The sequence below is a fragment of the Micromonospora sp. NPDC004336 genome (assembly GCF_053602615.1).
Genome location: NZ_JBSGDY010000047.1, coordinates 1 through 40,486 on the forward strand (window position 1 = coordinate 1; position 40,486 = coordinate 40,486).

The 40,486-nt window shown below is 73.4% G+C and carries 37 protein-coding genes, 1 tRNA gene, 1 pseudogene and 1 riboswitch; of the genes and pseudogenes, 15 read left to right on the plus strand and 24 right to left on the minus strand.

From position 1 onward, the window contains the following. A partial coding sequence (locus ACWENR_RS12945; protein WP_452277184.1) for a pyridoxamine 5'-phosphate oxidase family protein occupies positions 1–563 on the minus strand: 563 nt, incomplete at its 3' end. 78 nt (positions 564–641) lie between these two features. On the opposite strand from ACWENR_RS12945, the gene dcd reads away from it, so the two are divergent. After that, complete coding sequence (gene dcd / locus ACWENR_RS12950) at positions 642–1,220, plus strand: dCTP deaminase (protein ID WP_452277185.1); 579 nt, start codon at positions 642–644, stop codon at positions 1,218–1,220. A gap of 54 nt (positions 1,221–1,274) precedes the next feature. Here dcd and ACWENR_RS12955 read toward each other — a convergent pair whose 3' ends face one another. Next, entirely contained in the window at positions 1,275–2,315 is a 1,041-nt protein-coding gene (locus tag ACWENR_RS12955) for an NlpC/P60 family protein (RefSeq protein ID WP_452277186.1), read from the minus strand. Between the two features lie 12 nt (positions 2,316–2,327). After that, a riboswitch (cyclic di-AMP (ydaO/yuaA leader) is annotated at positions 2,328–2,463 on the minus strand. A gap of 238 nt (positions 2,464–2,701) precedes the next feature. Here ACWENR_RS12955 and ACWENR_RS12960 point away from each other — a divergent pair. Continuing rightward, positions 2,702–4,723: an N-acetylmuramoyl-L-alanine amidase gene (locus ACWENR_RS12960; protein WP_452277187.1), complete on the plus strand. Its 2,022-nt coding sequence runs from the start codon at positions 2,702–2,704 to the stop codon at positions 4,721–4,723. Between the two features lie 94 nt (positions 4,724–4,817). Here ACWENR_RS12960 and ACWENR_RS12965 read toward each other — a convergent pair whose 3' ends face one another. The 5 genes from ACWENR_RS12965 to ACWENR_RS12985 form a co-directional block, all read right to left on the minus strand. After that, positions 4,818–5,831 (minus strand): C40 family peptidase, encoded by a 1,014-nt coding sequence (locus tag ACWENR_RS12965; protein ID WP_452277188.1) that lies wholly within the window; start codon positions 5,829–5,831, stop codon positions 4,818–4,820. A gap of 129 nt (positions 5,832–5,960) precedes the next feature. Continuing rightward, entirely contained in the window at positions 5,961–7,004 is a 1,044-nt protein-coding gene (locus tag ACWENR_RS12970) for a hemolysin family protein (protein ID WP_452277189.1), read from the minus strand. Continuing rightward, complete coding sequence (locus ACWENR_RS12975) at positions 6,997–8,310, minus strand: hemolysin family protein (RefSeq protein ID WP_452277216.1); 1,314 nt, start codon at positions 8,308–8,310, stop codon at positions 6,997–6,999. Before ACWENR_RS12975 ends, ACWENR_RS12970 begins: the two co-directional genes overlap by 8 nt. Positions 8,311–8,474: 164 nt before the next feature. Continuing rightward, positions 8,475–10,670 carry a (Fe-S)-binding protein gene (locus ACWENR_RS12980; protein ID WP_452277190.1) on the minus strand — a complete coding sequence of 732 codons (2,196 nt, stop codon included), beginning with the start codon at positions 10,668–10,670 and terminating at the stop codon, positions 8,475–8,477. Between the two features lie 431 nt (positions 10,671–11,101). After that, positions 11,102–11,365 carry a cell division protein CrgA gene (locus ACWENR_RS12985; RefSeq protein ID WP_091100210.1) on the minus strand — a complete coding sequence of 88 codons (264 nt, stop codon included), beginning with the start codon at positions 11,363–11,365 and terminating at the stop codon, positions 11,102–11,104. Between the two features lie 228 nt (positions 11,366–11,593). Here ACWENR_RS12985 and ACWENR_RS12990 point away from each other — a divergent pair, with 228 nt between their 5' ends. From ACWENR_RS12990 to ACWENR_RS13005, 4 genes are read left to right on the plus strand one after another with little or no spacing between them, the layout of a single operon-like run. Continuing rightward, positions 11,594–12,400, plus strand: coding sequence for a DUF881 domain-containing protein (locus ACWENR_RS12990; protein ID WP_452277191.1), 807 nt, complete (start codon positions 11,594–11,596; stop codon positions 12,398–12,400). Next, positions 12,397–14,274, plus strand: coding sequence for a class E sortase (locus ACWENR_RS12995; RefSeq protein ID WP_452277192.1), 1,878 nt, complete (start codon positions 12,397–12,399; stop codon positions 14,272–14,274). Before ACWENR_RS12990 ends, ACWENR_RS12995 begins: the two co-directional genes overlap by 4 nt. A gap of 3 nt (positions 14,275–14,277) precedes the next feature. Further along, positions 14,278–14,559: a hypothetical protein gene (locus ACWENR_RS13000; protein WP_452277193.1), complete on the plus strand. Its 282-nt coding sequence runs from the start codon at positions 14,278–14,280 to the stop codon at positions 14,557–14,559. An 8-nt stretch (positions 14,560–14,567) separates the two neighbouring features. Beyond that, positions 14,568–15,218, plus strand: a complete 651-nt coding sequence (locus ACWENR_RS13005; RefSeq protein ID WP_452277194.1) for an aminodeoxychorismate/anthranilate synthase component II — start codon at positions 14,568–14,570, stop codon at positions 15,216–15,218. Between the two features lie 129 nt (positions 15,219–15,347). Here the strand turns inward: ACWENR_RS13005 and ACWENR_RS13010 are convergent, their stop codons facing one another. From ACWENR_RS13010 to ACWENR_RS13045, 8 genes are all read right to left on the minus strand, one after another. Then, positions 15,348–16,049, minus strand: coding sequence for a SanA/YdcF family protein (locus tag ACWENR_RS13010; protein WP_452277195.1), 702 nt, complete (start codon positions 16,047–16,049; stop codon positions 15,348–15,350). Beyond that, on the minus strand, positions 16,046–17,839 hold the full coding sequence (gene pknB / locus ACWENR_RS13015) for a Stk1 family PASTA domain-containing Ser/Thr kinase (RefSeq protein WP_452277196.1): 1,794 nt from the start codon (positions 17,837–17,839) through the stop codon (positions 16,046–16,048). The genes ACWENR_RS13010 and pknB overlap by 4 nt, the downstream gene beginning before the upstream one ends. Then, the gene (locus ACWENR_RS13020) at positions 17,836–19,230 is read right to left on the minus strand and encodes a protein kinase domain-containing protein (RefSeq protein ID WP_452277197.1); all 1,395 of its coding nucleotides are present in this window, start codon (positions 19,228–19,230) and stop codon (positions 17,836–17,838) included. Before ACWENR_RS13020 ends, pknB begins: the two co-directional genes overlap by 4 nt. Position 19,231: 1 nt before the next feature. Further along, on the minus strand, positions 19,232–20,737 hold the full coding sequence (locus tag ACWENR_RS13025) for a peptidoglycan D,D-transpeptidase FtsI family protein (RefSeq protein ID WP_452277198.1): 1,506 nt from the start codon (positions 20,735–20,737) through the stop codon (positions 19,232–19,234). Next, complete coding sequence (locus ACWENR_RS13030) at positions 20,734–22,170, minus strand: FtsW/RodA/SpoVE family cell cycle protein (RefSeq protein WP_452277217.1); 1,437 nt, start codon at positions 22,168–22,170, stop codon at positions 20,734–20,736. Before ACWENR_RS13030 ends, ACWENR_RS13025 begins: the two co-directional genes overlap by 4 nt. An 84-nt stretch (positions 22,171–22,254) precedes the next feature. After that, the gene (locus ACWENR_RS13035; RefSeq protein ID WP_452277199.1) at positions 22,255–23,679 is read right to left on the minus strand and encodes a PP2C family protein-serine/threonine phosphatase; all 1,425 of its coding nucleotides are present in this window, start codon (positions 23,677–23,679) and stop codon (positions 22,255–22,257) included. After that, positions 23,676–24,161 carry an FHA domain-containing protein FhaB/FipA gene (locus tag ACWENR_RS13040; RefSeq protein ID WP_091100238.1) on the minus strand — a complete coding sequence of 162 codons (486 nt, stop codon included), beginning with the start codon at positions 24,159–24,161 and terminating at the stop codon, positions 23,676–23,678. The genes ACWENR_RS13035 and ACWENR_RS13040 overlap by 4 nt, the downstream gene beginning before the upstream one ends. 6 nt (positions 24,162–24,167) lie before the next feature. After that, entirely contained in the window at positions 24,168–24,956 is a 789-nt protein-coding gene (locus ACWENR_RS13045; protein WP_091100240.1) for an FhaA domain-containing protein, read from the minus strand. Between the two features lie 225 nt (positions 24,957–25,181). Here ACWENR_RS13045 and ACWENR_RS13050 point away from each other — a divergent pair. From ACWENR_RS13050 to ACWENR_RS13060, 3 genes are all read left to right on the plus strand, one after another. Next, positions 25,182–25,264, plus strand: a tRNA-Leu gene (locus ACWENR_RS13050). A 70-nt stretch (positions 25,265–25,334) separates the two neighbouring features. Further along, positions 25,335–26,450: an NAD-dependent epimerase/dehydratase family protein gene (locus ACWENR_RS13055; protein WP_452277200.1), complete on the plus strand. Its 1,116-nt coding sequence runs from the start codon at positions 25,335–25,337 to the stop codon at positions 26,448–26,450. Then, positions 26,447–27,253 carry a WecB/TagA/CpsF family glycosyltransferase gene (locus tag ACWENR_RS13060; RefSeq protein ID WP_452277201.1) on the plus strand — a complete coding sequence of 269 codons (807 nt, stop codon included), beginning with the start codon at positions 26,447–26,449 and terminating at the stop codon, positions 27,251–27,253. Before ACWENR_RS13055 ends, ACWENR_RS13060 begins: the two co-directional genes overlap by 4 nt. A 62-nt stretch (positions 27,254–27,315) precedes the next feature. Here the strand turns inward: ACWENR_RS13060 and ACWENR_RS13065 are convergent, their stop codons facing one another. Next, complete coding sequence (locus ACWENR_RS13065; protein ID WP_452277202.1) at positions 27,316–29,181, minus strand: S8 family peptidase; 1,866 nt, start codon at positions 29,179–29,181, stop codon at positions 27,316–27,318. Positions 29,182–29,398: 217 nt separating this feature from the next. On the opposite strand from ACWENR_RS13065, the gene ACWENR_RS13070 reads away from it, so the two are divergent. Further along, a complete protein-coding gene (locus ACWENR_RS13070) occupies positions 29,399–29,998 on the plus strand; it encodes a hypothetical protein (RefSeq protein WP_452277203.1) in 600 nt (199 codons plus the stop codon). Here ACWENR_RS13070 and ACWENR_RS13075 read toward each other — a convergent pair. The 3 genes from ACWENR_RS13075 to ACWENR_RS13085 form a co-directional block, all read right to left on the minus strand. Further along, positions 29,966–30,373: a hypothetical protein gene (locus tag ACWENR_RS13075; RefSeq protein WP_452277204.1), complete on the minus strand. Its 408-nt coding sequence runs from the start codon at positions 30,371–30,373 to the stop codon at positions 29,966–29,968. The two genes, ACWENR_RS13070 and ACWENR_RS13075, sit on opposite strands and share 33 nt — an antisense overlap. A gap of 192 nt (positions 30,374–30,565) precedes the next feature. Beyond that, positions 30,566–30,787 (minus strand): DUF397 domain-containing protein, encoded by a 222-nt coding sequence (locus tag ACWENR_RS13080; RefSeq protein WP_452277205.1) that lies wholly within the window; start codon positions 30,785–30,787, stop codon positions 30,566–30,568. Then, a complete protein-coding gene (locus tag ACWENR_RS13085) occupies positions 30,757–31,638 on the minus strand; it encodes a helix-turn-helix domain-containing protein (RefSeq protein WP_452277206.1) in 882 nt (293 codons plus the stop codon). Before ACWENR_RS13085 ends, ACWENR_RS13080 begins: the two co-directional genes overlap by 31 nt. A gap of 478 nt (positions 31,639–32,116) precedes the next feature. Here ACWENR_RS13085 and ACWENR_RS13090 point away from each other — a divergent pair, with 478 nt between their 5' ends. From ACWENR_RS13090 to ACWENR_RS13100, 3 genes are all read left to right on the plus strand, one after another. After that, complete coding sequence (locus tag ACWENR_RS13090) at positions 32,117–32,305, plus strand: hypothetical protein (RefSeq protein WP_452277207.1); 189 nt, start codon at positions 32,117–32,119, stop codon at positions 32,303–32,305. Next, a complete protein-coding gene (locus ACWENR_RS13095; RefSeq protein WP_452277208.1) occupies positions 32,272–32,559 on the plus strand; it encodes a hypothetical protein in 288 nt (95 codons plus the stop codon). Before ACWENR_RS13090 ends, ACWENR_RS13095 begins: the two co-directional genes overlap by 34 nt. A 100-nt stretch (positions 32,560–32,659) precedes the next feature. Beyond that, entirely contained in the window at positions 32,660–33,088 is a 429-nt protein-coding gene (locus tag ACWENR_RS13100) for a hypothetical protein (RefSeq protein WP_452277209.1), read from the plus strand. 73 nt (positions 33,089–33,161) lie between these two features. Here ACWENR_RS13100 and ACWENR_RS13105 read toward each other — a convergent pair whose 3' ends face one another. Together ACWENR_RS13105 and ACWENR_RS13110 are read right to left on the minus strand one after the other, a co-directional pair. Further along, positions 33,162–33,950, minus strand: a complete 789-nt coding sequence (locus ACWENR_RS13105) for a PASTA domain-containing protein (protein ID WP_452277210.1) — start codon at positions 33,948–33,950, stop codon at positions 33,162–33,164. Between the two features lie 178 nt (positions 33,951–34,128). After that, the gene (locus ACWENR_RS13110; protein ID WP_452277211.1) at positions 34,129–34,782 is read right to left on the minus strand and encodes a PASTA domain-containing protein; all 654 of its coding nucleotides are present in this window, start codon (positions 34,780–34,782) and stop codon (positions 34,129–34,131) included. Positions 34,783–34,909: 127 nt separating this feature from the next. On the opposite strand from ACWENR_RS13110, the gene ACWENR_RS13115 reads away from it, so the two are divergent. Then, on the plus strand, positions 34,910–36,286 hold the full coding sequence (locus ACWENR_RS13115; protein WP_452277212.1) for a hypothetical protein: 1,377 nt from the start codon (positions 34,910–34,912) through the stop codon (positions 36,284–36,286). A 29-nt stretch (positions 36,287–36,315) separates the two neighbouring features. On the opposite strand, the gene ACWENR_RS13120 is transcribed toward ACWENR_RS13115, so the two are convergent. Then, positions 36,316–37,794, minus strand: a complete 1,479-nt coding sequence (locus ACWENR_RS13120) for a glutamate--cysteine ligase (protein ID WP_452277213.1) — start codon at positions 37,792–37,794, stop codon at positions 36,316–36,318. A 300-nt stretch (positions 37,795–38,094) separates the two neighbouring features. After that, a complete protein-coding gene (locus ACWENR_RS13125; RefSeq protein WP_452277214.1) occupies positions 38,095–38,676 on the minus strand; it encodes a YceI family protein in 582 nt (193 codons plus the stop codon). Between the two features lie 101 nt (positions 38,677–38,777). Between ACWENR_RS13125 and ACWENR_RS13130 the strand changes: the two genes are divergently transcribed. Beyond that, a complete protein-coding gene (locus tag ACWENR_RS13130) occupies positions 38,778–39,287 on the plus strand; it encodes a MarR family winged helix-turn-helix transcriptional regulator (protein WP_452277215.1) in 510 nt (169 codons plus the stop codon). A 292-nt stretch (positions 39,288–39,579) separates the two neighbouring features. On the opposite strand, the pseudogene ACWENR_RS13135 reads toward ACWENR_RS13130, so the two are convergent. After that, positions 39,580–40,486 (minus strand): annotated as a pseudogene (locus tag ACWENR_RS13135) (XRE family transcriptional regulator); the annotation flags it as partial.

The following is a 40,486-nucleotide window of genomic DNA, read 5'->3' on the forward strand; positions in this document are numbered from 1 at the left end:
GCGCCCCACCCCGCGTCTCTGGCGGCCGGGCGCGGGGCGGCGTGGCCGCCGCCCAGCGGCCGCGTCGCGGGGGCAGCGCCGGGGACGGCCGCGGCGGGGTCGAGCCAGACCTGGACGGCCGGCCGCCCGTGCCCCTCGCCCGCCCCGCCCGCGACGCCCGGCTCCCGACGGGCGAGCATCGCCACGTCGACGGTGAACTCGAACAGGCGCCAGTCGACCAGCGGAGTGGCCCGGTGGTTGCGGGCCAGCCGGGCCACCCGGGCCGGATCGGTCACCGGCCGGGCGTGGCCGGCCACGTAGGCCTCGTCGTCGCTCTCCTCCGGCGGGAACGAGTGCAGGGCGTAGCGGCCGTCGCGCTCCAGGTCGCGGCGCTTCGGCGAGTCGACCACGAAGCAGAAGAGGCCCTCGTCGGTGATCACCGGGGAGACCGGGTGGACCCGGGGGCCGCCGTCGGCGCGGACGGTGGCCAGGTAGCCGAAGCCCGGCCCGTACTGCTGCATGAGGGAGCGGATCCCGTCGGCGAGGCGGGGCTCGTCGGCGGCGAATTCGGACCAGGAAGCCATGCCGACATTCTATCGAACACGTGTACGAACAGGTAGTCCGACACGCAGGTCACGCACATCGCTCGCTATGGTGTTCCGATGCTGCTCTCCGACCGCGACCTGGTCTCCGAGATCAAGGCGGGCACGCTCGCGCTGGAGCCCTTCGAGCCGACGCTGGTGCAGCCGTCCAGCATCGACGTACGCCTCGACAGGCTGTTCCGGGTCTTCAACAACCATCTCTACACCCACATCGACCCGGCCATGCAGCAGGACGACCTGACGTCGATGGTCGAGGTGCCCGAGGGCGAGCCGTTCGTGCTGCACCCGGGCGAGTTCGTGCTCGCCTCGACGCTGGAGGTCATCTCGCTCGGCGACCAGCTCGCCGGGCGGCTGGAGGGCAAGTCGAGCCTGGGCCGGCTCGGCCTGCTGACCCACTCCACCGCGGGCTTCATCGACCCCGGCTTCTCCGGCCACGTGACGCTGGAGCTGTCCAACGTGGCCAACCTGCCCATCACCCTCTGGCCGGGGATGAAGATCGGCCAGCTCTGCATCTTCCGGCTCTCGTCGCCGGCCGAGCACCCGTACGGCTCGGCGGTCTACGGCTCCCGCTACCAGGGGCAGCGCGGCCCGACCCCGAGCCGCGCCTGGCAGCACTGGCGCACCTGGCCGACCCGCTGACCCGACCGGCGGGCCTGCGGAGGGCCCCCGCCGCGCAGGGGCCCTCCGCACGGTTCAGCCGGGCCGGCCGTAGCTGTGGATCGGGCCGTCGTCGACCTTCTTCATCTTGACCGGCACCCCGGCGCGGGAGGCGTGCACCACCCAACCTCCGCCGACGTACATGCCGACGTGGTGCAGGTCGCTGTAGTAGAAGACCAGGTCGCCCGGGCGCAGCTCGCCCCGGCTGACGGTGGCGGTGACCCGGCGCTGCTGCGCGGCGTTGTGCGGCAGCGAGACACCCGCCTTCGCCCAGGCGGCGAGCATCAGGCCCGAGCAGTCGTACGAGTCGGGCCCCTCGGCACCCCAGACGTAGGGCTTGCCGATCTGGGCGCAGGCGAACTTCACCGCCGTGCCGGCCCCGCCGCCCGGATAGCTGGCCGGGCAGGGGGCGGGCCGCAGCGGGCCGCCCCCGCCGCTGCCGTAGATCCGCAGCCGCAACTTCTGCAACCGGTCGATCTCGGCGTTGATCTGCTTCTTCTTCGCCGCGAGCTGGGCCTCGGTCCGGCCGAGCTGGACGACCATCTCGTCCAGCGGCGCCTTCTTCGCGGCCAGCCGGTCGCGCAGCTCGGCGACCTGCCGCACGTCCTGCTGCTGGTGCTGGGCGAACCGGTCGAGCAGTTCGAGCTGCCCGACCATCTGGTCCGGCGAGCGGCTGCCCAGCAGGGCGTTGACGGCGGAGACGTTCTCGCCCTTGTAGGCGCGGACGGCCAGCGCGTTGACCTTCTCCATCGCCTGGTCGACCTGCTCCTGGAGCGGCGCGATCTGCCTGGCGAGCGCGTCGGCCTGCCGGCGCCTGGCGGCCAGGTCCTGGCGGGTGGCGTTGTGTCGTTCGATGATCGGTTCGAGCTTGTTCCAGTCCTCGTCGATCTGGCGCTCGATCTCGGCGACCGTCGGTTCGGCGTGGGCCGCCGTGGCGCCGCCGGTCAGGACGACGGCGAACGCGGCCAGGGCGGCGAGGGCGGTGGTGCAGCGGTACCAGCGTGGGCGCGGCGCAGCCGTCGTCGGGCCGGCGATGACCGGCCGTGCCGACGGTGGCCGCGGGGCATGGTGTGCCACCGGGGTCCGTACTCCTTCTTCCCGTACCGCCTACCGGGTTAGCTGACGGGTTCGGGCGGGAAGGGGACGCCCTACCGCAGAGGCTGCGGATTCACCCCGGGTACCTGGGTCCCCGGCTCGCTCGGGAGCGACTCGGCGGTGTCGGACCGTCACCGCCCCGGATGGGCGGACTGTCACCGGCCCGACGAATGACCAGAGTAGAGACGGTCGTTATCGATCCGCAACCCGTCGCGCCGTGACACACCGTATTCACCTGGGCCGAGGGAACGCGCAACCCCGGCAACGAAGATTTTCTTCCTGTTGAATAGAGAGATCGAAATGTATTGACGAGAGCCGCCGGCCGGAGCGAAGGTGACCCCACATCCGCCCGTAGAACTGGGGGTCTGATGCACCTGACAGCGACATCGAGGAGCAGACGCGTCCTGCTGGCCGCCGCCGTCGCGGCAGCTCTGGCGGCGACGCCGCTCACCGCCGCCGGATCCGCCGCCGCCGCGCCGACGGCCGACCGGCAGCAGCAGTACGCCGCCGCGTCCGCCGAGTACGGCGTGCCGGAGAGCGTCCTGCTCGGAGTCTCCTACCTGCAGTCCCGCTGGGACACCAACGCCGGCACACCGAGCACCAGCGGCGGCTACGGACCGATGCACCTCACCGACGCGGAGCACGTCGCCGCCCAGTCGGGGGGCACCCACCACGACGAGGGCACCGAGGACCCGCGCGGCGACGACTCCCGCCCGTCCCTGGCCGAGGCGCACGAGCCGCCGCCCGCGGCACCCCCCGCCGAGGCCGCGCTGCGGACGCTCGACGCCGCCGCCGAGCTCACCGGCGCCAGCGAGGAGGCACTGCGCACCGACGTCACGGCGAACATCCGGGGCGGGGCGGCGCTGCTGGCCGCGTACCAGAGGGAGATCGGCGCCCCGGTCGGCGCCGACACCGACCCGGCGGCCTGGTACGGCGCGGTGGCCCGCTACTCCGGCGCGGACAGCGCCGACGCCGCGGCGGCCTTCGCCGACGAGGTCTACGGCACCATCAACACCGGCGACAGCCGGCTCACCGACGACGGGCAGCGGGTCAGCCTGCCCGCCCGCGTGGTGCAGCCGCAGCGCACCTGGCTGGACCGGCTCAACCTGCGCAAGCTCGCCCGGCCCGACGGGCTGGAGTGCCCCGACACCATCTCCTGCGAGTGGATCCCGGCGCCCTACGAGAAGTACGGCCCCGGCGCGGGCGACTACGGCAACCACGACCTCTCCGACCGGCCCAACCGGCAGAAGATCGAGTACATCGTCATCCACGACACCGAGGGCTACTTCGGGCCGAGCGTCAACCTGGTCAAGGACCCGCGGCGGGTGGGCTGGCACTACACCTTGCGCTCGGTGGACGGCCACATCGCCCAGCACATCAAGACCAAGGACGTCGGCTGGCACGCCGGCAACTGGTACGTGAACTCGAAGTCCATCGGCCTCGAACACGAGGGCTTCGCGGGGCACGGCACCTGGTACACCGAGGCGATGTACCGCACCTCCGCCAAGCTGGTCCGCCACCTGGCACTGCGGTACAACATCCCGCTGGACCGGCAGCACATCATCGGGCACGACAACGTCCCCGGCACCGTGGCGTCGACCGTGCGCGGCATGCACTGGGACCCGGGCCCGTACTGGGACTGGTCGCACTACTTCGACCTGCTCCGGGCGCCCTTCAGGTCAACCGGCACGCCGCACACCGGGCTGGTCACCATCGACCCGGACTTCGCCACCAACCAGCCGGAGTTCACCGGCTGCAACCGACAGCCGCCGGGCGTGCCGAACCCGCCGCCGCCGGTGGCTCCGTGCCCGCTGCGCGGCTCCTCCGCGGTGATCCTGCACAGCGCGCCGAGCCACGACGCGCCGCTGGTCAACGACATCGCGCTGCGGCCCGACGGCACCCCGAACACCATGTACGTCTCCGACCACGGGGCCCGGGCCTCGGCGGGGCAGACGTACGCCCTGGCGGGGGTGCAGGGAGACTGGACCGCGATCTGGTACCTCGGCCAGAAGGCGTGGTTCCACAACCCCGCCTCGAAGCCGACCGCGAAGTGGTCCGTCGGCTTCGTGGTGACCCCGAAGGCCGGCAAGGCCACCATCCCCGTCTACGGCCGGGCCTACCCGGAGCAGGCGGCCTACCCGGCCGGCGTGCCCTACCAGGCGATCTCGCCGCTCCAGTACACCCTCTCCGCCGGCCAGCGGTACGCCGTCGGCACCGTGCTCCCCGGCGAGTACTACCGGGCCGTCACCTTCGACGGATCCGCACCGGGTGACTGGACGGTGATCCGCGGCGACAACAGGTACGTGCAGATCCAGTTCGGACACCGGATCATGTACGTCGACCTGGCCGACGTGAACCTGCTGCCGTCCCCACTGGGCGCGCCCGGCTGACCCGTCCCGACGGTCCCGGCGCAGGCCGGCCCGAGCACGACGAGGGCCCCCGGTCGACTCGACCGGGGGCCCGCTCGCGCGGTGGTGCGCCGGATCAGCCGGGCCTGCGGAACCCGGCCACCGGCATGGTGTTGATGCTGGAGACGTTTACCGGCTTGCCGGCCCGGGGCGCGTGCACCATCTTGTCGTTGCCGAGGTAGAGGCCGACGTGGTGCAGGTCGCTGAAGAAGAAGACCAGGTCACCCGGGCGCGCCTCGGAGCGCGGGATGGCCTTGCCCTCGTTCCACTGGGCGCCCGTGAAGTGCGTCAGGTGGATGCCCGCCGCCTTGTAGGCGTACTGGGTCAGACCGGAGCAGTCGAACGAGTTCGGGCCGGTCGCCCCCCACACGTACGGGTCGCCGACCTGGGCGCACGCCGTCCGGATCGCGGTCCGGGCCGCGTCGCTGACCACGCCGTTGATGGTCGGGCACTTCTCCGTCTTGACGGTCGTCACCGGCAGCGACGCCTCGAGCTTCTTGATGTCGGCGTCGATCTGCTTCTTCTTCGCCGCCAGGTCGTTCTGCTGCTTCGTCTGCGAGACGATGAGCGCGTCGAGCTTCTGCTTCTCCGCGTCGTACTTCTCGCGGACCTTGGTCACGCCCTCGAGCTGCCGGCGCTCGTTCGCGGCCAGCCGGTCGAGGAGGGTCAGCTGCTCGGTGAGCGCGTCCGGCTTGGCGCTCACCAGCAGCGCGCCGATCTCCTGCGACGGGCCGGAGATGTAGTAGCGGGAGGCGAGGTCACCGACCCGGTCCATCGCCAGCTCGGTCTCCAGCGCCAACGGCTGGATCTTCTTCTGCAGGTCCGCCGACTTCTTGCGGTTGACCTTCAGCTGCGCCCGCACCTTGTTGTACTGCTCGATGGTGGGCTCCAACTGCTCCCACTTCTTGTCGATCGCCGCCTCGATCTCGTCGACCGAGGGCTCCGCGTACGCGGGGGCGGCGATCGCGCCGGCGCCGACGACCGCGGCGGCGACCAGGGTGAGCAGACGGTGGGCGGCCCGGCGCAGGCCACCCGGACGAGCAGACCGTCCCGGTGCGTGACGATGAGGGGGCATGGTTGCCACCGGCACCGACTCCTTTTGCAACCCGACCGCCGGGCGCCTCGCGCGAGGGAAGAGGGGCGAGACAGACGACCCACAGCGGCCGGTGCCCAACATTAGGGAAGGCACGGTGCGGAATCAAGGCGACCATCGTTCACATCACGGCTGCGCGACCGCTTGCGTACCAAGGGTGTCGGCCCGACGGCCGACGATGGCGGTCAATACGTCGTCCAGCGTCACCACGCCGAGCGGCCGGCGACCGTCGCTGACCAGCACCATGTGCCGCCGCTCGCGGCGCATCGACAGCAGCAGGTCGGCGAGCGTACGGTCCGGCGGCACCACCGCCAGCGGCCGGTAGACCTCCGCCGGCACGGGGGCGCGCCGGCTGACCCCGGCGTACCCGAGCACGTCCTTGACGTGCACGAAGCCGAGCACCCGGCGGGTGGACCGCTGCACCACCGGAAAGCGCGACCGGCCCGTCCGGGTGGCCAGCACCTCCAGCGAGGCCGGCGAGACGTCCTCGGCGACGGTGGTCACCGTCGACCAGGGTTGCAGGGCGTCGACGGCCGTGCGGGTGTGCAGGGCGAGCGCGCCCGTGATCCGGGCGTGCTCCTCGGCGTCGAGCAGCCCCTCCGTACGCGCCTGCGACACCAGCCCGGCCAGCTCCTCGGCGGTGAACACCGTCTTGACCGCCTCGGTGGCCTCGATCCGCCACAGCCCCAGCACCCGGCGGGCCGCCCACTTCATCGCCAGCAGCAGCGGCTTGGTGGCCAGGCAGAACGCCAGCATCGCCGGCCCCAGCCAGAGCGCCGACGGCTCCGGCCCGGCCAGCGTGATGTTCTTCGGCACCATCTCGCCGACGACCGTGTGCAGGAAGACCACCACGCCGAGGGCGAGCACGAACGCCACCGGATGGACCGCCCGGTCGGGCAGGCCGACGGCGTGGAACGCCGGTTCCAGCAGGTGCGCCAGGGCCGGCTCGGCGATCGCGCCCAGCCCCAGCGAGCAGACGGTGATGCCGAGCTGCGCCCCGGCGATCATCAGGGGGATCTGGTTCATCGCCGACAGCGCCCAGCGGGCCCGCTTCGAGGTGGCCGCCAACGGCTCCACCACCGTGCGCCGGGACGCGATCAGCGCGAACTCGCTTCCCACGAAGAACGCGTTGCCGAGCAGCAGCGCCACCGTGAGCAGCAACTCAGGCATCGGCGCCCGGCTCCTCCGGCCCGACCACCCGGACCTGCTCGATCCGGTGCCGCTCCACCTCCACGACGGTGAACTCGAAGCCGGACTCCTCGACCGTCTCCCCGGCCACCGGAATGTGCCCGAGCCGGGCCATCAGGAAGCCGGCCAGCGTCTCGTACGGCCCCTCCGGCAGCCGGAACCCGGTCTGCTCGGCCAGCTCGTCGGAGCGCAGCACCCCGTCGACGAGGACGGTGCGCTCCCCGCCCGGCACCGTCAGCTCCACCCGGTCGGCGTCGTCCACCGCTGCCGGGTCGAACTCGTCCGCGATCTCGCCGACCAGCTCCTCCACCAGGTCCTCGGTGGTGACCACCCCGTCCGTGCCGCCGTACTCGTCGACGACGATGGCGAGGTCCGCGCCGGCGGCCCGCAGCGCCGCGAGCACCCCGTCGAGGTCCAGGCTCTCCGGCACGTACACCGGCTCGCGGGCCACCGACGCCACGGTGGTGTGGTCCCGGCGGGCCGGCGGCACGCCCAGCGCGTCGGGCACCCCGGCGACGCCCGTCACGAGGTCGAGGGTCTCCTCGTACACCGGGAACCGGGTCCGCCCGGTCCGCCGGGACAGCGCCAGCAGCTCGGCGACGGTGGCCGTGGCCCGCAGCGCGACGACGTCCACCCGCGGGGTCATCGCCTCGGCGGCCCGCTTGTCCCCGAAGCGGATGGTGCGGCGCAGCAGCATCGCGGTGTCCGGCGGCAGGGCGCCGGCACGGGCCGAGATGGCCGCCAGCAGCCCCAGCTCCTCCGGCGAGCGGGCGCTGGCCAGCTCCTCCTGCGGCTCGACGCCGAGCAGTCGGACCAGGCGGTTGGCCGAGTCGTTCAGCCCCCGGATCAGCCAGCCGAAGGCGCGGGAGAAGCCGCGCATCGGGCCGGCCGCGGCGAGCGCGGTCGGCATCGGCCGGGCCAGCGCGAGGTTCTTCGGCACCAGCTCGCCGAAGAGCATGGAGAGCAGCGTGGCCAGGGCCAGGGCGAGGAACGGGGTGAACCGGCCGGCGGCGTCCCCGGCGACCGGCCGCAGCAGCGGGGTGAACAGCCGGGCCAGGGCGGGCTCGGCCAGATAGCCGGTGAGCAGGGCGGTGAGGGTGATGCCGAGCTGCGCCCCGGAGAGCTGGAACGACAGCTCGCGCAGCGCCCGGCGTACCGTCGCGGCCCGGCCGTCGCCCGCGGCGGCGCGCCGCTCGATCTCCGGCCGGTCCACCGTGACCAGGGCGAATTCGGCCGCGACGAAGAACGCGTTGCCGCCGGTCAGCAGCACGAAGCCGACCAGGGGCAGCAGCGTGGTCAGCAGCAGCCCGTCGATGCTCGCCTCACCTCGGCGCGATTCTCGCACGCGGCGGCGGCCCGGGCACGGCCGCGAATCCGGGGGCCGCCGTCCCCGGGGAACGACGACGGCGGCGGCACCGTCGGGTGCCGCCGCCGTCGATCACACGGTACGGGTCAGCCGGCGACCGGGGCCGTCTCCTGGGCGCCCGACGCCTGCTCGGGCTTCACCGAGCGGAGCAGCACGCTGGCCACGTCGACGACCTCGACCTGCTCGCCGGCGTCCTTGCCGTTCACGCCGTCGTTGAGCATCGTCGAGCAGAACGGGCAGCCGACGGCGACCGTCCTCGCCCCCGTGGACATGGCCTCCTCGACCCGGTCCACGTTGATCCGCTTGCCGATCTTCTCCTCCATCCACATCCGGGCGCCGCCGGCGCCGCAGCAGAAGGAGCGCTCGCTGTTGCGCGGCATCTCGGTGAGCTCGCCGGCGATCGCGCTGCCGAGCACCTCGCGCGGCGGGGCGAAGACCCGGTTGTGCCGGCCCAGGTAGCAGGGGTCGTGGTAGGTCACGCCGCCATCGACCGGCTGCACCGGGGTGAGCTTGCCGGTGGCGACCAGGTGGGCCAGGAGCTGGGTGTGGTGGACCACCTCGAACTCGCCGCCGAGCTGGCCGTACTCGTTGCCGAGGGTGTTGAAGCAGTGCGGGCAGGTGGCGACGATCTTCCGCTTGCTCTTCTCCCGGCCCTCGAACGCCTCGTTGAGGGTCTCGACGTTCTGCTGGGCGAGCATCTGGAAGACGAACTCGTTGCCGATCCGGCGGGCCGGGTCGCCGGAGCACGTCTCGCCCTCGCCGAGGATCGCGAACTTCACGCCCGCCTCGTTGAGCAGCGTGGCGACCGCCCGGGTGGTCTTCTTGGCCCGGTCCTCGAACGCGCCGGCGCAGCCGACCCAGAAGAGGTACTCGAAGTCGTCGACCTCGCCGACCCGGGGCACCTCGAAGTCCAGGCCCTTGGTCCAGTCCTCGCGGGTGTTCTGCGGGGCGCCCCACGGGTTGCCCTTGTTCTCCAGGTTGCGCAGCATCACGCCGGCCTCGGAGGGGAAGCTCGACTCGATGAGCACCTGGTAGCGGCGCATGTCGACGATGTGGTCGACGTGCTCGATGTCGACCGGGCACTGCTCGACGCAGGCGCCGCAGGTGGTGCAGGACCAGAGCACGTCCGGGTCGATGACGCCGCCGTCCTCGGCCGTGCCGATGAGCGGCTTGTCGCCCTCGGCCAGGGCCAGCACGTCGACGTGGGCGAGCTGGGCGGCGGTGGCCTTCTCCTCGCCGGTCAGGTCCTTGCCGCCGCCGGCCAGCAGGTAGGGCGCCTTGGCGTACGCGTGGTCGCGCAGGCTCAGCACCAGCAGCTTCGGCGACAGCGGCTTGCCGGTGTTCCAGGCGGGGCACTGCGACTGGCAGCGGCCGCACTCGGTGCAGGTGCTGAAGTCGAGCAGGCCCTTCCAGCTGAACTGCTCGACCTGGGCGACGCCGAACTGGTCCTTCTCCGGGTCGGCCTCCTCGAAGTCGAGCGGCTTGCCCTGGCTCGTCATCGGGCGCAGCGCGCCGAGGCCGGAGCCGGCGCGGCCCGGGTCACGCTTGAAGAAGATGTTCGGGAACGCCAGGAAGCGGTGCCAGGCGACGCCCATGGTGACGTTCAGCGAGATGACGATGAGCCAGGTCATCGAGATGATGATCTTGATGACGGCGGCGACGCTGACGCCCGCCTCCCAGTTCGGCAGCAGCCCGCCCACCGCGTGGCTGAGCGGGGTGGCCCAGACCGGGTACTCGAAGTGGTCGGTGGCGACCTTGAAGCCCCGGATCAGGAAGCCGAAGATCAGGACCAGCAGCACGATCCACTCGACGAAGTAGCCCTGCCACATGGTGGAGCCGGTGAACCGGGAACGGCCGCCCGGCCGGGTCGGCCGGTTCCGCAGCCGGATCGCCATCAGCACCACGATGCCGACGATGCCCAGGATGCCGATCAGCTCGGTCACGCCGCCGTAGAGCGCCCAGCCGCCGATCAGCGGCAGCCCGCCGGTCGGGGAGACGACCTCGAAGTACGCCTCCAGCACGAGCAGCGACAGCACGATGAAGCCGACCATCACGAACCAGTGCGCCGCGCCCACCACGCTCCAGCGGAGCATCCGGGTGTGGCCGGCGGTCTCGACCAGCATCGTCTTGGTGCGGGTGCCCTTGTCGTCGAACCGGGTCGGATCGGGCTGACCCAGCCGGATGACGGCCGTCATCTTCATGACCGCGCGTACCGCAAGCCACACCGCCACGGCGGTGATGGCGAACGCGAGGATCGTGGTGACGATCTGGACGCTGCCCATCGAGTTGGCCTCCCGGTCTGCTGCCTGTCGAGCGGCTCGGCGACCGGGGCCGGAATCAGGGGCGGTCGGCGAGCCGCCGCCACCGCACCCTCGACCGGACCGGTCGATGACCTAGCTCCGCTCGGTCATGCAGTGCAGCCTACGCGCAAGGTTACCCAGCGGTAACGTGAGTTATCCCGCACTCCGGCCGCGCCGCCCTGCGCACACCTTAGGTGCCCCGGCCCGAAACCGCCGGGCAGGGGCGCCACGGAGTGACCTGATCCCCGGGATGCCGCCCGCGACCGCCGCGAACGCCCGGGCACGGCTCGGGACGGCGACGCGGACGCTCGGCACCGGCGACGTGGACGCCCGGCACCGCCGACACGGGCGGCAGGACGCAGCGCCGGAAGGCGGCGCGGACGCCCGGCGCCGGCGACGCCGGGCGGCGGGCCTCAGCGCCAGCGGGAGAGCAGGATCAGGGAGGCGACCATCGCGCCGAAGCCGACCGCGAGGTTCCAGTAGCCCCACGACATGACCGGGTATTCCTGCTCGGAGAGGTAGTAGACCACCAGCCAGCCGATGCCGAAGACGATGAGGGCGACCGCCGAGATCGGCAGCCACACCGGGCTAGGCTTGCGCGTCGCCGCCGTCGCCGTCGGACGGACGTCCGTCGGCGGGGTGTACACCTTCTTCTTGCGGACCTGAGACTTGGGCACGACGCTCTCCAGAGGGGGTGACGACCTCGTCCGGCCTGACAACCGGGCGCGGGGGCGACGGTCCATGGCCAATAATGTTCGACAGCTAGCGTAGTCCCGAAGACCCGTCCAAGCCACGAATGGGGTCAGGCCGGTGCTCGGAGTGACCGAAAAAGGCGGGACTGTTCGGGTCGCCGCACCGGCCCGCGCCTCGGCGGGCTGAACCAGACGACGGGGAAGGAACGCTCGGTGGAGTACACATCCGGCGCGGCCTCCTGGCAGAAGGTGCTCCGGCGGGCGATCGCCGGCCTCCTGCCACGGCGCCCACGGCAGCGACGGCCGGGCTGGTCGATCGGGGTGCCGCTGATCGCCGCCGCGGCCGGGCTGCTCTTCACCACCACGGCCACCACGGCCGGCGGCACCGCCCTGCGGGAGGACCGGCGGCCTCAGCTCAACCAGTTGATCGAGGACCGGCGGGCGGAGGTGGCCGCCAGCGAGCAGCGCGCCGCCGCGCTGCGCGGCGAGGTCGAAGACAGCACCACCGCGCTGGCCAGCGCGGGCGGCCCGATCAAGGAGCAGCAGGACAGGGCGGCCGCCAGCCGGGAGGCCGCCGGGTTCACGGCGCTCACCGGCCCCGGGGTGACGGTGGAGCTCAACGACGCTCCCCGCAGCAACGACGGCTCCCTGCCCGCCGGGGCCACCAACGACGACCTGGTCGTCCACCAGGGGGACGTGCAGGCGGTGGTGAACGCGCTCTGGGCTGGTGGCGCCGAGGCCATGTCCATCATGAACGTCCGCGTGCTGTCGACCAGCGCGGTACGCTGCGTGGGTAACACCCTGCTGCTGCACGGCCGGGTGTACTCCCCACCATTCAAGATCGTAGCAATCGGCGACCCCGCCGCCCTCCAGCGGGCCCTCGCCGACTCCGAGGGAGTCCGGTTGTTCAGGGACCTGGTCGACGACTACAAGCTCGGTTACAAGGAGACCGTCTCCACCGTGGCCGTGCCGGCGTTCGAGGATTCGACCACCCTGCGGTCGGCGACGGTGCCGCGGTGAGCCGCGTGCCCGACGACTGGCCGGAGGAACGCGACGGCCGTCACCGCGACCAGGGTGACGGCCCCACGGCGTTCCTGCCCAGGGTCGACCGGCCCGCCCCGACGCGCCCCGCCCGGGCCGGGGCCTGGCCGGAGCCGGTGCTGCCCCGTCCGCACGCTCCCGGCCCCTCGCCCGACGACGGTCACCCGCCCGTCGGCTGGCCGCACGCCTCGCCCGACCCGACCCGACCCGCCGACGCCGTCCGGCCCGCCGGCCCGACCCGCGAGCCGGGCCGCCCGGCGAACCCGGGCCGCTTCGCGCCCGGCCCGGAAGCGGCCCGACCCACCACCAACCCGGCCCGGCCCGTCGATCCGGGCCGCCCCGGCGCCGGCCGCCCCGGTCCCGCCGGCTTCGGCCCGCCCGCAGGTCACGCCGACGGCCGGCCGGCGGCCGGCCCCACGGACCTCGGCCCGGCCGCCGGCCGCACCGACCACCGTCCGTTCGCCGGGCACGACGACTTCGGCCCGCCCGCCCACCGGCCGGGCACCGGCCCCACGGAGCACGGGCCGGCCGCCGACCGCACCGACCACCGTCCGTTCGCCGGGCACGACGACTTCGGCCCGGCCGGCGCCCGTGCCGACCACCGGCCGGGCACCGGCCCCGCCGACTTCGGGCCGCCCGCCGGCCGGGATGCCGGCACCCCGCCGCCCTGGCCGGGCAGCGGCCCGGTCCGGCCGGCCACCCCGCCGCAGCCGGCCCCACCGGTCGACGTCCTCCGGCAACCGGACCCCGCCCGGGGCGCCGGCCAGAGCGACGGACGGCCCCTCCGCCCGCCCGTCGACCGGCCCGCCGCCCAGGCCGGTCCGCCCACCACCGACGGGCCCACCGCCTTCATCCCGCCGGCGGGCGCGCGGCCCGCCGGGCCGTCGGCCCCCGGGTCGCCGGCCGCGCCCGAACGCTCCGCCGACCCCGGGGCCACCGCCGTGATCCCGGCGGTCCCCGGGCGTACGCCGGGCAGCGGCCAGGGCGCCCTCGTCGAGTCGACCGCCCTGATGGGGGCCGTGCCGCGCCCCCCGAAGACGGACGAGCCGGAAACCTCGTACGCTCCTCCCCCGGAGCAGGCGCGGCCGCGCCGGGGCGAGCGGGTCGTCCAGCTCCGCCCCGAGCAGACCGGCGAGGGCTACAAGAGCGTCTACTCCGAGCTGACCCGGCCCACGCTGGGCTCGCGGCTGCGCACCGGCATCCGCGTCACCGGCGAGGTGCTGATCACCTTCGGCATGGTGGTGCTGCTCTTCGCCGGCTACGAGGTGTGGGGCAAGTCGGCGATCGTCGACGCCCACCAGAACGACCTCAGCCAGCAGCTGGCGCAGGCGTGGGGGCCGGAGGGCGACCCGACCGTGGCGCCGTCGGCCAGCGCGTCCACCAAGCCGAAGCCGCCCGTGCAGGGCAAGCCGATCGCCGGGCTCTACATCCCCAAGCTGGACAAGAACTGGGTCGTGGTCGAGGGCGTCACCCAGAAGGACATCCGGTACGCGCCCGGCCACTACCCGTCAAGCGCCATGCCGGGCCAGGTGGGCAACTTCTCCGTCGCGGGGCACCGCAACCGGGCCACCTTCTGGCGGCTCGACGAGCTCGACGACGGCGACGCCATCGTGGTGGAGAGCAAGACCGACTGGTACGTCTACACCGTGACCCAGAGCCGGATCGTCCGGCCCACCCAGGTCGAGGTGGTGGCGCCCGTGCCGGGCAAGCCCGGGCAGAAGGCGACCAAGCGGATGCTCACCCTGACCACCTGCAATCCGAAGTTCGACAACTACCAGCGCCTGATCATCCACGCCGAGTTGGCGCGTACCCAGCCCAAGTCGGCGGGCCGGCCGACGGAACTGGGAGGCTAGGCGGTGTACGGCTGGATCTGGCGCAAGCTGCCCTTCGGGCTGCCGGGCAAGCTCGTCGGCAGCCTCCTGATCGCCAGCGTGATGGTGGCCCTGCTCTGGTACGTGGTCTTCCCGTGGGCCGAACCCCTGCTGCCCTTCGACGACGTGCAGGTCACCCAGGATTCCGGCGATCCCGCCGGTGACGTGGTGCCGGGCGGCGACGGGGAGTCCACGCCCGGCGACGGGCACGACCTGCCGTACGACACCGAGCGGAACAACACCCCGCCCCCCTCCCCGGACGAGTGAGCCCCCTGATGCGTGTCCTGGTGATCGACAACTACGACTCGTTCGTGTTCAACCTGGTCCAGTACCTGGGCCAGCTCGGCGTGGACTGCGAGGTCCGGCGCAACGACGAGATCGACGTCGCCGAGGTGGGCAGGGTCGGCGCGGCCGGCGTACTGCTGTCGCCCGGTCCGGGCAGCCCCGACCGGGCCGGCATCTGCCTCGACGTCATCCGCCGGTACGCGGGCGAACTGCCGATCTTCGGCGTCTGCCTCGGGCACCAGGCGATCGGCGAGGCGTTCGGCGCCACCGTGACCCGCGCGCCCGAGCTGCTGCACGGCAAGACCTCCGAGGTCAGCCACCAGGGCGTCGGGGTGCTCGCCGGCCTGCCCGACCCGTTCACCGCGACCCGCTACCACTCGCTCGCGGTGCTGCCCGAGACGCTGCCCGAGGAGCTGGAGGTCACCGGCTGGACCGGCTCCGGGGTGGTGATGGCGATGCGCCACCGGACGCTGCCGATCGAGGGCGTGCAGTTCCACCCGGAGTCCGTGCTGACCGAGGGGGGCCATCTGATGCTGGCGAACTGGCTCGCCGCCTGCGGCCACCCGGAGGCGCTGGAACGCGCCCCGGAACTGGCCGCCGAGGTGGACGCGCGCCGACGCGCCGCCTTCGCCGCCGGCTGAAGCTCCCCCCGCGCCGCCTTCGCCACCGGCTGAAGCTTGGGCGCGCCGCCTTCGCCGCCGGCTGAGGCTCCGGCGTGCCGGCCCGCCGGGCCGGTGCGGCGATCCGGGGGCGACGACGGACGCCACGGGTCAGCCCGCCAGCGCCTCCCGGACCGCCGGGCTCGCCGGCGAGCTGACGGCGGGCGGCCGGCGACGCACCGCGTCCCACGCCGCCTTGCCGCTGGCGAGGTAGTCGCGGACCCCCTTCCCGACGAGCAGGACGGGCCCGCAGCCGGTGCAGCGGGCGGTCACCCCCTCGGCGTCGATGCCGAGGTGTCGACACAGCGTCACCGCCCGGGACAGGTGGTACGACTGGGTCACGACCAGGGCCCGCTCGACCCCGTACACGTCGCGCGCCCGGGCACAGCTGTCGTAGGTGTCCAGGCCGTACGGGTCGGCCACGACGCGCCGCGGATCGACGCCCAGCCGCTCGGTCAGGTAGGCGGTCATCACCGTCGGTTCGTCGCCGGACGTGCCGCCCCCGTCGCCCGACACGAGGACCACGCGGGCCCGCCCGCTGTTCACCAGCTCGGCGGCGGTCTCCAGCCGCCCGGTGAGCCGGTCCCCGGGTCGGCTACGGTCCGCCGCCACCGCCGTGCCGAGGACGATCACCACGTCGGCGGCCGGCGCGTCGGCCGCGTCGTGCAGGTGGCCGCGGGCGGCGGCCGTCGTCCACAGCCAGGGCAGGCTGGCGAGCAGCAGCACGGCCAGGCCGAGAGCCGCCGCGCGGATCAGGCGTCGCCGCCAGCGGGACGACCGGCCCTGCGGCCCCGCCGCCCCCGCCGGGGTCACCGCTCGGGAAGCCGGGCCGGTGGGGTGGTCGGCAGCGGAAGCCCGCCGCCGCCGCCCGACGGGGGCGTGCTGGTCGGCGGGGTGCTCGGCGAGTCCGTCGGCGACGGGTCGGCCTGCGGGACGCTGACCACGATGGTCACGGTCCTGCCCTTCGCGAGGTTCGAGCCGGGCCGCGGGTTCTGCGAGAGGACCCGGCCGGCCTCGGCCTCCGGCACCTCCCGGCCCTGTTCGACGTCGACCTCGTAGCCGGCGTCATCCAGTTCCTCCTTGGCGTCCTTCTCGGTGGAGCCGACCACGTTCGGCACCCGGCCGACGTTGCCCTTGGAGACGGTGAGGGTCACGACGGCCTTCTCGGCGACCTGCTTGCCCTCCTCGGGCGACACCTCCAGGACGATGCCCTCCTGCTGGGCGCTGTCCTTCGACTCCTTCTTGACCTGGAGGCCCGCCGCCTCGAGCCGCTGCTTCGCGTTCTCGTAGGTGGCGCCCTTCAGGCCGATCGGGATGGCCACGGTGGCCGGGCCGCCGCAGACCTGGACGACGACCTCCTGGTTGGCCTCCAGGGAGGAGTTGCCGGTCGGCGTCTGGTTGACCACCTCGCCCCTCTTGCAGGTGGCGTTGAAGATCTGCTCGCCCGCCCTGGGCACCAGGTCGGCCTGCTCGATCCGGGTGAACGCCTCCTGCTGGGTCAGGCCGGTCACCGTCGGGACGGTGACCCGGTCCTCGCCCTGGTTCAGCAGGGCGGCGGCGAGGGCGATCACGGCGAGCACGCCCACCGCGGCGAACATCGCGATCAGCCAGGACGACGCCTTGCGGCGCCGCGGGTCGCCGACCCGGGCCGGCATCTGCCGGGTCTGCGGGGCGCCGGGGGCGCCCGCGTAGCCGCCGGCGGCCGGGGCGAGCTGCGCCGTCTCGTCCTGCGGCAGCACCGGGGTCGCCATCACCGGGCGGCCGGCGGCCGCGCGGAGCAGGTCGGCCCGCATCTCGCCGGCGCTCTGGTAGCGGTTGAGCGGGTTCTTCGACAGCGCCTTGAGCACGATCGCGTCGACCGCGGCGTTCACGTCGGGGTTGATGTCGCTGGGGGTCGGCGGGGTCTCCCGCACGTGCTGGTAGGCCACGCTGACCGGGCTGTCCCCGACGAACGGCGGGTGCCCGCAGAGCAGCTCGAAGAGCACGCAGCCGGCGGCGTAGACGTCGGAGCGGGCGTCGACCGCCTCGCCCCGCGCCTGCTCCGGCGAGAGGTACTGCGCCGTGCCGATCACCGCGCTGGTCTGGGTCATCGTGGTGGCGCCGCTGGCCAGCGCCCGAGCGATGCCGAAGTCCATCACCTTGACCTGGCCGGTCTGGGTGAGCATCACGTTGCCGGGCTTGATGTCCCGGTGGATGATGCCGTGCCGGTGGCTGAACTCCAGCGCCGCGCACATGTCCGCGCAGATCTCCAGCGCCCGGCGCGGCTGGAGCCGCCCCTCGACGCCGAGGACCTCCTTCAGGGTCCGCCCGTTGACGAACTCCATCACGATGAACGGCAGCGTCTCGCCGGTCGGCGCGGTCTCCTCGCCGGTGTCGTAGACGGCGACGATCGCCGGGTGGTTGAGGGACGCGGCGTTCTGCGCCTCGCGGCGGAACCGCATCTGGAAGGTGGCGTCCCGGGCGAGGTCGGTCCGGAGCATCTTGATCGCGACGTCCCGACCGAGCCGGAGATCGCGACCGCGGTGCACCTCGGCCATGCCGCCATAGCCGAGGAGCTCGCCGACCTGGTACCTGCCACCGAGCAGGCGGGCCTGCGCTGTCATCGCGTCTGTCGTCCTTCGCTCGTCGTCTCGTCGCCGCCCGGCCGGGGCAGTTCCTGTCGACGGTACGACGTTCCGGCCGGATCGTCGCGTCCGTCGGGCCGCAGCGCGCCGGAGGTCACCGTCTGCGGGGCGACCGGGCCGGCCTGCGACCGCTCCCGCAGGTTGTAGGAAATCACGCCGGAGCAGACGAGGACCAGCACGGCCAGGAGGATGGCGAGCAACACCATCCCGGGCCGCGACCGTTGCCCGCCGGGCGGGGGCGCCTGCGGCGCGGCCTGGCCCGCGTACGCCATCGGGCGGGCCGGTGGCACGGGCGCGGCGCCGCGCGGGTAGCCGGGCGGCGCGACGGGCGGGCGGGACACCGGCGCGGCGGGCGCGACCACCGTGGGGCGGTGCGGCGCGACGGCCGGGCGGGGCGCCGCCGCCGGCGGGCGCGGCGACTGCGGGGCGACGGTCGGCGGCCGGTGCGGAGGCGCCGGCGGGCGGGCCGTCGGCACCTGGGCGCGGCCGGGCGGGGCGGCCGGCGACGCCGGTGCGGCCGAGACCGGACGACCGCCGGCGCGGGCCTGCTGGGAGAGCTGCGCCTTGAGCTGCCGGGCCACCCCGGCGAGGGCGGCCGCGCTGGGCCAGCGGGCGGCCGGGTCCTTCGCCAGCGCCCGCTCCACCACGGCACGCACCGGCGGCGGGATGTCGGCGGGCAGCGGCCGGGGGGCCTCCCGGACGTGCCGCATGGCGATCTCGAGGGGGTTCTCGCCCTCGAACGGGCGCCGGCCGGCGAGGCACTGGTAGGCCACGACGCCGAGCGCGTAGACGTCGGAGGCGGGCGTGGCGACCCCGCCGGTGGCCTGCTCCGGGGAGATGTACGAGGCGGTGCCGAGCACCGAGCCGGCCGCGGTGAGCTGGGCGACCAGCTCCGACCGGGCGATGCCGAAGTCGGTCAGCACCAGGGTGCCGTTGGGCCGGACCAGCAGGTTGCCCGGCTTCACGTCCCGGTGCACGATGCCCTTCACGTGCGCCGCGTGCAGCGCGTCGGCGGCCTGGGCGACCAGCGCCATCGTGCGGGCCGGGGTGAGCCGGCCGACCCTGGCCAGGGTGGCCGACAGCGCGTCGCCCTCGACGTACTCCATCACCAGGAAGGCGATCTGCTGGTCGTTGCCGAAGTCGTAGACGTCGACCACGCCGGGGTGGTTGATCGTGGCCATCGTGCGGGCCTCGCCGCGGAATCGCTCGGCGAAGTCGGGGTCGTCGAGCAGCGCGGGGAGCAGGCTCTTGACCGCGACCGTCCGGCCGAGCACCTGATCGGTGCCGCGCCAGACGTCGCCCATGCCACCGCTGGCGATCCGCTCGTCGAGGCGGTAGCGGTTGCCGAGCTGCACCCCGGGACTGAGCATGTCAGCGGCCCCCGGGATCGGCGATCGCGGCCCGCATGATCTGCCCGGCGATCCGGGCCGCCTCGGCGCTGCCGCCCGGCCCCGCCTGCTCCAGCACCACGCAGACCGCGGAGACCGGGTTGCCGTCCTTGTCGAGGGCGAAGCCGATGAACCAGCCGTGGTCGGGCCGGTCGGGCGCGGACTGGGCGGTGCCGGTCTTGCCCCCGACGGTGTAGCCGTCGATCCGCGCGTTGCCGCCCGTGCCGTTCCTGACGACGCTGACCATCATCTCCCGCAGGTCGCCGGCGACCTGACCGCTGACCGGCTGCCGCAGCTCCTTCGGCTTGGCCGTGTAGTAGCTCGTGGTGCGGTCCGGGGCGAGCAACTGGCGGACCAGGTACGGCCGCATCTGGCTGCCGTCGTTGGCGACGGCCGCAGCGATCATCGCGCCCTGGAGCGGGGTCATCCGCACGTTGTTCTGGCCGATCGAGGACTGCGCCAGCGCGGCCGGGTCGGTGCTGCCGTCCGGGTTCTGCATGTCCCCGGTCCGGCTCGCCGCCACCGGGTGGCCGCCCTCGCCGAGCTGGCCGACGGTGAGGTCCTCCTGCTCGAAGCCGAACTGCCGGGCCTTCTCCTTGACCTTGTCCGCGCCCAGCCGGACGCCGAGCTTGGCGAAGCCGGTGTTGCACGACTCGGTGACCGCGCTCATCAGCGTCACCTCGGACTCCGGGCAGATGGAGGGCGCCGCGTTGCGGATCGGCGAACCCGAGGTCGGCGGGGTGTAGCTGGAACCGGCCGAGATCGACGTGTCCTGACCGATGCCGTTCTCCAGCGCGGCGGCGGCCACCACGATCTTGAAGGTGGAGCCCGGGGGCAGCACCTCGCCGAGGGCCCGGTTCTTCAGCGGGCCGGCCGGGTCCCCCTCCAGCTTGTTGTACGCGGCCGTCGCCTCGTCGGTGTCGTGGCTGGCCAGCGGGTTGGGGTCGTAGCTCGGGATGGAGACGAGCGCCTGCACCGCTCCGGTACGCGGGTCGACGGCGACCGCCGCGCCCTTCGGGACGTCGAGGCGGTTGTTCCGCAACTGCTCGTACGCGACGTCCTGCGCCCGCTTGGAGAGGGTGAGCAGCACGTTGCCGCCGCCGGTGTCGTTGCCGGTGAACATGTCCTTGACCCGGTTGGCGATCAGCGCGTCGCTGGTGCCCGCCAGGAAGTCGTTCTCGAACTTCTCGATGCCGGTGTCGGCGAGGTTGACCGGCTTGTAGCCGAGGACGTGCGCGTACTTCGCCCCGGCCGGGTAGGTGCGGCGGAACTTCAGCTCGCCGTTGGTCTCCTTGCTGGTGGCGAGCGCGGTGCCGCCGGCCTCGATGTTGCCGCGCTTGCGCTCGTACTCGGCGACCTGGACCCGGCCGTTGTAGTCGCTCGTGCGGTATTCGTCGGCCTTGTAGGCCTGGATCCAGTTCAGGTTGGCGAAGAGCAACCCGAAGAGGACCATCACGACGACGCCGACGCGGCGCAGGGGTGCGTTCACGGCCTGATCACCTCCGTGGGGGCACCGTGCAGCTGCTCCGGCGGGCCGCCGGACGGTCGGGCCGCCTTGCCGCCCCCGCCGGTGACGGGCCGGCGGGCCCCGTCGGAGATCCGCAGCAGCACCGCGATGAGCAGCCAGTTGGCCATCAGCGACGAGCCGCCGGCGGAGAGGAACGGGGTGGTCTGGCCGGTGAGCGGGATGAGCTTGCTGATCCCGCCGACGATCACGAAGACCTGGAGCCCGAGGGTGAAGGCCAGGCCGCCGGCGAGCAGCTTGCCGAACGAGTCGCGGACCGCCAGGGCCGCCCGCAGGCCCCGCTCGACGATCAGCAGGTAGACGACGAGCAGCGCGGAGAGGCCGAACAGCCCGATCTCCTCGCCGATGCCGGCGAAGATGAAGTCGTTCTGCACCTCGGGCAGCTTGCCGGGCTGGCCGCCGCCCGGCCCGGCGCCGAACATGCCGCCGGTGCCGAGCGCGAGCAGGCCCTGCACCAGCTGGTAGCCGTCCACGTAGGGGTCGGCGAACGGGTCCAGCCAGATCTGCGCCCGCAGGTAGAAGTTGGCGAACGGCCCGCCGACGAGGTCACCGAGGACGTACGCCAGGTAGGCGCCGCCGAAGAAGAGCACCAGGCCGATGAGCAGCCAGCTGACCCGCTCGGTGGCGATGTAGAGCGTCACCACGAACATGCCGAAGTAGAGCAGCGAGGTGCCCAGGTCCTTCTCGAAGACGAGGACCAGGACGCTGACCAGCCAGACCGCGACCACCGGGCCGAGGTCGCGCCCGCGCGGGAAGTCGATGCCGAGGAAGCGGCGGCTCGCCAGCGACAGCACCTCGCGCTTGCGCACGAGGTAGTAGGCGAAGAAGACCAGCAGCGCCAGCTTGGCGAACTCGCCGGGCTGGATCGAGAAGCTCTCGCCGAACTTGATCCACAGCTTCGCGCCGTTGATCTCGGAGAAGCGGCTCGGCAGCACCGCCGGGATCATCACCAGCACGATGCCGGCCAGCCCCAGGGTGTACGCGTAGCGGGAGATCGAGCGGTGGTCGCGCATCACGACGAGCAGCCCCGCCGCGAGGATCACCGACAGGAGCGTCCAGGCCAGTTGCCGGCCACCGTTGCCGGCGAAGACGGCCAGGTCCGCCCGCTCGGCGGGGACGGCGTCGCCCAGGTCGAGCCGGCGCAGGAAGCCCACCCCGATGCCGTTGAGCAGGGCGACGGCCGGCAGCAGGGCCGGGTCGGCGAAGGGCGCCAGGAACCGGATCACCAGGTGCAGGCCGAGGAAGACGGCGGTGAGCGCGGCGGCCGGCATCCAGAAGTCGGCGGTGACGGTGTCGAGCACGTTCGCCTCGACCATCGCCCCGTACGCGGCCACCAGCACCATGGCCAGCAGCAGCAGCGAGAGTTCGGCGTTACGCCGGGACCGGGCCAGGCGCACGCCGGGCTGCTCGCCCGTGGTGGCGGGCGAGGGTGCCGGGATGGCCGCTGCGGTCACGGATCGTCCTCCGATTCGAGCCGACGCTCACTCCGGCGACCGGCAGGCGGCCGGGTCGAGCGTCGGCGTGACCGGGTCGGAGGGCGTGGCTTCGGGCGTGGTGGTCGGCGCGGCCGGCGTCGCCGAACGGCCGGCGGCCGTCGGGTTCGTGCTGGCCGACGGCGTGGGCGTCGCCGCGCCGCCGGTCGGCGTCGGGGTGGTGACGGCCACCGCGCTCGGGCTGGGCGGGCAGACCGGCTTCAGGTTCGGGTTGGTCGGGCTGTCGCTGGTCAGCTCGGCCAGCCGACGCTCGGCGTCCGGCTCGCTCTTGGCCGGGATGCCCTGCTTGACCTGCTCCTGCGCGGCCAGCGTGAGGTCGTCGAGGTCGGCCGGGCTGGTGGAGTGCACGGTGGAGAGGTCCATGCCGGCGATCTCGCCCTGGATCCCCCGGAACACCGCGACCTGGCCGTCCTCGGTCGCGCCGACGTAGTACTGCCGCTGGGTGTAGCTCCAGCCGCCGAAGACGGCCCCGCCGAGGAGCACCAGCAGCGCCAGCGTCATCGCGGCGGCGCGCACCGGTCGGTGCTTCGGGCGGTCCGGCTCGTCGTCGTCGCCGGCGGGCTCCTCGGGAGCGGGGGGTCGCGGGGCGTTGAGCGCCGACGCGCGGGCGGCGGGGGTGGAGACGTCGGCGGAGGTCGCCATGCCCCGGTCGCGGGCGGCCGCGCCGCCGACGATCGGGCTCGCCTCGACGATGTCCTGGTCGCTGGCGTCCGCGATGATCACCGTGATGTTGTCCGGCCCGCCGCCGCGCAGGGCGAGCTGCACCAGCCGCTCGACGCACTGCTGGGGGTCGGCGTACTCGCGCATGGTCTCGGCGATCGTGTCGGCGCTGACCACGCCCGAGAGGCCGTCGCTGCAGATCAGGTAGCGGTCGCCCGGGAGCACCTGGCGGACGCTGTATTCCGGGTCGATGTCGCGGCCGTCGAGCGCCCGGGTGAGCAGCGACCGCTGCGGGTGGCTGCTCGCCTCCTCGGCGCTGATCCGGCCCTCGTCGACGAGCATCTGGACGTACGTGTCGTCCTTGGTGATCTGCGCGAACTCGCCGTTGCGCAGGAGATAGGCCCGCGAGTCGCCGATGTGGACCATGCCCAGCTTGCTGCCGGAGAAGAGGGTGGCGGTGAGCGTGGTGCCCATCCCCTCCAGCTGCGGGTTGGCGTCCACGGTGTCGCGGAGCTGCTGGTTGGCGGTGCCCACGGCCGAACGCAACGCGTCGACGAGGGCGTCACCCGGGACGTCCTCGTCGAGCGGCGCCATGGCACCGATGACGATGTTGCTGGCGACGTCACCGGCGGCCATGCCGCCCATGCCGTCGGCGACGGCGAGTAGCCGCGGCCCGGCGTAGACGGAATCCTGGTTACCGTCTCGGATCAGACCGCGGTCGCTGTGGGCCGCATAGCGCAGGGTCAGAGTCATGGCCGTAATTCGAGAGAAGTGCGGCCGATCCGGATCGGCACGCCGAGGGGGACGGGGGTTGGTCCGGTGACCTTAGCGCGATCGAGGTACGTGCCGTTAGTCGAGCCGAGATCCTCGACGAACCACTGCCCGTCACGGGGCACCAGCCGGGCGTGCCGTGCCGAGGCGTAGTCGTCGGTGATGACGAGGGTGGAATCCTCGGCCCGACCGATCGTGATCTGCGCTTCCCCGAGGGTGATCCGGGTGCCGGCCAGCTGGCCGGCGGTGACCACGAGCTGGTGCGCCGCCCTGCCCCGCTTCGCCTTCGCCGGCTTCCCCGCCTGCCCGAGCGAGGCGCCGACCGCCCGCGGGGCGGCCACCAGCCGGCCCGACCGGGCACCCGCGAAGAGGTCCCGGCGGATCACGCCGACCACCGTGAACACGAAGATCCACAGCAGGATCAGGAACCCGAACCGGGCGACGGTGATGACGAGTTCCGGCAAGGCGGATCAGCCGTCCACGCGGAAGGTCAGCGTCGTGGTGCCGAGCTGGATCATGTCGCCGGGGTTGAGCGCGACGGCGGAGACCCGCTGGCCGTTGACCATCGTGCCGTTGGTCGACCCGAGGTCGGTGAGCACGACCTGGCCGCCGTCGAAGTCCAGCCGGGCGTGTCGCCGCGAGATGCCGACGTCGGGCAGCCGCAGGTTGGCCTGGTCGCCGCGGCCGATCACGGTCGAGCCCATCTGGAGCGGGTAGGTGCGCCCGTCACCGGAGACCAGCCGCACGTTGCGGCTGCCGCCGTGGCCGGGCGGGGGACCGTAGCCGCCGCCCTGGTCGTAAGCGGGGTAGGCGGGCGGGCCGGCGTCGTAGCCGGGCGCCGAGACCGGGGCCACCTCGCCGCCGGTGTAGACCTCGGCGGTGACCCGGAACATGCCCGTGTCCAGCCCCTCGCCGCGCTCGATCTCGACGATCACGTCGCCGTAGACCGTCCAGGCCTGCTCGCCGATGAACTCCGCCTGCGACTGGGCCAGCTCCTGGGCCAGCGCGGCGGCGTACGGCGCCAGCCGACTGTGGTCGTAGGGCGAGAGATCGATCACGTAGCGGTTGGGCACCAACGTGCGCCCACCGGCCAGGATCGCCTTGTGCGCCTCGGCCTCCCGCTGCATGGCGTTGAGGATCTCCACGGGGTGGACCACCCCTTTGAAGACCTTGGCGAAGGCTCCCTCGACCAGGCCTTCCAGACGCTTCTCGAAGCGTTGCAGCACGCTCACCGGCTCCTCCTCGGGTCCCGAGGACATGATGGTATCCGGCCGGCGGGCGCGCAGCTCACACGCCGCTCGGCCGGCTGACGGCGGCCCGTTCGGAAGGGCCCCTGCTGTCGTGCTACTCTTTCGTCCGCCACGAACGGTACCGCCTCACAGACGGTAACCGATCGGGGCAACGACCACGGACCGCGTAGGATGTCCGGGGCCCGCTGGAGACAGCAGGACCGGCACAGACTACAGTGTTCGAGGTCAAGCCACGGGGAAGTGGCGGAATGGCAGACGCGCACGGTTCAGGTCCGTGTGCCCGAAAGGGCGTGGGGGTTCAACTCCCCCCTTCCCCACCGATAGAGCGAGGGCTCCGCAGTGATGCGGGGCCCTCGCTGCGTGTCGGGGCGTGCCGTACGTCACGCTATGCTCCGATGGTTTCTGCCTCCGAAGGACCAGGAGTGGCGTGTGAGTGTCGCATTCGTGACCGGGTCGGGCGGGCTGATCGGCTCCGAGGCGGTCCGGCACTTCGCCGGCCTCGGTCTCGACGTCGTCGGCATCGACAACGACATGCGGCAGGAGTTCTTCGGCGAGGAGGCCTCGACAGCCTGGAACGTCCGGCGGTTGACCGACGAGCTGGGGGCCGCGTACTCGCACCACAGCATCGACATCCGGGACCGCGCCGCGCTGGGCAAGCTCTTCAAGCGGTACGCCGGCGACGTCGCCGTGGTGATCCACACCGCCGCCCAGCCGTCGCACGACTGGGCGGTGCGCGACCCGTTCACCGACTTCGACGTGAACGCCGCCGGCACCCTGAACGTCCTGCAGAACGTGCGCGAGCACTGCATCGAGGCGCCGGTGATCCACTGCTCCACCAACAAGGTCTACGGCGACCGGCCGAACAGCCTGCCCCTGGTGGAGCTGGAGACGCGGTGGGAGATCGAGCCGGGGCACCCGTACGAGCAGGGCATCCGCGAGGACATGTCGATCGACGCCTGCCTGCACTCCATCTTCGGCGCCTCCAAGGTCGCGGCCGACGTGATGGTGCAGGAGTACGGCCGCTACTTCGGCATGCGGACGGCCTGCTTCCGGGGCGGGACGCTGACCGGGCCGGCGCACTCGGCGACGGAGCTGCACGGCTTCCTCGGCTACGTGATGCGCGCCAACATGGAGCGCCGGACATACAAGATCTTCGGCTATCAGGGCAAGCAGGTGCGGGACGCGATCCACAGCTCGGACGTGGTCTCGGCGTTCGAGGCGTTCTTCCGCAACCCGCGCTCGGCGGCGGTCTACAACCTGGGCGGCGGCCGGCACTCCAACACCTCCAACCGGGAGGCGTTCGCGCTGGCCGAGCAGATCACCGGCGAGAAGATGATCACCGAGTACGTCGAGGCCAACCGGATCGGCGACCACAAGTGGTGGATCGGCTCGAACGAGGCGTTCCAGGCCGACTATCCGGAGTGGAAGCAGGTCTACGACGTTCCCATGATCATGCGTGAGATCTACGAGGCCAACGTGGACAAGTGGGTGCCGGCGTCATGACCGCCAGGGGCAAGCGGAACGTCCTCGGCGTGCTGGTCGACGCCACCGACTACGCCGCGGCAACGGAGCAGGTGGTGGCGGCCGCGCAGGAGCGCCGCCCGCTGGCGCTGACCGCGCTGGCCGTGCACGGGGTGATGACCGGGGTGCTCGACCCGGCGCACAACGCCCGGCTGAACTCCTTCGACGTGGTCACCCCCGACGGCCAGCCGGTGCGCTGGGCGCTCAACCTGCTGCACGGCGCCGGGCTCACCGACCGCGTCTACGGCCCGACGCTGACCCTGCACGTGCTCTCCCGCTTCGCCGACGAGGGCCTGCCGGTCTACCTCTACGGCTCGACCGAGGAGACCCTGGCGAAGCTGATCCCGGCGCTGGAGCGGATGTTCCCCGCGCTCAAGATCGCCGGCGTGGAGCCGTCCAAGTTCCGGGCGGTGCAGCCGGGCGAGGACGTCGAGATCGCCGACCGGATCAGGGCCAGCGGCGCCCGGCTCGTCCTGGTCGGGCTGGGCTGCCCGCGCCAGGAGGTCTTCGCGTACGCCATGCGGCCGCTGCTGGACATGCCGCTGATGGCGGTCGGGGCGGCCTTCGACTACCACGCCGGGCTGTTGCGCCAGCCGCCGCCGTGGATGCAGCGGGCGGGCCTGGAGTGGTTCTGGCGGCTCGGCCTGGAGCCCAAGCGGCTGTGGCGGCGGTACGTGATCCTGAACCCGGCCTACCTGGCCCGGCTGGCCGCGCAGAAGACGGGCCTGTGGAAGGCGAGGCCGCCGGCCCCGGCCACCGAGCACCCCGGCAGCTTCGCGGTCTGACCCGACGGCGAGCGGTGCGGCCCCTCCCGGTGGACCGGGAGGGGCCGCACCCTGTCGAGGACCTAGAGGGTCAGGGTCCAGGTGTTGATGTAGCCGGAGTCACCGGCGTAGGCGTCCCGCACCCGCAGCTGCCAGGTGCCGTTCGCCGCCTCGCTCGACAGGTTCGCCGTGTAGGTGGTGTTGATGTTGTCCGCGCCGTCCCAGAAGCTGCTGTTCTTCAGCCGGTAGGACGAGCCGTCGGGCGCGACCAGGTCGACGACGAGGTCACCGCGGTAGGTGTGCACGATGTTCACCGCGACGGTCGAGGCCGACGAGGCGTTGCGGGCGCACCCGGAGATCGTGATGGAGCTGCTCACCGTGGCGCCGGTGTCCGGGATCGCGACGTCGGTGCCGTTGGTGCCGGAGCAGCTGCCGCCGCCGGTGCCGGTCACGGTCAGCGAGTAGGTCGCGGTCTTGCTGCCGGAGGCGGCGGTCCCCGTCACGGTCACCGGGTACGTGCCGGGCGGGGTGCTCGCCGAGGTGCTGATGGTGAGCGTGGCGGAGCCGCCCGAGGTGACGGTGGCCGGGCTGAACGAGGCGGTCGCCCCGGACGGCAGCCCGCTGGCGGAGAGGCTCACCGACTGGGCGGAGCCGTTGGTCGTGGCGGTGGCGACCGTGGCGGTCACCGAGCCGCCCGGCGCGGTCGAGCCGGAGGTCGGCGAGACCGAGACGGAGAAGTCGTTGGGCGGCGGCGGGGTGTCGCCGTTGACGACGTAGAGCAGCTTGTTCGGCGAGCCGGTGCCCGGGTTGGTCACCACGTTGTTGGTGGCGTTGTTCACCAGGTAGTCGCGGACCTGCTGCGGCGTCCAGGTCGGGTTGGCGCTGGCCACCAGGGCCGCCGCGCCGACCACGTGCGGCGTCGCCATCGAGGTGCCGCTGATCGTGTTGGTGGCGGTGTCGCTGGTGTACCACGCCGAGGTGATCGACGAGCCGGGCGCGAAGATGTCCAGGCAGGTGCCGATGTTGGAGAACGACGACCGGGCGTCGGTGTTGGTCGTCGACCCGACGGTGATGCCTTCGGCGGTGCGGGCGGGCGAGGTGTTGCAGGCGTTGCCGCCGGAGTCGTTGCCGGCCGCGAGGCCGTAGCTCACGCCCGAGTTGATGGAGTTCCGCACGGCGGTGTCGAGCGTGGTGTTCGCGCCACCGCCGAGGCTCATGTTGGCCACGGCCGGCTTGGCGGCGTTGGCGGTCACCCAGTCGACGCCGCCGATGACGCCGGCGTTCGTGCCGCTGCCGGAGCAGTTCAGCACCCGGACGCCGACCAGGCGGACGCCCTTGGCGACGCCGTACGCCGACCCGCCGACGGTGCCGGCGACGTGCGTGCCGTGCCCGTTGCAGTCGTCGGCCGAGCCGCCGTCGACGGCGTCGTAGCCGGAGACCGCCCGGCCGCCGAAGTCGCTGTGGCTGAACCGGATGCCGGTGTCGATGATGTAGGCGGTCACGTTGCTCGCCGTGTTCGGGTACGTGTAGGAGTTGTCCAGCGGCAGGGCCCGCTGGTCGATCCGGTCCAGGCCCCAGGACGGCGGGTTGGTCTGCGTGCCGGCGATGGAGACCGTGTGGTTCTGCTCGACGTACGCCACGGCGGGGTCGGCCGCGATGCGGGCGGCGGCCTTGGCGCCGACCCGGACCTCGAAGCCGCGCAGGGCGGCGCCGTAGGTGCGGGCGACCGCGCCGCCGTGCCGGTCGACCAGCCGCTGCGCCGTGTTGCCGACGCCGCTGCTGGCGACCGAGCTGTCCTTGAAGACGACGATGTAGCTGTCGGCCACGGCGGTGGCACCGCCTGCGGCGCGGATCGTGCCGACGGGCTCGGCGGCCAGGGCCGGCGTGGCGGTGGCCACCATGGCCATGGTGGCCAGCCCGACGAGCAGGGACCTACGTGGAAGACCCATCTTCTACTCCCTCCGACCGGCACCCGACCGTCCGACGTCCATGGCGAGAGAATCGATAGATGCCGATCAAGCAGAGGGTAGAGCGGGGCGGCACTCAATTCAAACATGTCGACTTGTCTATACCGCCGGGGAGATGACCCCCTACGGGACGCGTTACGGGACGAACGGGGGCCCGCCCCGGATTCACGCTCGTCGAAAACGGGCAATGCTCTGCGTCATGGAGAGTCACCTCACCGTCCTGGCCCCGCTGGCCGCCGTCTGGCTGGCCGCCGGGTGGCTCGCGGACGGCATGCCGACGCTGGACCGCGCCGGCGCCCTGCGCCGGCGTACCGGATGGGTGCTCGCCCTGACCCTGTCCGGCCTGGGCCTGACGGCCGCCGTGCTGGCCGCCGGGCTCGCCAGCGCCGGCGCGACCCCGGTGGACCGGGCCGCCGCCGGCCTCCCGCTCGCCGCCGCTCCGGCGCTCCTGGTCGCGACCTGCACCGTGCGCCGGGTGCGCCGGCTGCGCGCGGGCGCGGGAGCGCTCGCCGCGGCGCCGCGGACGCCCGCCCCGCACGGCCTGCGGGCCGCCGCCGCGCACCCGCTGGTGGGGCTTCCGCTCCAGGTCACCGGCCTGGCGATGCTGCCAGCGGTAATCACGGCCGGCGCCCCCGGACTGCCGTTCGGGCCCGGCGTCGCCGGGCCCGCGATCACCGCCGGCGTGCTGGGCGTCGCCGCCATCGGCGTACGGCACGCGCTGCGGCACAGCCGCCTCGCCGAGCGGGCCGCGCCGCCCCGGCCGGCGTCAGCGCGAGCGGCCGGGGCCCTGCACGTATAGCAGCTCCAGGATCGCCCGGGTGGCCTCGAACCAGCGGTCGAGCCAGCCGGGCGGCGGGACGCTGCCCTTCGGCGGCAGCTCCATCAGCAGCCCGCGCAGCAGCGGGTGGTCGACCAGCGACTCCGTCGGCTCCATCGACCAGCCGCCCGGCGGGAACGACGGCTCGGTCAGCGGGTTCGGGTCCAGCGACGGCAGGGAGAGCGGCGCGCCGCCCTGCTCCGGCGCGGTCGTCGCCGGCTCCCGGCCGCCGACCTCCGTGTCGGTCGACACCACCTCGGTCAGGACGGTGTCCCGGCGCGCGCCGCGGTACTTGCCCCCGAAGCGCTCCGGCTTGCCCGGCCCGTTGGTGAGGTTGTCTGACCCGATCGTCGTCATCCGTCTCGCCTGCCTCGTTCGGTCGCGACTCGTGCGGCGGGTTGTCGACCAGCGCCGTATCGAGGGGTACAACGACACGGGCCCCGATGTGGCGACGGGATGCCCGGGCTTCTTCACCCGCCGCCCGGACGCGGGCACGGCAGTGTCCCCGCCCGGCCCGCGCGCCGGACGGGGACACCCGTCACCTACCGGTCAGTCCCGGCCGAACGCACCACAGCTGGCGCCGGCGACGAAGGCGTGCCACTCGCCCGGGGCGAAGACCAGGGCAGGACCCGTCTTGTCCTTCGAGTCCCGCACGCCGACCGCCCCCGTCACGTACGCCACCTCCACGCAGTTGTCACAGTTCGGCCCGCTCTTCGAGCTCTTGAACCATGCTGCCCGCGTCAGGTCCACGGGGAACCCCTTGGTCGCCATTTCCACAACGGCTCCTCTGCCAGTTTCGCGATGTGTGCGATGGACTCCTCCGGAGGCATGGCAGCCGATCGGATGTGATCGAAGATGAAGCTGTACTTCTGCAGTTCGTCGCTCTTCTCCAGGAAGAGCCCACCCGTGGCGTTCTCCGCGTACACGACATCCGGATCACCGGGCTCGGGGAAGCTGAGGATCGTGAAGGTCCCGTCCATGCCGGCGTGCGCCCCCACCTCGAAGGGCAGGACCTGCACCGTCACGTTCGGCAGTTCGGCCACCTCGACCAGCCTTTTGAGCTGGCTACGCATTACTTCGTCCCCGCCCACCGGCCGGCTCACCACCGCCTCATCGAGCACCACCCACAGATCGACCGGATCTTCCTGTGTCAGCAACGACTGACGGCCCAGCCGGACACGGACCCGTTGTGCGACCTGGTCGGCCGTGAAGTCCGGCCGCGCGGCGCGGATCATCGCGCTCGCGTACTCCTCCGTCTCCAGCAGGCCGGGCACCACCTGCTGCTCGTACGCCCGGATCGAGCTGGCCGCCGCCTCCAGCCCGACGTACGCGCCGACCAGGACGGTGCTGTAGGGGTGCCACCAGCCCTTCTGCCGTGCCTCCCGGGCGATCTGCACCAGCTCGTCGCTCTCGGCGCCCACCACCCCGTAGATCCGGAGCATGTCCCGCACGTCGCGCGGGGTCGCCGTGGTGTGCCCGGTCTCGATCCGCGAGATCTTCGACGCCGAGCACTCCAGCTGCTCGGCGACCACCTCGATGGTGATCCCGGCCGCCTCCCGCTGCCGGCGCAGTTCCGCGCCCAGGCGGCGACGACGGATGGTCGGGCTGCGCCGCTCACTCACGGCCGCACACCCCGCCCGCTGATCGGGACCCCCGGCTGTCGGCCCTCACCGGTCCACCTCCGCCTCGCGCGCGCCGCTGTCGTCGTCCCCCGCCGGGGCGCGACCGTCAGTTCGGCGGGCGAGTCGTTCGCGGCGAGGGGTGGTGCCGGTCATCGGCCGGCCGCGACGGCGAAACCGGCCCCCAGTGTGCCGCCCATACGTGAACGGCTTCAAGCGCCGCTTCGCGCGAGCCGCTCACGTATCGGCAAAAGTCGACGTGCAACTTGCATGAAGCACGTCGCTGATGCACTCTGTCCGTATGGCACGGGTTACTCACCGTCTCCGTCCGCTTCCCCGCCGTGGTGACCCCACGGGATCCGGGACGCGGGCCGGTGGGACCACCCGTCCTCGGCAACCAGACCTGCCCCGGGTTGATGACCCCGCCGCTGCACGCCAGTTGGCTGCGGCGGCGGGAGCGGTTACCCGGAGCAGCCGGGTGATGGTCGGGTGGCGGCTCGCCACCAGCGGGTACGGCCCGACCACCACCACCCGCACCACCGGTCCACGAGGGCACGACCCCGTCGCCGGCACCGAGACGTCCCCCGACCCGCTCACGCCGGCCCGTCCGCCGGCCGATCCCTACCAGGAGCCCATGTGCTTCCCCGCTCTGGTGACGTACTGCACGTGACTCGCGCGGCGAGTGTCCAGTTCCTCAGACCCATCATGTTCCGGGTGATCCGGGTGCTCGACTGGCCCACCTACGACGGCTGGGTCTGGCTCGACGGCTACGAGTTGAACGCATCGGGGGACGCGGTCAACCGGCGGTCGATCTTCGTCCAGCGGGAGGGGCTGCGCCAACTGCGGGCCGCTCCCGAGCCCCGCCCGCACACCGTGCGCGCGCCGCGCCGGCCGGTCGTCCGCACCCCGGTCCGCGTGGGCTGAGCTGCGCGATCGGCAGTCGGAGGGGGTGGGCGAGCCATAGAATCGAGGTACGCCCACCCCGGCAGGTTCCACCCCGCGCGTCCAGGACCCCGAACCTGGGATGGCCATGGTCAATCAGCCCGCCGCGCGGCGGCACCACCGCTCCCGTATCGCCTACGCCTTCGGAATCCTGGCGCTGATCGGCGCCGCCACGACGCTGGTGGTCGTGGTCCGCGACCCCGCCCTGTCGTCCACCACCCGGCTGACCGCCCCGGTCCCCGCACCGGAGATCACCGTGGTCGACGACGACCCGTCGGACGACGAGGGGTCGGCCGCCCTCGACGCCCCCTACCCGGACGGGGCCGACGCGTTCGGCGCCGCCGACGAGCCCGGGACGACGGTCGACCCCGAGGTGTCGGGCGGGACGACGGAGGCCGCCCGCCACACGCCGGACGACGCCCGCCGCTCCCTCTTCTGGTCCGGGATCTTCGGCCTGGCCATCTCCCTGGCCGGGCTCGGCCTGGTCGGGACCAGACGCCGGATGTGGTGACCCCGCCGCTCGGCCAGCTGCCGGCAGCGAGGGGGGTCGGCAGCTGGCCGCTCGGGGCGGGGCCGTCAGCGGCTCACCGGGTGGAGGTCGGCGCGCCGGTCGGCGTGGGCTCGCCGCCGCTCGGCGACGGCGCTCCTCGGGACACCACCAGGGTGACCTCCTCCCCGTCGGGAACCGGTTCCCCCGCCTCCGGGTCGGTGCGGATCACCGTGCCCTCCGGCCGGTCGGACTCGCGGTACTCCACCCGGTGCTCCAGCCCGAGATCGTCCAGGATCGCCCGCGCCGTCTCCAGCGGCAGGTTCACCACGGGAGGCATCGGCACCTGCGCCGCCGCCGTGGTGGCCGGCGCCGAGGGCGACGGGGTGGTCGGGGCGGCCGAGGTCGGCGCGGGGGTCGTCGGCGACGCGCGGGTCACCGGCGGGGAGGGGGACGGGTCCGGGCCGGACGGACCGTCGTCCGCCGACTGGAGGGCCAGCCAGAGCCCGACGCCGAGCAGGCCGAGCAGCAGCAGCGCGACCACACCCCACACGATCGGCAGCCACCAACGCCGGCCGCCGGCCTCCTCGGCGTACCACTCGGTGCCGGCCTCGCGCGGATCGGCCGGCCGGGGCGGCGGCACCTCGGCGCGACCCGACCAGGCCGGCGGGCCGGACCGCCCGGGCGGTTCGACGGCCGTACGGTCCATCGGGGCGGTGCGGTCGACGGGCATCGCCCGGGTCGCGTCGCCCCCGGCGGGCGCCCCGCCCTCGGGGCCGGGCAGCCGCCGGGTGCGGTCCGCCGGCTCCGACCCGCCCGACGGGGGCAGCGGGCGGGTCGGGTCGTCGCCCTCCCCGGCGGGCGGTTCCCGACGGTCGTCGCTCATGCCGGCACTCCGCTTCGCTGCGTACCGACACGAGGCACCACCGCACTGTGCCGACGATTCGCTCGCTGGCGCTCGCTCATGGCACGTCCTTTCCCGAACCGGGCGGGCATCGCGGCCCCTGAGGCCAACCTAGCGGCCCGGGCGGCCATCGGCCGGGATCAACGTGCCGAAGGTCCCGTCAGGGTGTCGGAGCTGCCGAGTCCGGGGCGGCCGACGCCTCGCCGCACCAGATCGACACCTGGTCGTTCCACCTGCCCGTGCTGTCGCCGACCGGATCCTGCCGGGTGACCGGGCCGGTCCGGCCCGAGCGGTACCGGGGGTAGAAGCCCTCGTCGACGAGGTCGTCGGCCGCATCGTCGCAGTCGTCACCCGTCACGTCCGGCACGGTCGCGGCCGGGGCCGGCCCGCTCACGTACAGCGTCACGGTGTGCCCCGGGCGGACCTGCGTCCCGACGGGCGGGGAGGCGCGCTCCACCGTCCTTCCCGTACCGCCGCCCGTGAAGACGAGCCGCCAGCCCAGCCGCCGCTCGCGCAGCTCGTCGCGGGCCTCGGCGAAGTCCTCCCCGACCACCTCGGGCACCGTGAGGCCGGTCGGCGAGGCGGTCCTGCGCGGCGGCGACGGCGTCGACCGGGTCGGGCCCGGTGTGCCGGTGGGTGTCGCGTCCGCCGCCGCGGCCGGCGGGGTCGGTCCGTCGTCCTCCCCGGCCAGGAGCCAACCGCCGGTCGCCCCGACGGCGGCGAGCAGCACGAGGGCCAGCCCGCCGCCGAGCAGCACGGTCAACCGGCCCGGGCCGTCGCTGTTCCGCGCGTCGCCCGTGTACCCGTCCGTCATGCCGTTTCCACCCGCCTCGATCACCGGCGACCGTATCCGCCGCCGCCAAGCCCGGCGCCGTTCCGGTCGTCCGGTGGGAACCCGTCACGACTCGCCGCGCCGAGCACGGGACGTTACGCTGCCCGGCATGGCCAGACGGGGCTGGGGAGGATCGATCGTCACCGCGGTCGGCGTCGCTGCCGGCGCGGGCGCGGCCCAACTGGGCTTCGGCTACGGGCTGGGCATCATCAACTGGGCCCCGCCGGACGCCACCGCCGGCGCGACCGCCTGGGTGGCCGGCCTGATCTGGGCCACCTGGATCGCGGCCACCTCGACCGTGGCCGGGGCGGTGTGCGCGCAGCGGCTACGCGACCGGGTGCCGGCGCCCCCTGCCGTGGCCGGCGACGCGACCGCCACCGAGCCCCGGTCCACCTCCGCCGGCACGACCGTCGACGAGCCCCGGTCCACTCCCGGCGGCACGGCCGTCGACGAGCCCGGCCACCCGAGCGTCGACGACCCCGGCCACCCGACCGTCACCGGGCCGGGCGACGGCGCCCTCCGGCACGTCGCGCTCGCCCTGGCCGCCGGGCTGGGCGCGCTGGTCACCGTGCTGCTGGTGGCCGTGCCGGCGCGGACGGCGGTGGCGGCCGACACCGGCTCTCCCCGGAACGTCGCGGCCGCGTACGCAGCGGTCGGTGTCCTGGTCGGGGTGCTGACGGCCCTCTGGGCGCTGCGCTCGCGGGCCGCCGCGAACAACGTGATCGCCACCGTGGGCTGGCTCTGGCTGCTCGCCGTGGTCGCGGTGGTCGACGGGGTGCTGGCCGGGCGCGGGCTGACCAGCGCCCAGCTCGGCATCTGGCAGCTCAGCGCCGACGACGGGCAGTTCTGGATCCGGGACTACTTCTACTGGCCGGGAGCGCTGCTGTCGCTCGGCTCCGCGCTGCTGATCGGCGCTCTGGCCGCCCGGGGCAGCGCCCGACACGCCGACCGCCGGGTCGGGGCGGCCGCCTCCGGCGCGGCCGGCCCGCTGCTGGTCGCGACCGCGTACTTCCTGGCGGTGCCGAGGCTGACCGCGATCAGCCCGGAGCAGGTGTCGGCGCACCTGATCGCGCCGTACGCGGTGATCGTCGGGGTCGGCGGCTCCGTCCTGGTCGCCGCGTTCGCCCAGCGGGCCACCCGGCACGCCGCGCGCCACGGTGCGGTGCGGGTGCCCCGGCAGCGCACCGGCGAACCGGCCGGTCTCCCCGACGACCCGTCGCCGGCGAGGCACCACGAACCGGCCGGACCGGACACCGACACCACTCCCGCGGGGCCGGCGGAAGCGGGACCCGCCGCTGCCCCGGCCGGGGTGGCGACGCGGGTCGGCGATCCCGCCGTACCCGTGGCGGGGGAGGCTCCGCCGACGGTGTCCGGGGACGGTCCGGCGCTGGCGCCCGTCGCCGGCGAGCAGGCGGCCCCGGAGGCCGGTCCTGAGCAGTCGCCGCCCGGCGGCCGCCGGCCCCGGTCCGGCCGCCGCACCCGCTGATCGCGATCGCCGGCCCGCGCGGCCGACGGTCAGTCGACCGGCCAGGTGTGTACGGGCTCGTTGGTGCGTTGCAGCTCCGCGTAGCGCTGCAGCATGTGGTGGAGGGCGGCGTCCCGGTCCATGCCCCGGTGCCGCTCGGCCGACCAGACGGCCTCGGTCTGCCAGACCGCGCCGTTGCGGCCGGTACGGCAGCGCTGCTCGATGATGCCGAGCAGCCGGTCGCGTTCGGCCGGGGCCACCCCGAACCGGTCGAGCCCGGCGGCGGCGCTGGGCAGCAGGACGTCCAGGACCAGCTTGGTGACCGGCACCTCGCCGAGGCGGGGCCAGTGCAGGACGGCGTCCATGCCGCGGCGGGCGGCGGCGTGGAAGTTCTCCTCCGCCGAGCTGAAGGTGAGCTGGCTCCAGATGGGCCGGTCGGCCTCGGCCAGCCCCCGGGCCAGGCCGAAGTAGAAGGCGGCGTTGGCCAGCATGTCGACCACGGTCGGGCCGGCCGGCAGCACGCGGTTCTCGACCCGCAGGTGCGGGCGGCCGTTCATGATGTCGTAGACCGGTCGGTTCCACCGGTAGACGGTGCCGTTGTGCAGGCGCAGCTCGCCCAGCTCCGGTACGCCGCCGGCGTGCAGCACCTCGACCGGGTCCTCGTCCTCGCAGATCGGCAGCAGCGGCGGGAAGTAGCGGACGTTCTCCTCGAACAGGTCGAAGATCGAGGTGATCCAGCGTTCCCCGAACCAGACCCGGGGGCGTACGCCCTGCGCCTTGAGCTCGTCCGGCCGGGTGTCGGTGGCCTGCCCGAACAGGGCGATCCGGGTCTCCGCCCAGAGTTGCCGGCCGTACAGGAAGGGCGAGTTCGCGCCCACGGCCACCTGCACCCCGGCGATGGCCTGGGAGGCGTTCCAGTAGTCGGCGAAGCTGTCGGGGGCGACCTGGAGGTGGAACTGGAGGCTGGTGCAGGCGGCCTCGGGGGCGATCGAGTCGGTGTGGGTCCGCAACCGCTCGACCCCCCGGATGTCGAGCTCGATGTCCTCGCCGCGGGCGCCGACGATCTGGTCGTTGAGCACCCGGTAGCGCTCGTTGGTGGAGAGGTTGTCGACCACCAGGTGCCGCTCGGTGAGCGTCGGCAGGATGCCGACCAGGACGATCTTCGCGTCCGACTTGGCGGCCCGCTCGTCGGCCCGGGTGAGGCTGCCACGCAGGTCCCGCTCGTAGTCGGCGAAGCCCGTCCCCTCGATCAGCCGGGGCGGCGCGTTCAGCTCCAGGTTGAACTGCCCCAGCTCGGTCTGGAAGCTCGGGTCGGCGATGTCGGCGAGGATCTGGTCGTTGCGCATCGCCGGCTCGGCGGCGGAGTCGACCAGGTTCAGCTCGATCTCCAGGCCCGTCATCGGCCGGTCGGCGTCGAAGCCGAAGTCGTCCAGCATCAGGGCGAAGACGTCCAGGCACCGCCGCACCTTCTGCCGGTAGCGGACGCGGTCCTCCCGGGAGAAGGCGTCCTGCTCGACGTCCCTGCCCATGTTTCCTCCCGGCGCGAGGCGCAGTCGGGACCGTACCGGCCCGGAGATGCGCGTGGTGAACCATTCAGGTTAGGAGCGCCGCCCGCGCCCGCACCAGAGGCGGGACCCGGCTATCCATCGGCCGGGACCATCCACGGCCGGTCGACCGACGCTCCCGGCGGCATCACTACCCAGCCGGTACCGCCCGCCACGCGGACCGGGCCGCGAATAAGTCGTGACAAATCGCACCGTCCCGGTCCCGGACGCGCGCCGGGCCCGCGCCGGGGTGCGGCGCGGGCCCGGGACGCGGTACGGCGGGGGTCAGGCCTGGCGGACGGCCTCGCCCTCGATCTCGATCTTGATCTTCTTGCCGACCAGCACGCCGCCCGTCTCCAGCGCGACGTTCCAGGTCAGGCCGAACTCCTCGCGGTCGATCTCGGTCGTGGCGGAGAAGCCGAAGATGTCCTGGCCGAACGGGCTGCGGCCGACGCCCTCGAACTCGACCTCGAGGTCGACCGGGCGGGTGACGCCCTTGACGGTCAGCTCGCCGGAGAGGACGAACTCGTTGCCGTCGCGGGACTTGACGCCGGTGCTGCGGTACTCCAGCGTGGGGAAGGTCTCGGCGTCCAGGAACTCGGGGCTGCGCAGGTGCCCGTCCCGGTCGGCCTGGCTGGTGTCGATGCTGGCGGCCTGGATGGTCGCGGTCACCGAGGACTGCATCGGGTCGTCGGCGACGACGATGGTGGCGGAGGCGTCCGCGAACTCGCCGCGTACCTTGCTGACCATCATGTGGCGGGCGACGAAACCCACGCGCTTGTGCGCCGCGTCCAGCAGGTAGGTGCCGGCGGTCGGGATGGTGAGGCCCTCCCAGTCGCGGGTAACCGCTTCGGTGCTGCTGGTCATGGAACTGCCCTCCGTGGAAGTTGATTTAGTAGCCCAACGACTGCTTGAGCAACTATAGAACGCACAACATTCCCTGTGTCAAGTACTGGTAGGATGAACAGGTGGATCAGAACGTGTTCGACGACCCCCGGATCACCGCCGCCGGCCTCCTCTTCGAGGCGCACGCCGGGCTGTCGGCCCGGTTCGCCGCCCAGTTCGAGGAGCACGGCCTCTCCACGGTCGAGTTCGAGGTGCTGACCCGGCTCGCCCGCTCGCCCGGCAACCAGCTGCGCATGACCGACCTGGCCGCGCAGACCTCGCTCTCCACGAGCGGGGTCACCCGGGTGGTCGACCGGATGGAGCGCGACGGCCTGCTGACCCGGCGCGCCTGCCCGTCCGACCGACGCAGCTCGTACGCGGTCGTCACCGCCGCCGGCCTGCAGCGGCTCGACGAGACCATGCCCGGTCACCTGCGGATCATCGAGGAGTGGTTCACCGGCCAACTCGAACCGGCGGCGCTGGACGCCCTGCTCGACGGCCTGCGACGGGTGCGGGACGCCGTCCACCCGGGCGCCACCGCGGGCAGCGGCGCGGCGGCCCCGACCGCCGACCCGGCGACCGCCCACGCCTGACCGTCCCGGAGCTGACGCCCGCGCTCGGAGGCACCGGCAGAAAGAGCGGCAGAACTGCCGCGCCCACGGGGAGATAGTCGATCAAACCGGACGGAGGCGCGAGCGGACGGTGGCTACCCTTCGGGCAGTGGGGACGCACCCGGGGGGTGACGGCGCGGGCGACGAGCGAGGGGTAGCAAGAGGGGCATCGTCGCCCGCGCCACCCCCGGCACGCTCAGCGAGGCACACCCGCTCCCGTCCCCGTCGCGACCAGCGAGACACACCCGCTCCCGTCCCCGGCGCGACCAGCGGTCTACGCGGAGGCCCGACCGCCGGTGCTCCGGGCAGCGGTCAGGGCGCAGAGCAACTCCTCCTCGTTCGGCAGCAACCGGATGCCGCTGCGCAGGCGGAACCGGTCGAGCCGGTCCAGGACGGCCGGATCGCCCGTACTGGCGGCCAGCCCCACCAGCGCCTCCACCACGTCGCGCCGGTCCTGCCCCTCGACGCCGGCCTCGGCGGCGGCGGCGAACCACTCCGCCGCCAGTTCGCGATCGCCCCGGTGCAGGGCAAGGCTCCCCTCGATCAGGGCGCAGACGCCGTCCCCGGGCAGGGTCCCGCGCACCGGCTGCCAGCGGGCGCCCTCGGGCCACCCGTCCTCGGCGAGCGGCGCCGACGGCCGGTCGGGCCGCAGCTCGGCCAGCACCTCCGCCGCCTCGGCCGACCGCCCGTCCCGCGCCAGCGCCAGGCCCACCGTGCCGAGCACCCGCCGCCGGTGACCGGGGTCGCCGAGGTCCGCCAGCGCCGTCAGCACCCGGCGGCCCTGCTCGACGGCCTCGGCGTACCGGCCCTCCAGGCGGGACACCTCCGCGAGGTTGGCGCGGGCGATCAGCCGCAGCCGCTGCTCCCCGCACTGCGCGGCGAGCCGGTCGACCGCGGCCAGCCGGCGGCGGGCGGCCACCAGGTCGCCGACCCGGATGTCGTGCCAGGCGAGGTTGTTCTGCGCCACCGCCATGTCCCTGATCCGGCCGCTCCGGCTGGCCAGCGCCAGCACCGCCTCGGCCTGCCCCCGCGCCTCGTCGTGCTCGCCGAGGGCGACCAGCAGCCCGCAGAGCACGGCGCGGGCCTCCAACTCGCCCATGACGTCGCCGGCGTGCCGGAACGCGGCCAGCGCCGCCCGCGCCGCCGGCACCTCCTCGGTCCCGGCGCCGTGCTCGGCGGCC

Excerpts from the sequence above, each read along its gene's own strand:
- dcd (WP_452277185.1), top strand. The coding sequence starts at position 642 with ATGCTGCTCTCCGACCGCGACCTGGTCTCCGAGATCAAGGCGGGCACG.
- ACWENR_RS12960 (WP_452277187.1), top strand. The coding sequence starts at position 2,702 with ATGCACCTGACAGCGACATCGAGGAGCAGACGCGTCCTGCTGGCCGCC.
- ACWENR_RS12970 (WP_452277189.1), bottom strand. The coding sequence starts at position 7,004 with ATGCCTGAGTTGCTGCTCACGGTGGCGCTGCTGCTCGGCAACGCGTTC.
- ACWENR_RS12980 (WP_452277190.1), bottom strand. The coding sequence starts at position 10,670 with ATGGGCAGCGTCCAGATCGTCACCACGATCCTCGCGTTCGCCATCACC.
- ACWENR_RS13005 (WP_452277194.1), top strand. The coding sequence starts at position 14,568 with ATGCGTGTCCTGGTGATCGACAACTACGACTCGTTCGTGTTCAACCTG.
- pknB (WP_452277196.1), bottom strand. The coding sequence starts at position 17,839 with ATGACAGCGCAGGCCCGCCTGCTCGGTGGCAGGTACCAGGTCGGCGAG.
- ACWENR_RS13020 (WP_452277197.1), bottom strand. The coding sequence starts at position 19,230 with ATGCTCAGTCCCGGGGTGCAGCTCGGCAACCGCTACCGCCTCGACGAG.
- ACWENR_RS13035 (WP_452277199.1), bottom strand. The coding sequence starts at position 23,679 with ATGACTCTGACCCTGCGCTATGCGGCCCACAGCGACCGCGGTCTGATC.
- ACWENR_RS13045 (WP_091100240.1), bottom strand. The coding sequence starts at position 24,956 with ATGTCCTCGGGACCCGAGGAGGAGCCGGTGAGCGTGCTGCAACGCTTC.
- ACWENR_RS13055 (WP_452277200.1), top strand. The coding sequence starts at position 25,335 with ATGCTCCGATGGTTTCTGCCTCCGAAGGACCAGGAGTGGCGTGTGAGT.
- ACWENR_RS13060 (WP_452277201.1), top strand. The coding sequence starts at position 26,447 with ATGACCGCCAGGGGCAAGCGGAACGTCCTCGGCGTGCTGGTCGACGCC.
- ACWENR_RS13065 (WP_452277202.1), bottom strand. The coding sequence starts at position 29,181 with ATGGGTCTTCCACGTAGGTCCCTGCTCGTCGGGCTGGCCACCATGGCC.
- ACWENR_RS13070 (WP_452277203.1), top strand. The coding sequence starts at position 29,399 with ATGGAGAGTCACCTCACCGTCCTGGCCCCGCTGGCCGCCGTCTGGCTG.
- ACWENR_RS13075 (WP_452277204.1), bottom strand. The coding sequence starts at position 30,373 with ATGACGACGATCGGGTCAGACAACCTCACCAACGGGCCGGGCAAGCCG.
- ACWENR_RS13080 (WP_452277205.1), bottom strand. The coding sequence starts at position 30,787 with ATGGCGACCAAGGGGTTCCCCGTGGACCTGACGCGGGCAGCATGGTTC.
- ACWENR_RS13090 (WP_452277207.1), top strand. The coding sequence starts at position 32,117 with ATGGTCGGGTGGCGGCTCGCCACCAGCGGGTACGGCCCGACCACCACC.
- ACWENR_RS13100 (WP_452277209.1), top strand. The coding sequence starts at position 32,660 with ATGGCCATGGTCAATCAGCCCGCCGCGCGGCGGCACCACCGCTCCCGT.
- ACWENR_RS13105 (WP_452277210.1), bottom strand. The coding sequence starts at position 33,950 with ATGAGCGACGACCGTCGGGAACCGCCCGCCGGGGAGGGCGACGACCCG.
- ACWENR_RS13110 (WP_452277211.1), bottom strand. The coding sequence starts at position 34,782 with ATGACGGACGGGTACACGGGCGACGCGCGGAACAGCGACGGCCCGGGC.
- ACWENR_RS13115 (WP_452277212.1), top strand. The coding sequence starts at position 34,910 with ATGGCCAGACGGGGCTGGGGAGGATCGATCGTCACCGCGGTCGGCGTC.
- ACWENR_RS13120 (WP_452277213.1), bottom strand. The coding sequence starts at position 37,794 with ATGGGCAGGGACGTCGAGCAGGACGCCTTCTCCCGGGAGGACCGCGTC.
- ACWENR_RS13125 (WP_452277214.1), bottom strand. The coding sequence starts at position 38,676 with ATGACCAGCAGCACCGAAGCGGTTACCCGCGACTGGGAGGGCCTCACC.